At 54.1% G+C, this 57,671-nt stretch carries 52 protein-coding genes, 7 tRNA genes and 1 other RNA gene; 14 read left to right on the top strand and 46 right to left on the bottom strand.

What is annotated here, in order from left to right:
* Positions 1-113: 113 nt before the first annotated feature.
* The 5 genes from yigB to lptM are packed head-to-tail and all read right to left on the bottom strand — an operon-like array spanning position 114 to position 3,497.
* Positions 114-830, bottom strand: coding sequence for a 5-amino-6-(5-phospho-D-ribitylamino)uracil phosphatase YigB (gene yigB / locus MUU51_RS01215; protein ID WP_159776747.1), 717 nt, complete (start codon positions 828-830; stop codon positions 114-116).
* Positions 830-1,732, bottom strand: a complete 903-nt coding sequence (xerC, locus tag MUU51_RS01210; protein ID WP_258966925.1) for a tyrosine recombinase XerC — start codon at positions 1,730-1,732, stop codon at positions 830-832. Before xerC ends, yigB begins: the two co-directional genes overlap by 1 nt.
* Positions 1,729-2,436 carry a DUF484 domain-containing protein gene (locus tag MUU51_RS01205; protein WP_133462204.1) on the bottom strand — a complete coding sequence of 236 codons (708 nt, stop codon included), beginning with the start codon at positions 2,434-2,436 and terminating at the stop codon, positions 1,729-1,731. The genes xerC and MUU51_RS01205 overlap by 4 nt, the downstream gene beginning before the upstream one ends.
* Positions 2,433-3,257, bottom strand: a complete 825-nt coding sequence (gene dapF, locus MUU51_RS01200; protein WP_159776777.1) for a diaminopimelate epimerase — start codon at positions 3,255-3,257, stop codon at positions 2,433-2,435. Before dapF ends, MUU51_RS01205 begins: the two co-directional genes overlap by 4 nt.
* A 36-nt stretch (positions 3,258-3,293) precedes the next feature.
* Positions 3,294-3,497, bottom strand: a complete 204-nt coding sequence (gene lptM, locus MUU51_RS01195; RefSeq protein WP_159776745.1) for an LPS translocon maturation chaperone LptM — start codon at positions 3,495-3,497, stop codon at positions 3,294-3,296.
* A 138-nt stretch (positions 3,498-3,635) separates the two neighbouring features.
* On the opposite strand from lptM, the gene cyaY reads away from it, so the two are divergent.
* Positions 3,636-3,956, top strand: a complete 321-nt coding sequence (cyaY, locus tag MUU51_RS01190; protein ID WP_159776744.1) for an iron donor protein CyaY — start codon at positions 3,636-3,638, stop codon at positions 3,954-3,956.
* On the opposite strand, the gene cyaA is transcribed toward cyaY, so the two are convergent.
* Positions 3,953-6,499: a class I adenylate cyclase gene (gene cyaA / locus MUU51_RS01185; RefSeq protein ID WP_258966924.1), complete on the bottom strand. Its 2,547-nt coding sequence runs from the start codon at positions 6,497-6,499 to the stop codon at positions 3,953-3,955. The genes cyaY and cyaA overlap by 4 nt on opposite strands.
* A 340-nt stretch (positions 6,500-6,839) precedes the next feature.
* Here cyaA and hemC point away from each other — a divergent pair, with 340 nt between their 5' ends.
* The 5 genes from hemC (at position 6,840) to MUU51_RS01160 (ending at position 12,312) form a co-directional block, all read left to right on the top strand.
* Complete coding sequence (gene hemC, locus MUU51_RS01180) at positions 6,840-7,781, top strand: hydroxymethylbilane synthase (protein WP_159776743.1); 942 nt, start codon at positions 6,840-6,842, stop codon at positions 7,779-7,781.
* Complete coding sequence (gene hemD / locus MUU51_RS01175; protein ID WP_258966923.1) at positions 7,778-8,518, top strand: uroporphyrinogen-III synthase; 741 nt, start codon at positions 7,778-7,780, stop codon at positions 8,516-8,518. Before hemC ends, hemD begins: the two co-directional genes overlap by 4 nt.
* 21 nt (positions 8,519-8,539) lie before the next feature.
* The gene (gene hemX / locus MUU51_RS01170) at positions 8,540-9,730 is read left to right on the top strand and encodes a uroporphyrinogen-III C-methyltransferase (protein ID WP_258966922.1); all 1,191 of its coding nucleotides are present in this window, start codon (positions 8,540-8,542) and stop codon (positions 9,728-9,730) included.
* 2 nt (positions 9,731-9,732) lie between these two features.
* Entirely contained in the window at positions 9,733-10,929 is a 1,197-nt protein-coding gene (hemY, locus tag MUU51_RS01165) for a protoheme IX biogenesis protein HemY (protein ID WP_258966921.1), read from the top strand.
* Between the two features lie 177 nt (positions 10,930-11,106).
* Complete coding sequence (locus tag MUU51_RS01160) at positions 11,107-12,312, top strand: MFS transporter (protein WP_258966920.1); 1,206 nt, start codon at positions 11,107-11,109, stop codon at positions 12,310-12,312.
* A 525-nt stretch (positions 12,313-12,837) separates the two neighbouring features.
* Here MUU51_RS01160 and MUU51_RS01155 read toward each other — a convergent pair.
* The 21 genes from MUU51_RS01155 to trxA all read right to left on the bottom strand — a co-directional run bounded on the left by MUU51_RS01155 (position 12,838) and on the right by trxA (position 30,216).
* Positions 12,838-12,967, bottom strand: a non-coding RNA gene (locus tag MUU51_RS01155) — RtT sRNA.
* A gap of 35 nt (positions 12,968-13,002) precedes the next feature.
* Positions 13,003-13,079: transfer RNA gene (locus MUU51_RS01150), tRNA-Pro, on the bottom strand.
* Between the two features lie 68 nt (positions 13,080-13,147).
* A tRNA-Pro gene (locus tag MUU51_RS01145) sits at positions 13,148-13,224 on the bottom strand.
* A 48-nt stretch (positions 13,225-13,272) separates the two neighbouring features.
* A tRNA-Leu gene (locus tag MUU51_RS01140) sits at positions 13,273-13,359 on the bottom strand.
* Between the two features lie 23 nt (positions 13,360-13,382).
* Positions 13,383-13,458 (bottom strand) — tRNA-His (locus MUU51_RS01135).
* 67 nt (positions 13,459-13,525) lie between these two features.
* Positions 13,526-13,602 (bottom strand) — tRNA-Arg (locus tag MUU51_RS01130).
* A gap of 102 nt (positions 13,603-13,704) precedes the next feature.
* Positions 13,705-15,090, bottom strand: a complete 1,386-nt coding sequence (gene thrP, locus MUU51_RS01125) for a bifunctional threonine/serine APC transporter ThrP (RefSeq protein ID WP_159776738.1) — start codon at positions 15,088-15,090, stop codon at positions 13,705-13,707.
* A gap of 203 nt (positions 15,091-15,293) precedes the next feature.
* Positions 15,294-16,034, bottom strand: coding sequence for a lipopolysaccharide N-acetylmannosaminouronosyltransferase (wecG, locus tag MUU51_RS01120; RefSeq protein ID WP_159776737.1), 741 nt, complete (start codon positions 16,032-16,034; stop codon positions 15,294-15,296).
* A gap of 11 nt (positions 16,035-16,045) precedes the next feature.
* On the bottom strand, positions 16,046-17,392 hold the full coding sequence (wzyE, locus tag MUU51_RS01115; RefSeq protein WP_159776736.1) for an ECA oligosaccharide polymerase: 1,347 nt from the start codon (positions 17,390-17,392) through the stop codon (positions 16,046-16,048).
* Entirely contained in the window at positions 17,389-18,468 is a 1,080-nt protein-coding gene (locus MUU51_RS01110; protein WP_258966919.1) for a TDP-N-acetylfucosamine:lipid II N-acetylfucosaminyltransferase, read from the bottom strand. The genes wzyE and MUU51_RS01110 overlap by 4 nt, the downstream gene beginning before the upstream one ends.
* Positions 18,465-19,715 carry a lipid III flippase WzxE gene (gene wzxE / locus MUU51_RS01105; protein ID WP_159776734.1) on the bottom strand — a complete coding sequence of 417 codons (1,251 nt, stop codon included), beginning with the start codon at positions 19,713-19,715 and terminating at the stop codon, positions 18,465-18,467. The genes MUU51_RS01110 and wzxE overlap by 4 nt, the downstream gene beginning before the upstream one ends.
* Complete coding sequence (gene rffA / locus MUU51_RS01100; RefSeq protein ID WP_258966918.1) at positions 19,715-20,845, bottom strand: dTDP-4-amino-4,6-dideoxygalactose transaminase; 1,131 nt, start codon at positions 20,843-20,845, stop codon at positions 19,715-19,717. Before rffA ends, wzxE begins: the two co-directional genes overlap by 1 nt.
* A 4-nt stretch (positions 20,846-20,849) precedes the next feature.
* A complete protein-coding gene (gene rffC / locus MUU51_RS01095) occupies positions 20,850-21,524 on the bottom strand; it encodes a dTDP-4-amino-4,6-dideoxy-D-galactose acyltransferase (RefSeq protein WP_258966917.1) in 675 nt (224 codons plus the stop codon).
* A complete protein-coding gene (rfbA, locus tag MUU51_RS01090) occupies positions 21,502-22,383 on the bottom strand; it encodes a glucose-1-phosphate thymidylyltransferase RfbA (RefSeq protein WP_159776731.1) in 882 nt (293 codons plus the stop codon). The genes rffC and rfbA overlap by 23 nt, the downstream gene beginning before the upstream one ends.
* 17 nt (positions 22,384-22,400) lie before the next feature.
* Positions 22,401-23,468 carry a dTDP-glucose 4,6-dehydratase gene (gene rffG / locus MUU51_RS01085; protein ID WP_258966916.1) on the bottom strand — a complete coding sequence of 356 codons (1,068 nt, stop codon included), beginning with the start codon at positions 23,466-23,468 and terminating at the stop codon, positions 22,401-22,403.
* On the bottom strand, positions 23,465-24,727 hold the full coding sequence (wecC, locus tag MUU51_RS01080; protein ID WP_159776729.1) for a UDP-N-acetyl-D-mannosamine dehydrogenase: 1,263 nt from the start codon (positions 24,725-24,727) through the stop codon (positions 23,465-23,467). The genes rffG and wecC overlap by 4 nt, the downstream gene beginning before the upstream one ends.
* Entirely contained in the window at positions 24,724-25,854 is a 1,131-nt protein-coding gene (wecB, locus tag MUU51_RS01075; protein ID WP_159776728.1) for a non-hydrolyzing UDP-N-acetylglucosamine 2-epimerase, read from the bottom strand. The genes wecC and wecB overlap by 4 nt, the downstream gene beginning before the upstream one ends.
* 56 nt (positions 25,855-25,910) lie before the next feature.
* Positions 25,911-26,957 carry an ECA polysaccharide chain length modulation protein gene (gene wzzE / locus MUU51_RS01070; protein ID WP_159776727.1) on the bottom strand — a complete coding sequence of 349 codons (1,047 nt, stop codon included), beginning with the start codon at positions 26,955-26,957 and terminating at the stop codon, positions 25,911-25,913.
* Positions 26,958-26,977: 20 nt separating this feature from the next.
* Positions 26,978-28,072 (bottom strand): UDP-N-acetylglucosamine--undecaprenyl-phosphate N-acetylglucosaminephosphotransferase, encoded by a 1,095-nt coding sequence (gene wecA / locus MUU51_RS01065; RefSeq protein ID WP_159776726.1) that lies wholly within the window; start codon positions 28,070-28,072, stop codon positions 26,978-26,980.
* 222 nt (positions 28,073-28,294) lie between these two features.
* A complete protein-coding gene (rho, locus tag MUU51_RS01060) occupies positions 28,295-29,554 on the bottom strand; it encodes a transcription termination factor Rho (RefSeq protein WP_049839510.1) in 1,260 nt (419 codons plus the stop codon).
* Between the two features lie 332 nt (positions 29,555-29,886).
* A complete protein-coding gene (gene trxA, locus MUU51_RS01055) occupies positions 29,887-30,216 on the bottom strand; it encodes a thioredoxin TrxA (RefSeq protein ID WP_097164566.1) in 330 nt (109 codons plus the stop codon).
* Positions 30,217-30,368: 152 nt separating this feature from the next.
* Between trxA and rhlB the strand changes: the two genes are divergently transcribed.
* Positions 30,369-31,640: an ATP-dependent RNA helicase RhlB gene (gene rhlB / locus MUU51_RS01050; RefSeq protein ID WP_159776725.1), complete on the top strand. Its 1,272-nt coding sequence runs from the start codon at positions 30,369-30,371 to the stop codon at positions 31,638-31,640.
* A gap of 91 nt (positions 31,641-31,731) precedes the next feature.
* The gene (gppA, locus tag MUU51_RS01045) at positions 31,732-33,213 is read left to right on the top strand and encodes a guanosine-5'-triphosphate,3'-diphosphate diphosphatase (protein ID WP_258966915.1); all 1,482 of its coding nucleotides are present in this window, start codon (positions 31,732-31,734) and stop codon (positions 33,211-33,213) included.
* Here gppA and rep read toward each other — a convergent pair whose 3' ends face one another.
* Entirely contained in the window at positions 33,214-35,235 is a 2,022-nt protein-coding gene (gene rep, locus MUU51_RS01040; protein ID WP_258966914.1) for a DNA helicase Rep, read from the bottom strand.
* 208 nt (positions 35,236-35,443) lie between these two features.
* Here rep and ppiC point away from each other — a divergent pair, with 208 nt between their 5' ends.
* The gene (ppiC, locus tag MUU51_RS01035) at positions 35,444-35,725 is read left to right on the top strand and encodes a peptidylprolyl isomerase PpiC (RefSeq protein ID WP_159761646.1); all 282 of its coding nucleotides are present in this window, start codon (positions 35,444-35,446) and stop codon (positions 35,723-35,725) included.
* An 82-nt stretch (positions 35,726-35,807) separates the two neighbouring features.
* On the opposite strand, the gene ilvC is transcribed toward ppiC, so the two are convergent.
* Complete coding sequence (ilvC, locus tag MUU51_RS01030; RefSeq protein ID WP_159776722.1) at positions 35,808-37,283, bottom strand: ketol-acid reductoisomerase; 1,476 nt, start codon at positions 37,281-37,283, stop codon at positions 35,808-35,810.
* Positions 37,284-37,433: 150 nt separating this feature from the next.
* Here ilvC and ilvY point away from each other — a divergent pair, with 150 nt between their 5' ends.
* From ilvY to dhaL, 3 genes are all read left to right on the top strand, one after another.
* Positions 37,434-38,342, top strand: a complete 909-nt coding sequence (gene ilvY, locus MUU51_RS01025) for an HTH-type transcriptional activator IlvY (RefSeq protein WP_159776721.1) — start codon at positions 37,434-37,436, stop codon at positions 38,340-38,342.
* A 175-nt stretch (positions 38,343-38,517) separates the two neighbouring features.
* Positions 38,518-39,522, top strand: a complete 1,005-nt coding sequence (locus MUU51_RS01020) for a dihydroxyacetone kinase subunit DhaK (protein ID WP_258966913.1) — start codon at positions 38,518-38,520, stop codon at positions 39,520-39,522.
* Position 39,523: 1 nt separating this feature from the next.
* Entirely contained in the window at positions 39,524-40,153 is a 630-nt protein-coding gene (gene dhaL / locus MUU51_RS01015; protein WP_159776719.1) for a dihydroxyacetone kinase subunit DhaL, read from the top strand.
* 98 nt (positions 40,154-40,251) lie between these two features.
* Here the strand turns inward: dhaL and MUU51_RS01010 are convergent, their stop codons facing one another.
* The 14 genes from MUU51_RS01010 to ilvL all read right to left on the bottom strand — a co-directional run bounded on the left by MUU51_RS01010 (position 40,252) and on the right by ilvL (position 54,177).
* Positions 40,252-40,518: an HPr family phosphocarrier protein gene (locus tag MUU51_RS01010; protein ID WP_159776718.1), complete on the bottom strand. Its 267-nt coding sequence runs from the start codon at positions 40,516-40,518 to the stop codon at positions 40,252-40,254.
* 15 nt (positions 40,519-40,533) lie between these two features.
* Positions 40,534-41,175, bottom strand: a complete 642-nt coding sequence (locus MUU51_RS01005) for a dihydroxyacetone kinase family protein (RefSeq protein WP_258966912.1) — start codon at positions 41,173-41,175, stop codon at positions 40,534-40,536.
* A gap of 9 nt (positions 41,176-41,184) precedes the next feature.
* Entirely contained in the window at positions 41,185-42,195 is a 1,011-nt protein-coding gene (locus MUU51_RS01000; protein ID WP_258966911.1) for a dihydroxyacetone kinase subunit DhaK, read from the bottom strand.
* 50 nt (positions 42,196-42,245) lie between these two features.
* The gene (locus tag MUU51_RS00995) at positions 42,246-42,908 is read right to left on the bottom strand and encodes a class II aldolase/adducin family protein (protein WP_159776715.1); all 663 of its coding nucleotides are present in this window, start codon (positions 42,906-42,908) and stop codon (positions 42,246-42,248) included.
* Between the two features lie 103 nt (positions 42,909-43,011).
* Positions 43,012-45,075, bottom strand: a complete 2,064-nt coding sequence (locus MUU51_RS00990) for a BglG family transcription antiterminator (protein WP_258966910.1) — start codon at positions 45,073-45,075, stop codon at positions 43,012-43,014.
* Positions 45,076-45,144: 69 nt separating this feature from the next.
* The gene (locus MUU51_RS00985) at positions 45,145-46,545 is read right to left on the bottom strand and encodes a PTS galactitol transporter subunit IIC (RefSeq protein ID WP_159776714.1); all 1,401 of its coding nucleotides are present in this window, start codon (positions 46,543-46,545) and stop codon (positions 45,145-45,147) included.
* Between the two features lie 38 nt (positions 46,546-46,583).
* Positions 46,584-46,868 (bottom strand): PTS sugar transporter subunit IIB, encoded by a 285-nt coding sequence (locus MUU51_RS00980; RefSeq protein WP_159776713.1) that lies wholly within the window; start codon positions 46,866-46,868, stop codon positions 46,584-46,586.
* Between the two features lie 4 nt (positions 46,869-46,872).
* Entirely contained in the window at positions 46,873-47,385 is a 513-nt protein-coding gene (locus MUU51_RS00975; protein WP_258966909.1) for a PTS sugar transporter subunit IIA, read from the bottom strand.
* A 243-nt stretch (positions 47,386-47,628) separates the two neighbouring features.
* Entirely contained in the window at positions 47,629-49,173 is a 1,545-nt protein-coding gene (gene ilvA / locus MUU51_RS00970) for a threonine ammonia-lyase, biosynthetic (protein ID WP_258964547.1), read from the bottom strand.
* A 2-nt stretch (positions 49,174-49,175) separates the two neighbouring features.
* A complete protein-coding gene (gene ilvD / locus MUU51_RS00965) occupies positions 49,176-51,026 on the bottom strand; it encodes a dihydroxy-acid dehydratase (RefSeq protein WP_258966908.1) in 1,851 nt (616 codons plus the stop codon).
* 56 nt (positions 51,027-51,082) lie between these two features.
* Complete coding sequence (locus MUU51_RS00960) at positions 51,083-52,015, bottom strand: branched-chain amino acid transaminase (RefSeq protein WP_159776709.1); 933 nt, start codon at positions 52,013-52,015, stop codon at positions 51,083-51,085.
* Between the two features lie 17 nt (positions 52,016-52,032).
* A complete protein-coding gene (gene ilvM / locus MUU51_RS00955; protein WP_097164576.1) occupies positions 52,033-52,296 on the bottom strand; it encodes an acetolactate synthase 2 small subunit in 264 nt (87 codons plus the stop codon).
* Positions 52,293-53,939 (bottom strand): acetolactate synthase 2 catalytic subunit, encoded by a 1,647-nt coding sequence (gene ilvG / locus MUU51_RS00950; RefSeq protein ID WP_159776708.1) that lies wholly within the window; start codon positions 53,937-53,939, stop codon positions 52,293-52,295. The genes ilvM and ilvG overlap by 4 nt, the downstream gene beginning before the upstream one ends.
* A gap of 139 nt (positions 53,940-54,078) precedes the next feature.
* The gene (ilvL, locus tag MUU51_RS00945; protein ID WP_001311244.1) at positions 54,079-54,177 is read right to left on the bottom strand and encodes an ilv operon leader peptide; all 99 of its coding nucleotides are present in this window, start codon (positions 54,175-54,177) and stop codon (positions 54,079-54,081) included.
* Positions 54,178-54,505: 328 nt separating this feature from the next.
* Here ilvL and MUU51_RS00940 point away from each other — a divergent pair, with 328 nt between their 5' ends.
* A complete protein-coding gene (locus MUU51_RS00940; protein WP_258966907.1) occupies positions 54,506-56,026 on the top strand; it encodes a YifB family Mg chelatase-like AAA ATPase in 1,521 nt (506 codons plus the stop codon).
* Between the two features lie 25 nt (positions 56,027-56,051).
* Here the strand turns inward: MUU51_RS00940 and MUU51_RS00935 are convergent, their stop codons facing one another.
* Entirely contained in the window at positions 56,052-56,390 is a 339-nt protein-coding gene (locus tag MUU51_RS00935) for a MaoP family protein (protein WP_258966906.1), read from the bottom strand.
* A 118-nt stretch (positions 56,391-56,508) separates the two neighbouring features.
* On the opposite strand from MUU51_RS00935, the gene hdfR reads away from it, so the two are divergent.
* Positions 56,509-57,330 (top strand): HTH-type transcriptional regulator HdfR, encoded by an 822-nt coding sequence (hdfR, locus tag MUU51_RS00930; protein ID WP_258966905.1) that lies wholly within the window; start codon positions 56,509-56,511, stop codon positions 57,328-57,330.
* Positions 57,331-57,422: 92 nt separating this feature from the next.
* Here the strand turns inward: hdfR and MUU51_RS00925 are convergent.
* Positions 57,423-57,498 (bottom strand) — tRNA-Trp (locus tag MUU51_RS00925).
* A 53-nt stretch (positions 57,499-57,551) separates the two neighbouring features.
* Positions 57,552-57,628 (bottom strand) — tRNA-Asp (locus tag MUU51_RS00920).
* Between the last annotated feature and the right edge of the window lie 43 nt (positions 57,629-57,671).

Genomic DNA, 57,671 nt, shown 5'->3' with positions numbered 1-57,671 from the left:
AAAACGTCGAAACGCCCGGTGGCGCTTCGCTTGCCGGGCCTACATGATCGTAGGGCGGATAAGCATCGCGCACCCGCCAAAAACCCTGGAATTTTATACAGAACTTCTGATGATTATATCAGCGTGGTGAGGGATGCCAACCGCGAAATTTCGATGTGAGGTAACAGGCGGCTGTCGGCGATTTGCATCAGGTCACCGTCGAGCAGGTTTATCCAGCAGGCCTGCACACCACAGCGGATCGCGCCCGCAACGTCGGTCGTCAGGTCATCGCCCACGTGCAGGATTTGTTCAAGCGGAACATCCAGACGCTCTGCCGCCAGATGGTACATATCACTGAATGGCTTGGAACGCCCGTCGGGGCCTGCGCGCAGCACAAACGTAAAATAGTCATTCAGGCCGAACAATTCCGGCTGTGCGTTACCGTTGGTTATCGCCACCAGAGGCCATTTTTCAGCCAGCTTCGCGAGGGTGTCGTGGGTTTCCTGCGGCACGTCGATCGCACTGCGCCAGTGGGCGAAATTCGCCATCGCGGCGTTGGCGCCAATCGTGGCGTCTCTCACCGACAGACCGGCATTCAGCATCGCCAGCTCAACCGCACGACGACGCCATTCGGTCACGTCGTGATAAATCTCGGGCTCAGCCTGGCGCAGCGCCTGTCGAAGCTGATGGAAATCACTGCTTTCCAGCGCCTGTAACGCCGGATGGTAACCGCGGACAAACGCCAGCGACTCTTTTTCCGTGCGGCGGATAACCAGACGGTTGTCGTAAAGGGTGTCATCGAGGTCAAAGGTCAGGGCCGAAATCTGGCCCAGTGGACGGTAAAAACGCATTATTTCCCCCGTTTGGCGCGTGGGTGTGCCTTGTCGTACACCGAGGCAAGGTGTTGAAAATCAAGATGGGTATAGATTTGCGTGGTGGAAAGATTCGCGTGGCCAAGCAGTTCCTGCACGCCGCGCAAATCCCCGCTCGATTCCAGCATGTGGGTCGCGAACGAGTGGCGCAGCTTGTGCGGATTGACATGGCTGTTCAGCCCTTGCTTAATGCCCCACTCCGCAAAGCGCTTTTGCACATTGCGCGCGGAGATTCGTTTGCCGAGCTTCGACAAAAATAACGCGTCTTCCTCACTACCGAACAGCCCGCGTAAATCGAGCCAGTGCTCAATCCAGTGCGCGGCGTTGCGGCCAATCGGCAGGCGGCGCTCTTTGCTGCCTTTCCCCATCACCCACACTTCACCTGATTCCAGGTCAAGATGCTTGATGTTGAGACCCACCAACTCTGATAAACGCAGGCCCGCGCCGTACATCACTTCGAGCATTGCCCGGTCACGCACGGCCAGCGGATCGTTGAGATCGATATCCAGCAGACGATTGACGTCATCCACATCAATATTTTTTGGCAGATGGCGCGGGGCTTTCGGCGCGGAGACGGCTTTCGCCGGATTGGCCTGCAGCTCACCCTGGCTCACCAGCCAGTCGAAAAAGCTACGCAGGGCCGACAACCGTAGCGCCAGACTCGCCGGACCAAGCCCTTTGCGACGGCTGCGAACCGCAAAACTACGCACTATTGCCGCGTCACACTGTTGCCAGTTTTTCACACCGCTGTCTTCGGCGATAGCGATGATGGCATCAAGCTGACGCCGATAGTTGAGCAGAGTTATCGGACTGAGCTGGCGTTCAACGCCGAGATAACGCAGGAAGCGTTCGGTCGGTTCAAAGAGCGGGGAAGGCGTCATACGCGCTCGACCCAACGCTCCAACAGGCCAGGCAGCAGCAGGGAAATTTCCTGCAAGAGGTGCGTTCCTTGACCGGCCTGATAATGGTGCGCGTCGCGGCTGCTGAACAGCACCACGCCGAGATCACCGTCGCTGCCGAGCATCGACATCGCTACCGAGCCAATCGCTTTGGCATCCGGCATCATCACCAGCAGTTCCGGGCCATTCAATGAGCCAAGATAGTGGCGCTCATGGCCGAGACGCTGAATGCGGATGGATTCAAAAGACTGACGCGAGAGCGCTAACTGAGTGAACTTAGACGGCGCGCCAATACGCCAGCGGTCGGCAAACAGACGTACCGTAGCACCCGCCAGGCCCAAATCGCGCGCCCAACGGTGAAAGCGATTGAGCATATCGTCGAGGCTTTCAGCCGCGGCTAAACGCGTTTGCAGATGCAGCAGACGATAAAACAGGCTTTCGTTCGCCGATGCCTGCTCCACCAGCAGCGTCATGTTCTCTTCCAGCGCGTTGATGTGATTTCTGGCGCGCGCCATGTGCCATTCGACCAGCGACACCGTGCCGCGAACCGGATGCGGCACGCGCATCCCTTCCACCGCCGGAGCGTTGCGAATGAAAAACTCAGGATGTTGCAGCAGATAGTCGACTACCGCCCGATCGTCGAGCGTGTTGAGTTCAGCCTGCTGTTCTTCCCCGATTGGTTTCATAAATGAATAAATCCGTCGTAGACGTGTGCCGCCGGGCCAGTCATAAACAACGGTTGACCCGGTCCTTTCCAGGCGATATCGAGCCGCCCGCCTGGCAATTCCACGCGTACCTCTTCGGCCAGCAAACCTTGCTGAATGCCGACGGCCACCGCCGCACAGGCTCCGCTCCCGCAGGCCTGCGTTTCACCTGCGCCGCGCTCAAAGACACGCAAGCGAATGTGATCGTTCTTCACCACCTGCATAAAACCGATATTGGCACGCTCAGGAAAACGCTCATGGCTTTCCATCATTGGGCCTAATGTTTCCACCGCAGCGGTGTCGACATCATCGACCTGAATGACGCAGTGCGGATTGCCCATTGAGACTACGCCGCACAATACTGTCTGTTCAGACGCACGCATAATATAGGTCTTTTCCGCTTTGTTGGCGCGGAACGGGACCTGAGAAGGCTCGAAGTTAGGCTCGCCCATGTTCACCCGCACCAGGTCGTCATCCGTTACGGTTAATACCATACGGCCGTTGGCGGTACTGACGCGGATGTCACGTTTGTTGGTCAGGCCTTTAAGGCGTACAAAGCGCGCAAAGCAGCGCGCGCCATTGCCGCACTGAGACACTTCACTGCCGTCGGCGTTAAAGATGCGGTAGTGGAAGTCGAGATCGGGATCGTACGGTGGCTCAACGACCAGCAGCTGATCGAAGCCAACGCCAAGATGCCGATCGGCCAGGCGGCGGATCAGCTCCGGAGAAAAGAACACATTCTGCGTTACCGCATCGACGACCATGAAATCGTTGCCCAGGCCGTGCATTTTAGAGAACTGCATCATTGACTCCATCCACGCAGAAATAACGATGTCTTGTTAGTAGTTAACCTGGGTTGGGCCACCATTATCACCGCGATCGTTACGGCTCGGCTCAGTGGTCTGAGTGTCCGTATTAACCGGTTTCGTTGGCGGAGCCGCCGATTTATCTGCTGGCGGAAAATAGAGCGGCCCCTTCAGGCCACAGCCTGCCAGGGTCATTAACGCAGCCAAAAGGACCAGTGGTCGAAAGAGGTTCTTCATTCTTAAAGTGCCTGTGGTTGATGCTTTCTGCTTTCTATCATCGCAGGAGAAGACGTAAAAGCAAGCGTTTAGCACCTGACTGCAACCGGAATTGTTTCGCGTTATACTGCCGCCATCCCCTGATAATGGAAAAGAACAATGAACGACAGTGAATTTCATCGCCTTGCAGACCAACTGTGGATGACCATCGAAGAGAACCTCGACGACTGGGATGGCGACAGCGATATTGATTGTGAGATTAACGGCGGCGTGCTGACGCTGAGCTTCGAAAACGGCAGCAAAATCATCATTAACCGCCAGGAGCCGCTGCACCAGGTGTGGCTGGCCACCAAACAGGGCGGCTATCACTTTAGTTTGAAAGACAACGAGTGGGTCTGCGATCGCAGCGGCGAAACCTTCTGGGATTTGCTGGAACAGGCCGCCACGCAGCAGGCGGGCGAGGCGGTTAGCTTCCGCTAGGAAAAATACTGTTGCAGCAGCGGAGTCGTTGCATCCTGATTGGCGGGTGCGACGGCCGCTATAGCCTGAGTGCGGAACGGAATCACCTGGGCGCGATTGTCGACTTTCACAATCTGGTAGAACTGCGGCAGGTTGAAGTTAATAAAGCTTGAGCCGTAGGTAAAGCGGTCGTGCGAGGACGAGTAGAAGCGGCTGACGTCACGCACCAGTTCTTCTTTGCTGCCTTCACAGTGGTGATAAACCTCTGCCCGGTTGCTCTCATCCAGAATGTAGATATTAAAACCGTTGTCTTCGCTGCTGTCTTCGAAGAAGAACTGAATGATCCCTTCACTTGCGAACCCGTCCACGACCGGCGGCAGTTTCACATGGTTAGTTTCTACCTGGACCGACAGGCCATGCAGCTTGTTGTGAGAAATCGCGCCATAAAACTCGATGGCGTTTTCCAGTTTCTGCACAGACACATTCAGACGTTCAAAGAACAGACCCCAGGTTTGCCCCGCCACGCGCAGCGCTTTAAAGCGCCCGGTTTCCTGACGGGTACTGGAAAGCCGTAGCTCAATACACTCCGACACCAGTTGCTGAACACGGGTACGAATAAGCCCACGTAAATGCTGGCTGTAGCAGAAGACGTCGACGCTGTCCGGTGGCGCCGCATCCTGGTGCATTTTGCCAAGAATGGTTTTCAGCGCTTCGATCATCGCCTGCTCGCCGTTGAAATGCAGGGTTCGCACCTCGTTCCACGAGTTGCGGTACAGCAGATCCACGCTGCCAATCAGGCAATTCTGCTCTTCGCCAAAGCTGAACACGTCCAGCTTACGGAAATCGAAATGCACGACCTGATTACGGAACGCCGCGGTCGGGTCATATTCGAGGTTGACGATAATCGCCAGATGGCGAATTTCGCATGGACTGTAGAGTGCTTTCGGCGTCGGCGCAGGCAGGCGCAGCGGGAAGTGGTGCGATACGTCGGCCACCATTTCTTGCAGTTTCGCCAGGTCGGCAATGCCGTTGCCCTTAATAAACAGGCGGGTGCGTGAGGTCAGCAGGCCGTTAAACCAGGCCCACGCCACCAGCTTATTAAGATAACGGTTATATTCAAGTGGCTGATGACTGACGATCGATTCCATATTTGGCGCACGGTTGTAGAGATACCAGCCTGTACGGTTGGCGCGTCCCGGCGGCACATGGATAAAGGTCAGGTTCGGCTCAGAGAGATCCGGTGAAATTTGCGGGTTAACCAGCGTCACTTTCCCCGGCAGCGCTTCAAACGCCGCGTACAGCTTACGGGTCAACACGCCGATATCCTGCGGGCTAGCTGAAACGCTGAGGTTGTTGCGGCGCGCGAAACGGATCAGGTTTCGGTAGCTCTGCATCATCGCGTCGAGCAGTTCGTTGTGCGCATCGCGCACTTCGTCAATCTTCCAGTTTGCACGATTGTCGAGCATCGCCAGACGCTCTTCGCTCCAGCCCCAGTCTTTCACCAGTTGGCCGACGACTTCACGACGCCAGCCCACACAGGCGCGTTCGCGGCTGAGTTTTTCGCACACTTTCAGGTAGAAGCACCGACGCACCAGATCCAGACGGGTGGCGTCATCAATGGCTTGAAGATAGGTCGTGACGCGTTCGAGCATCATGCAGTAGGGATCGAGCCCAAAGGACACAATCTCGCCGTCGTGCAGGCGCTGCTTAATGTCTTTCGCCAACAGGCGGCTATTGGGATATTCCCAGGAATACGCTTCGAGCAGCAGGGTTTTCAGCACCGCTTTATACGGCGAGTCGATACTCTTATACAGCTGCCACAGGCTGGCCCCGAAGTACTCTTCCGCGGAGAGCGAACTCAATCCGCCGAGATCCAGCCATTCATTTGGCGTCAGTACGCCCTGCGAGTAGAGCTTCATGACGTAATCGTCGTAATGCTCTTCTTCTTCGCACGGCACCATATTCCACAAAATACGTTTCCCGGCGAGGCGCACGGCGGTCCGGTAAAATTCGTCGAGCAGCAAGATGTGCTGCGTTGAGCCACAGTCTTCACCCCCAAGACTACCGCTTTCATTATGACGGAAGCGGTTTTCGTCTATCAGGAAAAAGCTGACTTCCACGCCAAGCGACGCGGCCCAACTTTCGAGCAGACTACATTTACGCTGCAACAGCTGGCGTTCTTCGTTATCAAGCCAGGCCTGATGGCAGACCCAGATATCGAGATCGGAAGAGCAGCTTTGGCCGACAGAAGACGTGCTACCCATAGAGTAAACGCCGGTAATCGGCAATTCACCTTTGACGGAAACCTGCGGCGGCATACCACGGTGCAGTTCCAGCTCATCAAGGTAGTGACGTTGAGTTTCATCAGGCGTGTAGAGGCAAATGCCTTTGGGTACGTTACCGTCGAGGTAACCCGGCATTAGCGGATGATGGTAGTGAAGCAATGTCGGCAGAAGACTGTAGACCTGCTGAAAAGCGGGCCCCATGGCAGCAAGCGCGCGATCCACGCGCAATTGATTAATGGCATCCAGTCTCTGTTTCAGTGTCTCAATATAGAGGTACAAGACATATCGCCTGATGTTAAAACCTGGCGTATCGCTAAGGCGGTGGACTGCAAGGGATACGAAGGTTTTTAGAATTTCAACAAGAACCGCTACCGTCTGTCGCCGAGATGGTGTGTTGGTGCGGGCTAACAAACGGTTTAAAACGTGATCAATTTAACACCTTGCCGTTTGACCGTAAAGAAAGATGCGCTACTCATAAGTTTAGCACCGATTAACGGCTGTAAATTCTTCAACATGCGGGTCATCGCTCCGTTTGCTCATTTTCAGAAAAACTCGAAAACTAACATCCTTATAGCAACAATGTTAGGATGGCTGGCGGACGATAACGACGGTAACAAGCATGTTAGACAAAGTTTTAAGAATTGCCACACGCCAAAGTCCTCTCGCGCTGTGGCAGGCACATTATGTGAAAGACAGGCTGATGGCGTGCCATCCCGGGCTTCAGGTCGAACTGGTGCCGATGGTGACGCGCGGCGATGTGATCCTCGATACGCCTCTGGCGAAAGTGGGCGGAAAAGGCCTGTTCGTCAAAGAGCTAGAACTTGCGCTACTTGAAGACCGCGCCGATATCGCCGTGCATTCCATGAAGGATGTTCCGGTGGAATTCCCGCCAGGACTCGGTCTGACGACCATCTGCGAACGCGACGATCCACGCGACGCATTTGTTTCTAACCATTTCGACTCTATCGACGCGTTGCCTGCAGGCAGTGTGGTTGGCACGTCAAGTTTACGCCGCCAGTGTCAACTGGCTGCCGATCGCCCGGACCTGGTGATTCGCTCGCTGCGTGGCAACGTTGGCACGCGCCTCGGCAAGCTCGATAACGGCGATTACGATGCCATTATTTTGGCCGTCGCCGGGCTGAAGCGTCTCGGTCTGGAAGATAGAATTCGCGCAGCGTTATCACCTGAGCAATCTCTACCCGCCGTGGGTCAGGGTGCCGTGGGTATTGAGTGCCGTCTCGGCGACGCACACACCCGCACGCTGCTGGCACCGCTAAATCACGCGGATACCGCCGTGCGCGTCTGCGCAGAGCGCGCGATGAATACTCGCCTCGAAGGCGGCTGCCAGGTGCCGATTGGCAGCTATGCTGAATTAAGCCACGGTGAAATCTGGCTTCGGGCACTCGTTGGCGCCCCGGATGGCAGCCGGATGGTACGCGGTGAACGCCGTGGGCCAGCCGAAGATGCCAAAGAGCTGGGGATTTCGCTGGCCGAAGAGCTGTTGAACAACGGTGCACGTGAAATTCTCGCGGAAGTGTATAACGGAGAAGCCCCTGAATGAGCATTCTGGTCACTCGCCCCTCTCCCCAGGGAGAAGAACTTGTCAGCCGCCTGCGCGCGCTGGGGCGAGAGGCCTGGAGCTTTCCGTTAATTGAATTCACCCCCGGGCGCGAATTAGCACAGCTTGCAGGACACCTGGCCGCACTGAATGACGGCGATCTGCTGTTCGCCCTTTCACAACACGCCGTCGAATTTGCCCAGGCGCAACTTCAGCAGCACGGGCAGCGTTGGCCGCACGCGCCACGCTATTTTGCCATCGGGCGAACCACTGGCCTGGCGCTGCACAAAGTCAGTAGCATTGACGTTCGCTACCCTCTCGATCGGGAAGTCAGCGAAGTGTTGCTACAATTACCTGAATTACAAAACGTTGCCGGCAAGAAAGCACTGATTTTACGCGGAAACGGCGGGCGCGAATTGCTCGGCGAAACGCTACGGAGCCGCGGTGCAGAAGTGACTTTTTGTGAATGTTATCAACGTAGTAACCGGCACTATGACGGTGCAGAAGAGGCTATGCGCTGGCAAACGCGCGGCGTGACCCGACTGGTCATCACCAGCGGCGAAATGTTAAAACAGCTCTGGTCGCTTATTCCGCAATGGTATCGAGAGCGTTGGTTGTTAAACTGCGAGGTGCTTGTGGTGAGTGAGCGCCTTGCTGAACAGGCCCGGGAGCTGGGCTGGCGGAATATCAGGGTGGCCGATAGCGCCGACAACGACGCGCTGCTGCGTGCTTTACAATAACTCTCAAAATTGGAAGCCATAATGACGGAACAAAAAGAGAACTCCGCCGTGGTTGAGGAGACCAGGGAGGCCGTGGAACAAACGCCACAGCCGGAGAATGCTGAAAAGAAAAACGCTGAGAAGAAAAACAGCAGCAACAAAGTGCCGTTGGCGCTGAGCGTAGTGGCGATTGCCATCGCTCTGGCCGCAGGCATTGGCCTGTATGGCCTGGTGAAAAAACAAAATACCAATCAGACGACCGCCAGCGATGCGCTGATCAATCAAGTGACTGCCCTGCAAAACGCACAAGAGTCGCAGAAGAGCGAGCTGGACGGCATCATCAAGCAACAGGCCGATCGCCTGACTGCGGCGAAACAGCAGCAGGATGCGTTGACCAAACAGCTTGATGAACTGCAGCAAAAAGTCGCCACAATTTCCGGCAGCGATGCCAAAACCTGGCAGCTCGCGCAGGCGGATTTCCTCGTCAAACTGGCAGGACGTAAACTGTGGAGCGATCAGGACATCACCACCGCAGCGGCACTGCTCAAAAGCGCCGATGCAAGCCTGGCAGACATGAATGACCCAAGCCTGATTAACGCTCGTCGTGCAATCACCGATGATATCGCCAGCCTCTCCGGCGTGGCGCAGGTCGATTACGACGGGATCATTTTGAAGGTCAATCAGCTGTCTAATCAGATTGATAACCTGCGTCTGGCCGATAACACCGATGATGATTCCCCGATGGACGACGATAGCGGTGAGCTTTCCAGCTCGTTGGGTGAATGGCGCGTCAATCTGCAAAAAAGCTGGCAGAACTTTATGGACAGCTTCATCACCATTCGCCGCCGTGATGAAACCGCCGTTCCGCTGTTAGCGCCAAATCAGGACGTCTACCTGCGCGAAAACATTCGCTCGCGTCTGCTGGTTGCGGCCCAGGCCGTGCCTCGCCATCAGGAACAAACGTACAAACAGGCACTGGACAACGTTTCCACTTGGGTACGCGCGTACTACGACACTGACGATGCAACCACTAAAGCTTTCCTTGATGAGGTGGATTCGCTGAGCCAGCAAAATATCAATATGGACGTGCCGGAAACGCTGCAAAGCCAGGCGATTCTGGAAAAGCTGATGCAAACCCGCGTGCGTAATCTGCTGGCACAGCCGCCGGTTGCGCCGAGCGCGGCGCCTCAGGCTGATGCCGCGCCCGCCGCCGCTGCACCGCAGGGAGAATAAGCATGCTAAAAGTTTTACTGCTCTTTGCGTTGCTGATCGCCGGGATCGTTGTGGGCCCGATCGTTGCAGGCCATCAGGGATACGTCCTGATCCAGACAGACAACTACAACATCGAAACCAGCGTCACCGGCCTGGTGATCATTCTGATCCTGACCATGGTGGTGCTGTTCGCTATCGAATGGCTGCTGCGCCGCATTTTCCGCACCGGGGCGCATACCCGTGGCTGGTTTGTTGGCCGTAAACGCCGTCGGGCGCGTAAGCAGACCGAACAAGCGCTGCTCAAGCTGGCAGAAGGTGATTATCAGCAGGTTGAGAAGCTGATGTCGAAGAATGCCGATCACGCTGAACAGCCGGTGGTGAACTACCTGTTAGCCGCAGAAGCTGCACAACAGCGTGGGGACGAAATGCGCGCCAATCAGCATCTGGAACGTGCAGCCGAAAGTGCCGGCAACGATCTGATCCCGGTTGAAATCACCCGCGTTCGCCTGCAGCTGGCACGCAATGAAGACCATGCCGCACGTCACGGCGTCGATAAGCTTTTGGAAATCGCACCGCGTCACCCGGAAGTGCTGCGCCTCGCTGAGCAAGCCTATATTCGCACCGGGGCCTGGACCCCACTGCTGGATATCATTCCGTCGATGGCGAAAGCGAACGTCGGAGATGAAGCGCACCGTGACGCTCTGGAACAGCAGGCCTGGATTGGTTTGATGGATCAGGCGCGAGCCGATCAGGGTAGCGATGGTCTGCGCGAATGGTGGAAAAATCAGAGCCGAAAAACCCGTCAGCGCGTGCCACTGCAGGTGGCCATGGCGGATCATCTCATCGAATGTGACGATCATGACATGGCCCAGCAGATTATTATCGATGGCCTGAAACGTCAGTATGACGATCGCCTACTGCTGCCTGTTCCACGTCTGAAAACCACGAATCCTGAACAACTGGAAAAAGTGTTGCGCCAGCAGATCAAGAGCGTGGGTGACCGCCCTCTGCTGTGGAGTACGCTGGGCCAGTCGCTGATGAAACACGGTGAATGGCAGGAAGCGACCATCGCCTTCCGCGCAGCATTGAAACAGCGCCCAGACGCGTTTGATTACGCCTGGCTGGCCGATGCTCTAGACAGAATGCATCAGCCGGAAGAAGCGGCCACCATGCGCCGTGATGGACTGTTACTGACGCTGCAGAACAATCCACCTTCCTGAGTGAAATGTGTGATCAAAGGGGCCAAAAGGCCCCTTTCTTTTTTCTTAAGCAACATGCTAAATTCTTTGCTCTTAACCTCTTTCAAGAGCCTGCCAATGTAACGACTTTTCAGCATTCACCGTTTTTTACTCACGCATCTTTTTGCGTGGATAACGTTTTGCTGGAGATCGTTCCACATGAATTCTCTGCTGTTTGCGCTGCTACGCGCATTGCGGGGCCACGTCTGGCTTCGCCTGTTAGCCTTCGCCTTTATTTTATCGTCGCTGGGTAATGGTCTGACGCAGGTCGTCGTTTTTGGTCAGCTGTTGCGTTGGCAGGCCTCGCCGACAACGTTAACGCTCGCCTGGTTGTTGGCGACCATGCCCGGCTTTCTGGGCAGCCTTATTGGCGAAAGATTGTGTCGCACCCACCCTCCCTTGCATTTACTCATTTGCTGCGAGTTGCTCGGTCTGTTGGCGCTGATATTGCCCCTTGAGGGTTTACGTCATCACAACGTTCCGCTGCTATTGGCGGTGCAGTCCGTAGAAGCGCTGCTGGCAGGAATGTCGTGGCCCGCATTGGCGCTGACCTTTAAGCGCGGGCTGAGCGCGCAAGAACTTCCGGCGGCCACCGCAATGGAAAACCTGATATTCGCATCGCAGGTGTTATTGGGCATGGGAGTGGGCGTGTTGCTGTTTGAGCGAGTCAGCCCACTGTCGTTATTAGTCGTCGATGCCATAAGTTTTCTCGCCGCATCGTGGTTGCTGTGGTTAACGCGGCAGCGCACCGCGATCGCCGCGGACGACAGGAGGCCCAAAACACAGAAACCGCTGGGCTGGGCGTCCCTCACGCTTGCGCAGAAAAGAAGCCTGCTGCTGCTACCTTCTCTGGCTGCGGTTGGCGCTCCGGCGATGGCACTGCTGCCCGCGTTGGCGCAACAGATGCATCCGGATGACACTGCCGGGCTGGCGTTGCCGCTACTATTCAGTCGCAGCCTGGGACAATTGTGCGGGCCGTTACTGCTGAATAGCCGCAAGATGCCGGAATATGTTGAGCGTAACCGCCTGTTGCTGGGTTGTCTGGGGATATTTCTGCTCGCCTACGCCATAATGCCGATGCTGTCGGGATTTACCGCTGCGGCGCTGGGAGCCATTTTTATCGCTCACCTGGCATCAAATGTGGTCTTCGCGTTGGGGACGTTCAGCGTGCTGCACCAGTTCACCGAAGATGTCGTTTCCGCCGCCAGCGCGAAAGCCTGGCGCTGGCAAACCCTCAGCGCCACCCTCGCGACGTCTATTACGGTAATGCTAACGAGTCAGCTTGGCGCTATTTACACGCTGTGGTGCGTTTCATTCTGCGCATTATTGTTGGTGGGCGGCGTCTTATTCCGCTACCGAACGTAACCCATAAAAAAACGCCTGCGCTGAAATCAGGGCAGGCGTTAAAACAGGTCTGTTTGACAACAATTGGTGCTTCACTCAACGTTATGTCCATGGTGTTTGATGAGGCCGAAGCGACATCTGTCGGTGGACGATAAGCACCGTAAACGGCTCTGCGTCATTCCTGAGTTTATGAGGCGTAAACGCGAACATAAGAGATGGAATGAGCATCTACACAGATATTATTACACACGTTATGCCACTCTTGCACCCCTCAATATCAGGGAGTTAGTCGCTTTAGGAATACATGAGATGTCTCCAAACGGAGACGCTGGAATACATAAAAGGCGATGTAGCATGAAATCAGGGAATTAAATGTCGCCGTCTGGCGACATATTTACCCACGAGAAAAAACCAAGAGGAAAAATATTTTTTAAAGGGCAGAAACACCGAGTACAGAATATAAAAAGCGGCCTTCCCCGGAGCTTCTTCATCCTCTCCAGAGTACAGACGTAAAAAAACCGCTCAAAAGAGCGGTTTTTTCGAATGTGGTCGGCGAGAGAGGATGACTCGCCACTGCGTGGCTCGCCCTGCGGGCCGTTGCTAAAGCAACGTTGTCTCGCTACGCTCGACTCAAACCTCCTTCGGAAGTTCTCATCCTCTATAAACTACGGATGCAAAAAGACCAACCCGAGGGTTGGTCTTTTCTAAATGTGGTCGGCGAGAGAGGATTCGAACCTCCGACCCACTGGTCCCAAACCAGTTGCGCTACCAAGCTGCGCTACTCGCCGATGTACTGCTTTTTGAATTTTTGTTCAATTCTTGATAGAAAAAACCCTGCCGTAGCAGGGTTCAAAATTGGTCGGCGAGAGAGGATTCGAACCTCCGACCCACTGGTCCCAAACCAGTTGCGCTACCAAGCTGCGCTACTCGCCGAAATACTGCTTTTTGAATTTTCGTTCAATTCTGTTTAATTCTAAGTTGTGGTGCGAGGGGGGGGACTTGAACCCCCACGTCCTTACGAACACTAACACCTGAAGCTAGCGCGTCTACCAATTCCGCCACCTTCGCATTGCCACTGAACTCAAAATTAATGGGGTGGCTAATGGGATTCGAACCCACGACAACTGGAATCACAATCCAGGGCTCTACCAACTGAGCTATAGCCACCACTGATATTCTTTCACGCGGCCCTGTCTTTACATCACAGGCCACCGCAGCTCCAGCACCGGGTAAATGGTGCGCCCGACAGGATTCGAACCTGAGACCTCTGCCTCCGGAGGGCAGCGCTCTATCCAGCTGAGCTACGGGCGCTTAGCGCCGTTGCGGGGTCGGATATTACGGACTTCATGCTGTGCTGTCTAGTGTCTTTTTAAAGAAATTTTCCGTTTGGTTATGCTTTGCGCATTTTGTCGCTTATTCCTTCAACTCCTGGGTGCCATCAGCCCGATTGAGGCCTAACACTTTGTAAAGCACCGTCACAATGGCCAGGAAGAGAACACCGACAAACAGCGAGGTGCGCGTGTCGTCATTAAAGCCCATGCCGACCAACACACAAATCAGGAATGCCATCGTCAAATAATTGGTCCACGGGAACAGTACCGATCGGAATGGATGACTCGCCATCGCCTGCTTGTGCGCTTCACGAAAACGCAGTTGGCTAATCAGGATAACAAACCACGGCACCATGCCCGGCAGCACGCTGGCGCTATAGACGTACACAAATACCCGCTGCGGATTGGGAATGATGTAGTTCAGACAAGAACCAAGCAGCAGCACGACAATCGACACCGCCACGCCCACCACCGGCACGCCGTTACCCGAGACTTTCGCCATCGCCGACGGCAGCTGGCGGTTCTTCGCCAACGCGTACAGCATGCGGCCACAGCTGTACATCCCACTGTTGCAGCCAGAAAGCGCCGCCGTCAGTACCACAAAGTTGATGATACCCGCCGCCGCAGTGATCCCAACTTTGGCAAAGGTCAGCACGAACGGACTGCCGTTACTGCCAATTTCATTCCACGGAAAAATGGTGACGATTACGAAAATAGCGCCGACGTAGAAAATCAAAATTCGCCACAACACTTTACCCACCGCGCTGCGCAAGGTGACCTGCGGGTTTTTCGCTTCACCGGCGGTGATGCCAATCAGCTCCACGCCCTGATACGACGCCACCACGATACACAGCGCCGTCAGGAAGCCCTTCCAGCCACCAGCAAAGAAGCCGCCGTGCTCGGTTAAATTACCGAAGCCCAACGCGTGACCGCCGTTGCCGAAGCCAAAGAAAATCACCCCAAGCCCCACGACGATCATCACGATAATGGTGGTGACTTTGATCATCGCAAACCAGAATTCCAGCTCGCCGTACAAACGCACCGCCGCCAGATTCGCTAACCCCACCAACGCCACGGCGATAAGCGCCGGTATCCACTGCGCCATGTCCGGGAACCAGAACTGGGTGTAAACCCCGATGGCGGTTATCTCTGAAATCCCGACCGCTATCCACATAAACCAGTAAGACCACGCGGTGAGATAACCAAAAAATGGGCTCATGTAACGATGTGCATAAACGGCAAACGAACCAGTGACCGGTTCGAGGAACAGCATTTCGCCCATCGAACGCATGATGAAGAACACAAAGAGGCCGGCGATAATGTACGCCAGTAAAACCGAAGGACCCGCCCATTTCAGGGTGCTTGCCGAGCCCATAAACAGCCCAACGCCGATGGTGCCGCCCAGGGCGATTAATTCAATGTGTCGCGCTTCCAGCCCTCGCTGTAGCACTGGTTCTTTCTCAGCCATAGATCCTCGCGTGTTTGCCGCTTTCCGGTCGTTGCCGGTTATTGTTATGAGCAGATGTCATACCGTGGAATGTCTGACACCAACAGGCGTGCAGACTTTTAAGGGTGCGAATGGTTGAATAAAAAGGGTGAAATGGCAAATAAAGTATTAGTTATGCAAATGTATTGCACAATTGTTGTGCAATACATTTTTAGGAAGGGAGCTCAAAGATTGCCGGTATAGTGCCAGCGAAGATAGCGCAACAGGCGCAGCTGTCGGCCAATACGGCTTGGCTGCGACAGCAAACGGTAGAGCCATTCCAGCCCCAGTTTTTGCCATATTTTAGGCGCACGTTTTACATGACCAGTGAAGACGTCATAGGTGCCGCCCACGCCCATATACAGCGCGTCAGGATGAACCAGACGGCAGTCGCGCATTAAGATTTCCTGCTTTGGTGAGCCCATCGCCACGGTGACAATCTTCGCCCCGCTGGCCTGAATGCGTTCAAACAGCGCCTGGCGCTCTTCCGGTTTGAAATAACCGTCCTGGCTGCCAACGATATTCACGTTCCACTGTTGGCGCAGTTTGGCTTCGGTTTGCGCCAGCACTTCCGGCTTGCCGCCAATCAGAAATACCGGCGTGCCTTCCGCGCCCGCGCGAGCCATCAGCGCTTCCCAGAGATCGGCTCCGGCCACGCGTGACACATTGGCCTGCGGGTATTTCTTGCGAATCGAACGCACGACACTTATCCCGTCGGCATATTTAAACTCTGCGGCGTCGATAAGCGTGCGCACCTCGGCGTTGTCTTCCGCTGTCAGTACTTTCTCCGCGTTGATCGCCACCAGCGTCCCCTGCCTCATTTGCCCATCGGCATAGAGATAGTCCAGCGCATGCGCCATATCACGCCAGCCAATCAGTTGCAGGCCGCGCACGGCATAGAGCGGCGCAGCGGTTGAATCCGTCATGTGTTCCCTTATCAAACCAGAGGTTGTGGCAGCGGCCTTGAGCGTTTATTGATAAGCCCGGCGCTGTCCAGCAGCCAGTAAAGCAATTTGGCGACCAGCAGGCAGAGCCCGAAAACCACCAGGAAAAAGACCACGCGGGAAACGAACGAGTCGAGTCCTTCGCGGGCCAGCACAATCATGTTGAAGATAGCGCCAAAACAGAAACTGTGCAGAATCGCCGCTTTATAGCGGTTCGCTTCACGGTTGCCCAACTGATACAGCCAGTCAAACCATTTGATAATCAGCCCCACGACCACCGCACCCAGCGGGATAAACCATGCGCCGCCCATCACCAATAGCGAGCCAATCAGCGTCGGGGAAATCGCCAGCCCGGAATGGTTATCCAGCACTTCCCAGGTAAAGTAGTTGGCGGTATTGAGTACGATGCTCGGCCGGTCATGCCACAGCCAGCTCGGAATGAAGACATAGAAATCGCGGACAATCGGCGCCAGTCCCTGGAAGTCAATTTTGTCGTAGTTCTGCAACAGTAGCGCCAGGTTTTCCCACGGCGAGAAGGTGTCGCGCGTCAGATACAGGAAGGTATAAAACGCTTCGTCGCCGCTGACATTCATCCCATAGCGTTTTAGCGCCAGCCAGAACATGCCGACAATCCCTAACACGCCCGCCGCCGCCAGCATCCACAGTGAAATCCAGCCGCGAATGATGCCGATGAACAGGAAGATAGCAAAGGCGATGATGATATTGGCGCGCGTTCCGCCGACGATCACGTAGGTCAGCAGACCAAACGCCACGGTGCTGACGAGGAAGAAGATCCACGCTTTGCTGTCCTGACGCAGGAAATAGACGACCAGCATCGCCGGGATGAAGAAGTAGAAGAAGCGCTTGAGCGCCACGCCGGAGACTTCGCTGGAGAAAATCTGGCTGTAGGAGTGCAGCTTGAACAGCAAGAAACCGTTGTGCGCGAAGAATACACCGACGCTCAACAATGCAATCAGCGCCAGGGTCATCCACGCCAGATGGGTTTCCACCCGGTTCATGGTGAACAAAGGACGACGTTCCTTCTGAGCGCGGGCCGCACGCAGGCGCGTTTTGTACGCCACGTAGTAAATCGCGTAAAAACAGACCGCCGACAGCAGCGCCTGCAGCAGAATTCCAGGCGGCGCGACACTGACGTCAAAACGAAACACCAGCGTCATCGACAGCGGGAAGCCGAAGAAAAACGTCAGTAAAAACAGCATTGAGAAGAAGACGTTAAAGTTAAAGCGCACTCGACGAAACTCAAAGTACGTCAGCGTGGCGATAAACAGCGATGAAAACAGCCAGACCACAAACAGGCCGGTAAACTGCATCAGGCTCATTGCGCCTCTCCTGCTGCAATCTGCAGCGCGCGATGCCACGGTTCCAGATAGTTTGGACGGAAAAACGCTATCTGTGTTTTATCGACACTCGCCAGTTGTCGTTGCGCTTCACGCACCACGGCGACGTCCAGCGTATCGGTGGTGAACAGCACCGGAATGTGCTGTTCGGCCATATCTTCCCAGAACGGATTCTCCCGGTTCAGCACACACGGAATCCCTGCCTGAATCAGCAAACATAGCGTGCCAATCCCCTGCTGGCGTGGGAACAGGAAGTAGCCCAGGTCGCAGCGGCGAAGCAAGCCCAGATAATCGTCAAATGCCAGCTTTTCGCCGAGGATCTGCAGATGTTCCGCGCTGAATAGCGCTTCGCCTGCCGCGCGCACTTCGCGAATGTATTCGTCGTTATTGGCCGGGTAGCCCATCGGCACCACCACATTAACGGTGTCACCAAACTGCTGATGAATAGCCTTCAGCGCCGCGACGTGATCGTTGCTGCGATCGCCGGAGTTGCCGACAAGTATCGTCAGCGTTTGCGCTTCGTGACGCTCAGTTTCCATGTCGTTCAACGACGAGTCCATGCGCGTCGGGAAATACAACAACTCACCTTGTACCCGCGGATGTGCTTTCGCGAAGGTATTCAAATCGCCACGCGTGGCGAAGACACAGCCCACACGCCCCTGCGCCATGCGGCGAAGCGGATAAAAGAGACGGAATTTCAGGCCCCGGGAGACCTCATACAGGTCAGCGCCCCAGATATGCCAGTTAAACTGCGCGGGCTTGATACCGCCGGACAACAGCGCCAGCCAAAGGCCGGTGTTGAACTGTCCGTGGAAGAAAAACCGCTGCGTGCGGTCGGCCTTCGCTTTCTCGACAACCGCGGTAGCCAACGCTTTCTTGTCAGCATAAAAACGCAGCGAGAGATTCGGGCCTGCGGCTTGTAGCGCGCTTTCATTGCCCACCACCATAAATTCACGGGCGTGCTCGCAGCCGTCCGCCAGTTCTTCACTGAAAAACCGCAGAACGGTTTGATTATGGTGCGGGATATCCGATCCCAGTACGTGTATCAGTACAGTCATGCCCGTTTACGCCAAATTAAAAATACGCTGGTGCACAGCGCAAAATAAACGATATAGGTCGCCATATAGGCTTGCGCCGCGCCAAGCGCGCCGTGCGCGGGGATCAGCCAATGCGAGAATGCGGTCAGCAACGTGAACTGGCTAATTTCCGTCAGTACGTAGAACCGCAGCGACGCTTTGGCAATCACCAGGTAGCCGTACACATAAGCGCCCACTTTCAGCACATCGCCGACTAGCTGCCACGCGAAGAGATCGCGCATTGCAGTAAACTTCGCAGAAAACAGCAGCCAAATAGCAAAATCACGCAGCAGCCAGACGGTGAAACTTGCCGCGGCTACCGCCGGTAGTACGAACTTCAGCGATTTCGCGATTTCGCGCGTGATGTCTGATTTCTCGCTCAGCCGCGATAGCGTTGGTAGCAAATAGACGCTGAATGAGGCGGTAATAAACTGCAGGTAGGCGTCGGAAATGCTGCTGACGCCCTGCCAGATCCCCACTTCATCCCAGCTGTAATGCGCAGCCAGCAGGTTTCGCATCATCACATATGCCACCGGCAGCGTCACCGATGTGATCAACGCCATTACCGTAAATTTGCCCAACTGTCCGGCATAAAACGCATCCCACCGTGGTTTCAGCCAGGCAAACGGAATCGATCTGCGCTTCGCCATCATCACTGCGGCTGGCAGTACGACCAGCGCAGGGACTAAGGCGATACCCAACAACGCGCCTTCATAGCCGCCGAAATGCCAGCTAAGAAAATACGCTGCTACACCAATTAAGCTACCGGCAATGAGAGCCAGTGCGTTTCCGGATGCATCGCGAAAACCTTTGAGCAGCGCCAGCAGCAGGTTGGCCCACGCAATTCCCATCTGGACCAGCGCCACCAGCCGCACTAACCCTTGATAATGGGTATGCCCGAACAGCCCCTGGCTGATGGGCGCAGCGGCAACAACAAAGATGATGGCCAACAACGTGGAGAAACCCAGCACCATCGCTGACGAGGTGCCGACCACTTTGCGCAGGTGGTCGGGGTCATCGTGATACTGTGCGACATACTTAGTGACGCCGTTGAAAATCCCCGCTCCAGCGAGCACGCCGAGCACCGTCACCAATTGACGGAAGTTACCCGCCAGACCGACACCAGACGGGCCATAGGTCACTGCCAACAGTTTGACCACCAGCAGACCCGCACCAATTTTGACCAGCGTGCTGGCCGCAGTCCAGACAGATGCTTTTGCCAGCGACATCAGGCGAAGAAGCTAAGCAGAGAGTTAATCACCGTGCGCTGATTCACCGCCGCCAGATTGTAGAACAGCGGCAGACGTAGCAAACGCTCACTTTCCTGCGTGGTGTAGCGATCTTCGCCGTGGAACTCGCCAAAGGCTTCACCCGCAGGCGACGAGTGCAGCGGAATATAGTGGAACACCGCCAGGATCTCGGCCTCTTTCAGCCAGGCAATCAGCTTGCCGCGATCGGCTTCGTCACGCAGCTTGATGTAAAACATGTGTGCGTTATGCACGCAGTCGGCTGGGATCGTCGGCAGCTCAATACGGCCGGCGTCCGCCAGCGGTTTCAGCGCATCGTGATAGGTTTGCCACAGGCTAAGACGCTGCTGGTTAATACGATCTGCCGCTTCCAGTTGCGCCCACAGATACGCCGCCTGCAAATCGGCCATCAGGTAACTTGAACCGATATCGCGCCAGGTGTATTTGTCGACCTGCCCGCGGAAGAACTGACTGCGATTGGTGCCTTTCTCGCGAATGACTTCGGCACGCTCAATCAGTTTAGGATCGTTAATCAGCGTCGCGCCGCCTTCACCACCGGCGGTGTAGTTTTTGGTTTCATGGAAGCTAAAGCAACCGATATGCCCGATGGTGCCCAGCGCACGGCCTTTGTAAGTCGACATCACACCCTGGGCGGCATCTTCCACCACGAACAGGTTATGCTTTTTGGCGAGCGCCATGATGGTGTCCATTTCACAGGCTACGCCCGCATAATGCACCGGCACGATGACGCGGGTTTTCTCGGTGATCGCCGCTTCAATCAGCGTTTCGTCAATGTTCATGGTGTCGCGGCGCACGTCGACAAAGATGATTTTTGCGCCACGCAGCACAAAGGCGTTAGCCGTGGACACAAAAGTGTAACTCGGCATGATGACTTCATCGCCGGGCTGGATATCCAGCAGCAGGGCCGCCATTTCCAGCGACGCGGTGCAGGATGGGGTTAACAGCACTTTGGCACTGCCGAAACGCTGCTCCATCCACTGCTGACAGCGACGGGTGAAACCGCCGTCGCCGCACAGTTTGCCGCTGCCCATGGCCGACTGCATGTAATCAAGTTCAGTACCTACAACCGGCGGTGCGTTAAAAGGAATCATCGTGTCACCTGTATAGCCAATAGGCGGTACTTTCGGGGACAGCACCGCTTTGAGTGTAACGTTTAAGTGCCGCGGTATTGCCCATTTGGGTCGCTACCCGCAGCGTATTCAGTTGGCGCGCATGCGCCCAATGCACAGCAGCCTGCATGAGAATGTCACCCGCACCACGCCCTGCCAGCAGCCCAATCCGGGCCTCGCTGTCATTCAGTTGACGCAAAGTAACAAAGGCGCGGATAGCCGCGTTCTCATCGCGGAAAACCAGGCATTGATGATCGAACGTGCCGCGCACTGCATTTTCAATCCACTGCGCGTAAAAACGGCCACTGGCATCGGCGGCGTACCAGGGCGCGCGAAAGCGGCTCTGCGCAAACGCCTGTGCGGCTAGCTCTCGTAGCCGGGGAATGTCTTCTTCGGTAGCAATCTCAGCCTGCGGGTCAACGCTATCCGTCACCGTTAGCCGGAAATCAATTTCCCCTTCCACCAGCTGAAAACCGAGCGCTTGCAACGCGTCGAGCCAGTCGGTGCGCTGCGCCGGGATTTTCGCCTGCACGCGTGACCAGTTCGCCAGTTCTTCGGCGTGAAGTTCCGGCGTATCATCAGCCATGCGAACAATCGCACTGCTGATACCAAAAAACTGCGTTTCCCAGTGAAGGGGATCAATACTGGCGCGGACGGGCACGAAGCAACTCCAACAGATACTGGCCGTAGCCGGTTTTGGCTAACTGATTGGCCGCACGTTTTACGCCGTCATCATCAAGCCAGCCGTTGCGCCAGGCAATCTCTTCCAGGCAGGCAATTTTGAATCCCTGACGTTTTTCGACCGTCTGCACGAACATGCTGGCCTCAATCAGGCTGTCATGTGTGCCTGTATCCAGCCACGCAAATCCGCGTCCGAGAAGCTCCACGGTTAGCTTACCGTCATCGAGATACATCTGGTTAATGGAGGTGATTTCCAGCTCACCGCGCTCTGAAGGTTTCACGCGTTTGGCGTACTCCACCACGTTGTGGTCATAGAAATAGAGGCCGGTGACCGCCCAGTTAGACTTTGGCTCTTTGGGCTTTTCCTCCAGCGAGATTGCGCGGAAATTGTCGTCGAATGCAACCACGCCGAAACGTTCAGGATCCATCACCTGATAGCCAAAGACGGTTGCGCCTTCGGTACGCGCGGCAACGCTACGCAATTTCGGGCTGAAGCCCTGGCCGAAGAAGATGTTATCGCCCAGCACCAGGCACGAAGGTTCCCCGTTCAGGAACGTTTCACCGATGATAAACGCCTGCGCCAGACCATCAGGACTTGGCTGCTCGGCATAACGCAGCTCGATACCAAATTCAGACCCATCACCCAACAGACGCTGGAAGTAGCTTATATCTTCAGGTGTGGTGATGATCAGAATCTCACGGATCCCCGCCAGCATGAGCACTGACAGGGGGTAGTAGATCATCGGTTTGTCGTAAATGGGCAGCAGCTGTTTGGAAACACCGCGGGTGATAGGATGCAATCGGGTGCCAGAACCGCCGGCCAGAATAATGCCTTTCATATGTCCTCCCGGGAGAGTTAGCCTTTCAGGCCGAGACGTTCGCCCTGATAACTGCCATCCAGAACCTGTTGCCACCAGGCCTGATTCGCAAGGTACCATTGGACCGTTTTGCGCATTCCGGTTTCAAATGTTTCTTCCGGCGTCCAGCCCAGTTCACGTTCAATTTTTGCCGCATCGATGGCGTAACGCACGTCATGCCCGGGTCTGTCGGTTACGTAGGTGATCAAATCCTGATACCTGGCGACGCCTTCAGGCTTTTGCGGTACCAGCTCTTCAAGCAGTGCACAGACGGTGCGAACCACATCAATATTCTGACGTTCGTTATGGCCACCGATATTGTAAGTCTCGCCCACGACACCGGTAGTCACCACGCGGTAAAGCGCGCGAGCGTGATCTTCCACATAAAGCCAATCGCGCACCTGCTGTCCATTGCCATAAACCGGCAGCGCCTTGCCCGCCAGAGCATTCAAAATCGTCAGCGGGATAAGCTTTTCCGGGAAGTGATACGGCCCGTAGTTATTCGAGCAGTTGGTGACCAGCGTTGGCAGACCATACGTTCGCAGCCATGCCCGCACCAGATGATCGCTGCCTGCTTTTGACGCTGAATAAGGGCTGCTTGGCGCATACGACGTGGTTTCGGTGAAGAAATCATCGCTGCCATGCAGGTCGCCATACACTTCATCGGTGGAGATATGATGGAAACGGAACGCCGATTTTTTATCGTCTGCCAGGGTATTCCACCAGCCGCGCGCCGCTTCTAATAGGGTATAGGTGCCAAGAATGTTGGTTTCGATGAACGCCGCAGGACCGTCAATGGAACGATCGACATGACTTTCTGCCGCCAGGTGCATGACCATGTCGGGCTGATGACGGGCAAAAACAGCGTCCAGCCCCTGACGGTCACAGATATCGACCTGCTCAAAGGCGAAACGATCGCTTTGTGAAACAGGGGCAAGCGAGGCAAGATTTCCGGCGTAGGTCAGCTTATCAACCACGACAACGCTGTCGGTGGTTTCACTGATGATGTAACGCGCCACGGCGGAGCCAATAAAACCCGCGCCGCCGGTCACCAGAATCTTTTTCAACGCCATACTCCTTTGGTGTCCACCACAAACGCCTGCTTGAGGCTGTCGCCGTCTACGGCTTTGAACTGCTTGTGATCAACCAGCATCACCAGCACGTCGGCATCATTCAGAGCGTCATCCAGAGAAACTAGCGTCGCTTTATCGGTAAGTTTTTTCGGCAGTTGATGAACGTTGGGCTCGACCACCAGCATTTCACCGCTGTGCCAGTCAGCAATCAGCGTCGCGATTTCCATCGCCGGGCTTTCACGCAGATCGTCGATATTCGGTTTGAATGCCAGCCCGAAACAGGCAATTTTGACGTCACTGGCACGCTTATCGCTGGCGGCCAGGCAATCGGCGACCATGGCTTTCACCTGATTCATTACCCAATGCGGTTTATGGTCGTTCACTTCACGCGCGGTGCGAATCAATCTCGCATGCTGCGGGTTCTGCGCCACGATGAACCATGGGTCAACGGCGATGCAGTGTCCGCCCACGCCCGGTCCAGGCTGGAGAATGTTAACGCGCGGATGACGATTCGCGAGGCGAATCAGTTCCCAGACGTTGATCCCCTGATCGGCACAAATCAGCGACAGTTCGTTGGCAAACGCGATATTCACGTCGCGGAAGCTGTTTTCCGTCAGTTTGCACATTTCTGCGGTACGGGCGTTGGTTACGACACATTCCCCTTCAAGGAAAATATTGTAGAGTTCGCTGGCGCGCGCGGAGCATACCGGCGTCATGCCGCCGATCACGCGATCGTTTTTAATCAGTTCAACCATCACCTGGCCTGGTAGCACGCGCTCCGGGCAGTAGGCGACATTCACATCAGCCTGTTCGCCTGTCTGCTGCGGGAAGCTCAAGTCCTGACGCATTTCTGCCAGCCACTCGGCCACCTGTTCCGTCGCGCCCACTGGAGAGGTGGACTCGAGGATCACCAACGCGCCCTTCTTGAGCACTGGCGCAATGGCGCGGGCGGCCGCTTCGACAAACGCCATATCAGGCTCATGATCGCCTTTAAACGGCGTAGGCACGGCAATCAGGTAGGCATCGGCTTCAACCGGCATCGTGCTGGCGCGTAGATAGCCGCCTTCGACCGCCGCTTTGACGACCTGACCGAGATCGGGTTCAACGATATGGATTTCGCCGCGGTTGATAGTGTCTACCGCGTGCTGATTGATATCCACACCCACCACCTGTTTCTTGCGTGAGGCAAATGCAGCTGCCGTTGGCAGGCCGATGTAGCCAAGGCCGATGACAGAGATGGTCGAAAAACTCATAGCGCTTCCTGATTGTGTTTGAGTGCTGACAAAATTCGACTACAGGCCTGGCCGTCACCATAAGGATTATGGGCCCGGCTCATCGCCTGATACTCCTTCTCGTCACGCAGCAATCGCGTAACTTCATTCACTATGTTCTGACGATCAGTGCCGACCAGACGAACGGTTCCGGCATCTACGGCCTCTGGGCGCTCAGTGGTATCTCGCATCACCAGCACCGGTTTCCCCAGCGATGGGGCTTCTTCCTGAATGCCTCCAGAATCAGTAAGGATCAACCATGCACGATTCATCAGCCAGACGAACGGCAGGTAGTCCTGTGGATCAATCAGAAAGACGTTATCCACATGACCAAGAATGCGGTTAACTGGCTCGCTCACGTTCGGGTTGAGATGAACCGGATAAACGACCTGAACATCCGGGTTTTCAGCAGCCACTTCTGCCAACGCCTGGCAAATCTGCTCAAATCCCTGACCGAAGCTTTCGCGACGATGGCCCGTGACCAGGATAAGCTTTTTGTCGCTGTCTAAGAATGGATAACGGCCAGCCAGCTCGCTGCGTAAGGACTCATCGGCCAACACGCGGTCGCGCACCCAGAACAGCGCATCAATAACAGTATTGCCCGTGACGACGATGCCCTTGTCGGAAATGTTCTCGCGCAGTAGATTCTGGCGCGAATTTTCTGTCGGGGCGAAATGATAGATCGCCAGATGGCCCGTCATAGTACGGTTGGCTTCTTCCGGCCACGGAGAATAGAGATCACCCGTGCGCAGACCAGCCTCAACGTGCCCGACCGGGATTCGCTGATAAAATGCGGCCAGGCTCGCGGCCATGGTCGTGGTGGTATCACCGTGCACCAGTACAACATCAGGCTTGAAAGATTCCAGTACCGGTTTTAAGCCCTGCAGAATCCGGCAGGTGATTTCCGTCAGTCCCTGTCCCGGGCTCATCACGTTGAGATCGAAATCTGGAACGATGGAAAACAGCTTGAGCACCTGATCCAACATTTCCCGATGCTGAGCCGTGACGCAGACTTTGGCCTCAAAATGTGGGTCATTTGCCAAAGCATGGACAAGCGGCGCCATTTTAATCGCCTCTGGACGTGTGCCAAATACGGTTAATACTTTCACATCAGTTCTCTTTGAATAGGTGGCGACGACGCAATCCGCCTCACCACGAATTGCTGTTAGCGGGTGCGACGACGCACTAACGCAACGCCTGCGCCAATCAGCGCACCGACAATGCCCCACATCACCATCAGAAAGACGCGACGCGGACTATCGCGTTTTACCGGCTCTTCCGGTGTGCGTAAATAACGGTAGGTCTGAAAACGAGGATCGAGAGTTGGCCCAACATTGAGCGTGGTCAGCATCGCACGATTCTGGTCGTAGTCGAGATCAAAATCAGGACCAACAGATTGTAGATTTTCGAGTCTTGCCTGCAGCATTGGGCGACCGAGCAGGAACAGTTCGGAGTCAGGCAGCTGCTCTGCCGGAACATCTGTTTCGCTGCGGGAAATATTGTTCTGCTGCGCCACTTTCAATGCTTGCTGAACGCTGTGAATATTACGGTCGAAAATTGACTGAGCAACTTCTTCCTGGCGCTTAACCTGCGCCTTCATCTGAATAGTGCGTGCCGCCCACGCGCCTTTCAGTTCATCATTCAAATGACCTGCCGCTCTCTGGCTGGCAAAAGCCACATACTGACGCAGCAGATTGTTAGCATCCGGGGCCGTTTCTGCCACCAGCTTGATACTGTCGTTCACGCTTTTCAACGGGTCACCTGGCATGAACTGAATATCGTTAATTAAGTCGTCCAGCAGTGCGGCATCGGCACGCGCATTTCCTGACTGACGCTGCTTGTAGTAGTCCGTTTGCGACCAGAACTCGCGCCGGGTATCCCATGACGCCAGCTGCATGATGAACTCTTTGTACGATTCATCCATGGCAGAAGGCTGATCGGGGCTCGCCAGATTCGCTTTGATATCCAGGTTGCGTAAAAACTGCTGCTGGGAATAGTAGCCCCCCAGCATGTTGACCGTCGGCCGGTCAGTGATAGCGGTCGCGCTCCACTCCTGCCGGGCAAAGAAGGTGTAGACAAGCACAATCAGAGCAAACAAAAAGGCAATGCCGACAATCCAGCGCTTTCCTGCCCATAACGTACAAAACAGACCGCGAATATCCAGCTCATTTTCAGCGCTCACTGAGTTTGCTCCCGGTAATTGTTGTGTCATCTCTCTTCCAGGTCTTTAGGTTAAATTGGACGTGTAGCGCTTTTGCGACGCATTTTTCTTTTCACACGTTTGATAAAACGAGCCACCTTCCACGCACGTTTAATACAGTAGCCATACAGGAAGAAAGCAACCAGGAACAAGATCAGCATTCCCCACTCAGGAACGATATGCGTGTATTCCCCTAAAACACCAATGCCTGCCAGCAGCGCCGCTGCGAGGGTAATCAGGACGAACGCCTGTCGAGAAGTAAAACCCGCTCGCATGATGAGATGGTGAATATGCTGACGGTCAGGTGAGAACGGGCTCATCCCTTTGCGAAGACGACGGTACATAATCGCTACCATGTCCATCAGTGGAATAGCAATAATCCACAATGCTGTCACAGGGCTGATAGGATGGGTTTTACCTTGCGTGGTTTCCAGCAGGATCCAGATAACGGTAAAGCCTATTAGTGTGCTTCCTGCATCACCCATAAAGACTTTATAGCGTCTGCCCAGAATACCTAAATTGAGCAGGATGTACGGTACAATCGCGGCAATCATCGCGAAGCACCATATCGCCAGGCTTGTTTGCCCGTCAAACCACAGAATCATCCCCATTGCGGCGAACGAGACGCTTGAAAGGCCGCCCAACAGACCATCAATCCCATCAACCATGTTAAAGGCATTGATGGCTGCCCAGACGGCGAACAACGTCAGGAAATAGCCAAAAGGACCCAGGACCAATTCCCAGGAACCAAAAATATTGCCCAGGCTTCTGAGATAAAGCCCACCGACATACATCATTACAATGCCAATGAGGGCCTGTACCGTTGCGCGAAATTTGACGCTGATATCAAATCTATCGTCCAGGGCACCCACCAACACCAGCACACCCGCGCAGGCCAGGTAAAGTGCCGCATGAGGTATGTAGACATTGACGATTGCAAATGTGAAGCAGATTCCCGCATAGACTGAAATGCCACCCACCAATGGAATCAATCCTTGATGACGTTTACGGAAGTTGGGTTTATCCACCAGACCCACTTTTTTCGCGACTTTACGAGCGAAAAAGAGGAACAGGGTTGTGAATAAAAAAATACTGATCAGGTCAGTACTGGCGGTCAGTAAATTCACAATTGGTGCTCTCTGGAAAAATTATTACCGAAAGTATACTCATGATAGCCGTTCGCCTGAAGAGGAATACGACTGAGTTTTAAGGGATTTGTTGGTATTTTGAGCAGAATATTGCGACATCAATTAAAAACTCGCAAATTTGACCATTCCGCTCACTCAAATAAGTATGCACTAAAACAAAAACGCCACGCGGTTGCGTGGCGTTTTGAAGTCTCGCGAAACTTACGAACGCTTCATCATATCGAAGAAATCGTCGTTGGTTTTGGTCATCGCCAGCTTATTAATGAGGAATTCCATCGCGTCGATTTCACCCATTGGATGGATGATTTTGCGCAGGATCCACATTTTCTGCAGCTCTTCCTGAGTGGTGAGCAGCTCTTCTTTACGCGTACCAGAACGGTTGTAGTCGATAGCAGGGAACACGCGCTTCTCAGCGATTTTACGCGCCAGATGCAGTTCCATGTTGCCGGTACCTTTAAATTCTTCGTAGATAACTTCATCCATTTTAGAACCGGTATCAACCAGCGCGGTAGCGATGATAGTCAGACTACCACCCTCTTCCACGTTACGCGCAGCACCGAAGAAGCGTTTCGGACGGTGCAGTGCGTTCGCATCCACACCACCGGTCAGGACTTTACCGGAAGCCGGTACGACGGTGTTGTAGGCACGAGCCAGACGAGTAATTGAATCGAGCAGAATGATAACGTCTTTCTTGTGCTCGACCAGGCGTTTAGCCTTCTCAATAACCATCTCCGCAACCTGAACGTGGCGAGAGGCTGGCTCATCAAAGGTAGAAGCAACAACTTCACCTTTAACCAGACGCTGCATCTCGGTCACTTCTTCCGGACGTTCATCGATAAGCAGAACCATCAACACGCAGTCTGGGTGATTGTACGCGATGCTTTGCGCGATGTTCTGCAGCAGCATAGTTTTACCGGCTTTCGGCGGTGCGACAATCAGACCACGCTGGCCACGACCAATCGGTGATGCCAGATCCAGTACGCGAGCGGTTAAGTCTTCAGTTGAGCCATTCCCACGTTCCATACGCAGACGAGAATTCGCGTGCAACGGCGTTAAGTTCTCGAACAGAATTTTGTTACGCGCATTTTCCGGCTTGTCGTAGTTAACTTCGTTAACTTTCAACAATGCAAAGTAACGCTCACCCTCTTTAGGAGGACGAATCTTACCGGAAATGGTGTCACCTGTACGGAGGTTGAAACGGCGGATTTGGCTGGGGGAAACGTAGATGTCATCGGGACCGGCAAGGTAGGAGCTGTCTGCGGAACGGAGGAAACCAAATCCATCCTGCAGAATCTCCAGCACACCGTCGCCAAAGATATCTTCGCCACTCTTCGCGTGCTGCTTCAGGATGGCAAATATGATGTCCTGTTTGCGCATACGGGCTTGGTTTTCCAGCCCCATATTTTCGCCGAGAGTAATCAGCTCAGAAACCGGCGTATTCTTTAATTCGGTAAGATTCATAGTGGTGTGAGGGGTAAATCTCGAACGTATGTTGTGAATGGTATGGCAGGGTCATCCATGCCTGTTTACGGCCATCAACTCATGCCTGTACGCTGCCTGGTCAAAGGAAAGGACGCAGAACTGAAACGACGAGACGGAAAGAGTGATATGCCTGGAATCTATCAACTTCACGCGTATAAAGATGTGGTACGGGAAGTATTGGCTAAATCAGATTCAAACTACATAAGGTATGTTTAAAACGAAGTCAACGTTAACTTAGCACGACTCAGGGCGGGCGTCCAGCGGTCCCGACATTTTCGGAACAGCGGACGCCACATCAACCCAGTACTGGATCAGGCGAGGTTTGCTTCGAGGAATTCTTTCAGCTGGCCTTTAGACAACGCACCCACTTTGGTCGCGGCGACTTCACCGTTTTTGAACAGCAGCAGAGTTGGGATACCGCGAATGCCGTATTTCGGCGCAGTGCCCGGGTTCTGGTCGATGTTCAGTTTTGCAACGGTCAGCTTACCTTCGAACTCTTCAGCGATTTCATCCAGAATCGGAGCAATCATTTTGCACGGACCACACCACTCTGCCCAGAAATCAACGAGGGTAACCCCGTCAGCTTTGAGTACGTCCGTGTCAAAACTATCGTCAGTCAGGTGAATAATTTTATCGCTCATATATAACTCCACAGGAATAAGCCTGGTGTGTTGGTGTAGCATTAATCAACTATCAACGTCATGTTGATGTTGCTTTAGCCAACTAAAAGGTTGGCGTTATTTCACCGGATACGCTTTCTTAATGCAATAGTAAGCTGATATTCTACCACACTATGAGCAAAACACATTTAACTGAACAGAAGTTTTCCGACTTCGCCCTGCACCCTCAGGTGATTGAAGCCCTTGAAAAGAAAGGGTTTCATCATTGCACTCCTATTCAGGCACTCGCACTCCCGCTGACACTGGCAGGACGTGATGTTGCAGGACAGGCGCAAACCGGAACCGGCAAAACGATGGCGTTTCTGACGTCAACGTTCCATTACCTTCTCTCTCACCCTGCTGCTGAGAACCGCCAGGTTAACCAACCGCGTGCGCTGATTATGGCTCCAACGCGTGAACTGGCTGTTCAAATCCATGCTGATGCAGAACCGTTGGCAGCGGCCACCGGCCTGAAGCTGGGTCTCGCTTACGGCGGCGACGGTTACGACAAACAACTTAAAGTACTGGAAAGCGGCGTCGACATTCTGATCGGTACCACCGGTCGCCTCATTGACTACGCAAAACAGAATTACATCAACCTGGCGGCAATTCAGGTTGTCGTGCTGGATGAAGCGGATCGTATGTACGATCTGGGCTTTATTAAAGATATCCGCTGGCTGTTCCGTCGCATGCCACAGGCTAACCAACGTCTGAACATGCTGTTCTCTGCGACCCTTTCTTACCGCGTACGTGAACTCGCGTTCGAGCAAATGAACAACGCCGAGTATGTGGAAGTGGAACCGGAGCAGAAAACCGGGCACCGCATCAAAGAAGAACTCTTCTATCCGTCTAACGACGAGAAGATGCGCCTGCTGCAAACGCTAATCGAAGAAGAATGGCCAGATCGCGCCATCATTTTTGCCAACACCAAGCACCGCTGCGAAGACGTATGGGGCCATTTGGCTGCCGATGGTCACCGCGTTGGTCTGCTGACCGGCGACGTGGCGCAGAAAAAACGCCTGCGTATTCTGGATGAATTTACCCGTGGTGATCTCGATATTCTGGTCGCGACTGACGTTGCTGCCCGCGGCCTGCACATTCCTGCCGTGACGCACGTCTTTAACTACGATCTGCCAGATGATTGCGAAGATTACGTTCACCGTATTGGTCGTACCGGTCGTGCTGGCCTCAGCGGCCACTCCATCAGCCTCGCTTGTGAAGAGTACGCGCTGAACCTGCCGGCTATCGAAACCTATATCGGTCACTCGATTCCGCAGAGCAAGTACAACCCGGATGCGCTGATGAGCGATTTGCCGAAGGCATTGCGCCTGACGCGCACACGTCCAGGTAACGGTCCACGCCGTTCTGGTGGCGGCGCACCGCGCAACCGTCGTCGTTCAGGTTAAGCAGGCCTATGGCATACACAAAATCCTCCAACCTGTATCACGGCACCAAGAGTATGAATCCAACGCAGAGACAGGTTGAAGGATGAAGTGTATGAACGCCTCTTCGCTATACGCAGCAATAGATCTCGGTTCCAATAGTTTTCATATGCTGGTTGTGCGCGAAGTGGCGGGGAGCATTCAGACCCTGACACGCATTAAGCGCAAGGTCAGGCTGGCCGCCGGATTGAACAGCGATAACACGTTGTCGCCAGAAGCCATGGAACGAGGCTGGCAATGCCTGCGTTTGTTTGCCGAACGTTTGCAAGATATCCCGCACGCACAAATCCGTGTCGTGGCAACCGCCACGTTGCGTCTGGCCGTTAACGCCGATGCCTTTCTTGCCAGAGCACAGAAAATCCTCGGTTGCCCGGTGCAGGTGATCAGTGGCGAAGAAGAAGCGCGCCTGATTTATCAGGGCGTGGCGCACACCACCGGGGGCGACGATCGCCGTCTGGTGGTGGATATCGGCGGAGCCAGTACTGAACTGGTGACCGGCACAAGTGCCCAAACCACCTCTCTTTTCAGCCTGTCGATGGGCTGCGTAACCTGGCTCGAACGCTTCTTTACTGACCGAAATCTCGAACACGCCCATTTTGATGCCGCCGAGCAGGCCGCACGCGAAGTGCTGCGTCCAGTCGCCGACGAACTTCGTCAGCACGGCTGGAAAATCTGCGTAGGCGCATCCGGTACCGTTCAGGCGTTGCAGGAAATCATGATGGCGCAGGGCATGGATGAACGCATTACGCTCGCCAAGCTGCAACAGCTCAAACAACGCGCGATTCAGTGTGGTCGTCTGGAAGAGCTCGAGATTGAAGGCCTGACGCTCGAACGGGCGTTGGTGTTCCCAAGCGGACTGGCCATTTTACTGGCCATTTTCAGCGAACTGGATATCCAGTGCATGACCCTCGCGGGTGGCGCCCTGCGCGAAGGTCTGGTTTACGGCATGCTGCATCTGTCTGTCGATCAGGACATTCGCAGCCGTACGCTGCGTAATATTAAGCGGCGTTTTATGGTCGATACCGAACAGGCTCAGCGCGTGGCGCAGTTAGCCTCTCATCTCGTCGATCAGTGTGAGAAAAGCTGGGAAATTGAACCGTTAAGCCGTGATTTACTGCTTAGCGCCTGCCATCTGCACGAAATTGGCCTGAGCGTCGATTTCAAACAGGCCCCGCAGCATGCTGCCTATCTGGTGCGCAATCTTGATCTCCCCGGCTTTACGCCTGCGCAGAAAAAGCTGCTGGCAACGCTGGTGCTCAATCAAACTAACCCCGTCGACCTGCCCTCGCTGCATCAGCAAAATGCCGTTCCGCCGCGCGTAGCCGATAGGCTTTGCCGTTTGCTGCGCCTGGCTATCCTGTTTGCAGGCCGCCGCCGGGACGACCTGCTGCCAGACATTGCGCTTAGCGTGGAAGGGGAAACGTTGACCCTGACGCTGCCGTCAGGCTGGCTGGCGAACCATCCGCTCGGTGCGGAACTGGTATTGCAGGAAAGCCAGTGGCAGAGTTATGTCCACTGGCCATTGATCGTCGACTAACTATTTCGCCTTCGCTTTGGCCAGCATGGCTTTAATGTTGGCGACATTCGCCTGCCCTTTGTGCATCCGCTCTTCCGGCGACACCACCTTACGCTCCTGCTCCCAGATGATATCGTCCTGCGGTAACTCCAGCAGAAAACGGCTCGGCTCCGGACGCACCAGCTCGCCGTACTGACGACGCTCTTTGCACAGCGTAAAAGTCAGCTCTTTCTGCGCACGAGTGATCCCTACGTAGGCCAGGCGGCGCTCTTCATCGACGTTATCTTCGTCGATACTGCTCTGATGCGGGAGCAGACCCTCTTCCATCCCCACCAGATACACATACGGGAACTCCAGACCCTTTGACGCGTGCAGCGTCATCAGCTGGACCTGATCGAGATCTTCGTCGCTTTCGCCACGTTCCATCATGTCGCGCAGGGTGAAACGGGTAACGACCTGCGTCAGCGTCATCGGCTCTTCCAGGTCAGAGCCTTCGAGCATTTCCGTCATCCAGCCAAACAGGGTGTTGACGTTTTTCATGCGCATTTCAGCCGCTTTCGGACTTGGCGAGGTTTCAAACAGCCAGGACTCGTAGTCGATGCCGTGAATCAGATCGCGTACCGCCGCGATAGGTTCGCGCTCCGCCAGACGCTGAACTTCACCCAGCCAGTGAGTAAATCGGGTCAGAGATTCATAGCCGCGCCCGGTCAGCGTTTGCGTCAGTCCCATATCAAAACTGGCGGCAAACATACTTTTACTGCGGGTGGTTGCCCATTCACCCAACTTCTGTAACGTTGCGGGACCAATTTCCCGCTTCGGCGTATTCACGATCCGCAGAAATGCGCTGTCATCATCCGGGTTGGTCAGCACACGCAGATAGGCGAGCAGGTCCTTGATTTCAGGACGCGAGAAAAATGACGTTCCGCCAGAAATACGGTACGGAATACGGTTTTGCATCAGAAGCTTTTCAAACACCCGCGACTGGTGGTTACCGCGATAGAGGATCGCATAATCCTTATAGGCCGTTTTATTGATGAAGTGATGAGCGATCAGTTCGCCAGCGACGCGTTCAGCTTCGTGTTCTTCGTGATTCGCGCTCAGTACTTTGAGTTCTGCGCCATAGCCCAATTCAGAAAAGAGTTTCTTTTCAAAAACGTGCGGGTTATTGGCAATCAGGATGTTGGCCGCTTTCAGAATACGTTCAGAAGAACGGTAATTCTGCTCGAGCTTAATTACCTGCAGTTTCGGGAAGTCCTGGCTCAACAGCACCAGGTTTTGCGGGCGCGCACCACGCCAGGAGTAAATCGACTGGTCGTCATCGCCCACCACCGTAAACCGTGCCCGGCTGCCCACCAGCAGTTTCACCAACTCGTACTGGCTGGTGTTGGTATCCTGATATTCATCCACCAGCAGATAACGAATCTTGTTCTGCCAGCGCTCGCGCACTTCTTCATTGCGTTGCAGCAGCAGCGTCGGCAGCAGGATCAGATCGTCGAAATCCAACACATTGCAGGCTTTCATGTGCGCATCGTACAGCCCGTAGCAGTGAGCAAAAATACGATCGCGCTCGCCATTAGCCTGCGCCGCGGCTTGTTGCGGCGTCATCAGATCGTTTTTCCAGTTGGAGATCGTCGAGATCAGCTGCTGAAGCACCACTTTATCGTCGTCAATCAGCCCTTCCGTGAGCTCTTTCAGTAGCCCAACCTGATCGGTATCGTCGAACAGGGAAAAGTTGGATTTCATCCCCAGTGCAGCAAACTCGCGTTTAATGATTTCCAGCCCCAGGGTATGGAACGTGGAGATCATCAGGCCGCGTGCCTCTTTACGCTCTATCGTCTGTGCGACACGTTCTTTCATTTCGCGCGCGGCTTTGTTGGTAAAGGTCACAGCGGCGATATGCTTCGCCTGATAGCCACACTGATGGATCAGGTGCGCAATTTTATTGGTGATCACGCGCGTCTTGCCCGATCCCGCTCCCGCCAGCACCAGGCAGGGTCCGGTGACGAATTCGACGGCTTGTTGTTGTCCGGGATTTAAACGCATAGGGTCACTCAATGTAAAACGGGAGGGCCGAAACATACCCAAACTCATTCAGGTTGCAGGAAGGCGGCAAACGAGAGAATCCCGATGAGCTTACTCAAGTAAGTGATTCGGGTGAACGAGAGCAGCCAACATACCTGCAACGTGAAGGACGACGGGTATAGAGCGTGGTAGTATAGCGAGCCTGAACCATACCACTCAAGGCACGATCATGGCAAAAACAGCAGCAGCAATGCATATCCTTGTAAAGGAAGAGAAACTGGCTCTGGATCTTTTAGAGCAGATCAAAAACGGCGGCGATTTTGAGAAGCTGGCGAAGAAGCACTCCACCTGTCCGTCAGGCAGAAAAGGCGGTCATTTAGGCGAATTCAAACAGGGCCAGATGGTTCCGGCGTTTGATAAAGTGGTCTTCTCTTGCCCGGTGCTGGAGCCTACTGGCCCGCTGCACACCCAATTCGGTTACCACATCATCAAGGTGCTGTACCGTAACTAATAAAAAGCCCGGCGGCGCTAAGCGCTGGCCGGGCCTACGAATGAGTAGGTCGGGTAAGCGAAGCGCCACCCGACACAATTTTTTAGCTTGCTACCGCAATACGCTTCATATCTTTCATATAACCGCGCAGTTTCTTGCCAACGGTTTCAATCTCGTGGCTGCGAATCGCTTCGTTCACATCACGCAGTTGAGCGTTATCTACCGCGCCTTCAGCAATCGCTTTACCCAGGTCGCCAGTTTGCAGCGTGGTCATGAACTCTTTCAGCAGCGGAACGCATGCGTAAGAGAACAGGTAGTTGCCGTACTCAGCGGTATCAGAGATAACCACGTTCATTTCATACAGACGCTTACGGGCGATGGTGTTCGCAATCAGCGGCAGCTCGTGCAGTGATTCATAGTAAGCAGACTCTTCGATGATGCCGGAATCCACCATAGTTTCGAATGCCAGCTCAACGCCCGCTTTCACCATTGCAATCATCAGCACGCCTTTATCGAAGTACTCCTGCTCGCTGATTTTACCGTCAAACTGCGGCGCAGTTTCGAACGCGGTTTTACCGGTCTCTTCACGCCAGGTCAGCAGTTTTTTATCGTCGTTTGCCCAGTCAGCCATCATGCCGGAGGAGAATTCGCCGGAGATGATGTCGTCCATGTGCTTCTGGAACAGCGGGGCCATGATTTCTTTCAGCTGCTCGGACAGCGCGAATGCACGGACTTTCGCCGGGTTAGACAGACGGTCCATCATCAGGGTGATACCGCCCTGCTTCAGCGCTTCGGTGGTGGTTTCCCAGCCGAACTGAATCAGTTTTTCTGCATAAGCCGGGTCAGTCCCCTCGGCCACCAGCTTGTCGAAGCACAGCAGAGAACCAGCCTGCAGCATACCGCACAGGATAGTCTGCTCACCCATCAGGTCAGATTTCACTTCTGCAACGAAGGAAGACTCGAGCACACCAGCACGATGACCACCGGTGGCAGCCGCCCAGGCTTTAGCAATCGCCATGCCTTCGCCTTTCGGATCGTTTTCCGGGTGAACGGCGATCAGCGTCGGTACACCGAAACCACGTTTGTACTCTTCACGCACTTCGGTACCAGGACACTTCGGCGCCACCATGACCACGGTGATGTCTTTACGGATCTGCTCGCCCACTTCCACGATGTTGAAGCCGTGGGAGTAACCCAGCGCGGCGCCATCTTTCATCAGCGGCTGTACGGAACGCACAACGTCTGAGTGCTGCTTATCTGGCGTCAGGTTAACAACCAGGTCTGCCTGTGGAACCAGCTCTTCGTAAGTGCCTACTTTGAAACCGTTTTCGGTCGCTTTACGCCATGACGCGCGCTTTTCAGCAATCGCTTCTTTACGCAGGGCGTAAGCGATATCCAGACCGGAGTCACGCATGTTCAGGCCCTGGTTCAGACCCTGCGCGCCACAGCCGACGATGACCACTTTTTTACCCTGAAGGTAGCTCGCGCCATCGGCGAATTCATCACGCGCCATGAAGCGGCATTTGCCCAGTTGTGCCAGCTGCTGGCGCAGATTCAGTGTATTAAAGTAGTTAGCCATGGTGATACCTCGTGATGTTGTACTGTCTTATTGTTCGGTTCGCGTTTTGCGAGATTGAACCCACATTACAACAGGAAATTCATTGCGGAAATTGATATATTCACAACATCACGTTGCAATTTATGCAATATAAAATCGAGGGGTGTTTCTGTGGATTTACGCGATCTGAAAACTTTCCTGCATCTGGCGGAAAGTCGCCACTTTGGCCGCAGCGCGCGAGCGATGCACGTCAGTCCTTCCACGCTTTCGCGACAAATTCAGCGACTGGAAGAAGATCTTGGGCAAGCGCTGTTTGTGCGCGATAACCGTACCGTGACCCTCACCGAAGCCGGTGAAGAACTGCGCACCTTCGCGCAACAAACGCTGTTACAGTATCAGCAGCTGCGTCACACCATCGATCAGAAAGGGCCGTCGCTCTCCGGCGAACTGCATCTGTTTTGTTCGGTGACCGCCGCCTACAGCCATTTACCACCAATTCTGGACCGCTTCCGCGCGGAGCATCCTTCCGTGGAAATCAAACTCACCACCGGCGATGCTGCCGATGCGATGGAAAAAGTGGTAACCGGCGAGGCGGATTTAGCCATTGCCGGGAAACCGGAAACGCTCCCCGGCGCCGTGTCGTTTTCGATGCTGGAGAATTTGGCGGTAGTGCTGATTGCCCCGGCGCTCGCCTGCCCGGTACGCACGCAGGTGGCGCAGGAGAAACCCGACTGGTCAACGGTGCCGTTTATCATGGCCGATCAAGGCCCGGTACGCCGCCGCATTGAGCTGTGGTTCCGTCGCCATAAAATCAGCAATCCGTCGATTTACGCCACCGTCGGCGGTCATGAAGCGATGGTGTCGATGGTGGCGCTCGGCTGCGGCGTGGCACTTATCCCTGAAATCGTGCTGGAAAACAGCCCTGAACCGGTGCGCAATCGCGTGATGATCCTCGAGCGCAGCGACGAAAAAACCCCGTTTGAGCTCGGCGTGTGCGTACAAAAAAAGCGGCTACATGAGCCGCTAGTGAATGCGTTCTGGAATATTGTTCTGAAGAGAAAAGTCGAAGAAGGTATGTAAGCCTTCTCAGCCAGCCGAATCGATCGACGTCATCATTTCAGTGGCCCCGTGACATGCGACCTTAAATCATGCCCCTTTCCCTGGAGATTAATTGGTATCAAAGGCGCCAGGTCCGAAGGGGCGCTGCGGGTAAAATCATCGTTAAAGAAACTGTACCTTACAAAAGGAAGCGACGATGCATAAACCCAAAAAGATTTTCAATAGCACCGATAATATCCGCAGCGAAATCATCGAGGGGCTGGTGTATGCCGGGCAGGGTAAAATTAATGCCATAGCGGAATACTGCGCGGTCTACCGCACAATGGGATCCAGTGCGCAAACTGTTATTGTCAGCGGCGGTGGCAGCGGCCACGAACCAACCTTCGCCGGTTTTGTCGGTGAAGGCGGCATTGATGCCTGTGCGATAGGCGAAGTTTTCACCTCCCCTTCTCCCGATCAGATAATCGAAGTCAGCCGGGCGGTTCATCAGGGCAATGGCGTGCTGTTCCTCTATGGCAACTATTCAGGCGATGGCATGAATTTCGACATTGCCGCAGAAATCCTTGCCGAAGAAGGTATTGAGTGCCGAACCGTACGCGCCACCGACGATATCGCCTCTGCGCCCCCTGAAAGACTCTCTGACCGCCGCGGCGTCGGCGGCCTGGCGTTTTTGTATAAGCTGACTGGGGCTGCGGCTCAGTTTGAGCACTATACGCTGCCAGAACTTGAAACGCTGGCGCAAAAGGCGAATCACAATACCCGCACGATTGGCGTGGCGCTGAGTGGCTGTGCGTTGCCGCAGTCCGATGCCTTTAACTTCACGCTGGAGGATAACGAAATTGAACTGGGTATTGGTATTCACGGCGAACCGGGGCTGTGCCGCATCCCGTTGCCGCGTACCGCCGGGCTGGTTGAGATGATGGTAGAGCGTCTGTGTGCCGATCTGCCATTTGTCCAGGGCGACAGAGTCTGTGTCTGCGTTAACAACCTGGGCGCGCTGAGCAACACCGAGTTGATGGTGGTCACGCGTCAGGTCGGCCTCTCGCTGGAAGCTCGCGATATCGCCACCTGGGATGTGCAGGTTGGCCACTTCTGTACCTCACTGGAAATGTCCGGTTTTTCGCTGAGCCTGCTGCGCCTGGATGATGAAATGCAGCGTCTGTACGACTATCCCATCAACACCCTGGGCTGGAGAAAATAAGATGGATACCCGACAATTCACCGACTGCTTGCTGTACGTTTCTGAAGCGATGATCGCCAGTGAACCACGCCTGACCGCGCTCGATCAGGTGATCGGCGATGGCGATCACGGAATCGGCATTAAACGTGGCTTTACCGCGTTGAAAACCCTGTTGAGCACACCGGGGTTTGCTGCTGTTGATATTGGCGACTGCCTGTTGCAAAGCGGCACCCGCCTGATGACCAGTATGGGAGGCGCATCCGGCGCTATCTTTGGGACGCTATTCCGTGCGGGCGGCAAAGCGCTGGCCGGCCACACGGAATTTGACGCGGCAACGCTCGCCGATTGGCTGGCTGCAGGCATGCAGGCCATCCACCAGCGTGGCGGCGCATTGCCGGGAGATAAAACCATGGTCGATGCACTGGCCGCCGCCGCCGAACGCGCCAGAATAGAGAGTGAGCGACCTTTAGCAGAAGCACTTACACACTGCGCGCAGGCAGCAATGGCGGGCGCAGAGGGAACCAGCACGATGGTCGCCCGCTTTGGCCGCGCTAAAAACCTTGGCGAACGAGCGATTGGCCACTGCGATCCGGGGGCCGTATCGATGGCGCTGATCCTGCAATTTATGGATGAGTTCGCTAACCGTCTGTAGCCCGAATGCCCATAAACCCGGCACGTTGCCGGGTTTATGGGTCTGAAAAACGAGTCCCCGGACTCAACGCTGACGCGACTCGTCCGGGGCTCCCCTGTCTAATCAAAACCAAAACCTTCCGCAAACAATACCTTCAGCCTCGCCATCGCTTCTTGCTCATCGCTGCCGTTACAGATGATCTCCAGCGATCCCTGACCTTTAATCCCCGCACCAAGGATGCTCATAATGCTTTTTCCTTTGATGGTTTTCCCGTTGTAGATCATCTCGATCCGCGATTGGTACTGCGCGCAGACTTTGGCCAGTACGCCAGCCGGACGGGCATGAATACCGTGTTGATTGCTGATCCTCACCCTTTCTTTCAACATAATCACCGTCCTTTCTTACTGCCCTTCCCGCGGGCAAATAACCTGAACAAAGTTAAAGTAGCCCTGTATGAGCAGTTGAGCGACCATCGCGCCGGGATCGACAAAACTCCGTGAGCGCTCGCCATGAATGGCCGCACGACCATGTTTCGCCACCATGGTTGTCGTCTGGAGTACGCCCTGTTGTGCTTGTCGTAAAGCCTCCCGCGCCTGCGTCAGTGGATCTGCAGGGCTGTTCAGCGCCGCCAGGGCCGGTACCATGCCATCAAGAAACGTTTTTTCGCCAGGCTGCGCTTTGCCGCGCTGCTGTACGCCGTCATACCAGGCCTGGAAAAATGTGCCCACCTCTTCCGGGGCCATCGTTTCCCGCGCTTTAAATACCCTGCCGGCCTGCATCAGTCCTGAAGCCATGAGCGTGCCCATGGTAGAGGGTACCGCCGCAGCCATCGCCTTGCCCGTCAGATAGAAAAAACGTCCCAGATCGCGTTCGTTACTATGCTGAGCGCAGGCATATGCTGCGGCAAAACCATCGCTCATGGTCAGCCCCAGGTCGCCATCGCCCACAACACTGTCCAGTTCGGTCAGCATCGGTTTATTACTCATCATCACCTGTGCCCACTGTGCAAAAAGCTGCCGCAACGCTTGTGTATCCCACGTCATAACACCTCCTTAAGCGGGAAATTGTCGGAACATTGGCGTATCGACGCCAGCATTAAGCAGCACTTTGAGTTCCTCATCCACTGGCATCAGGCTGATGGACATCCCCGTCATCTCCATTGCGGTGGCGAATTCACCCACCCACACCCGGAACACACGGAGGTTGCTGTCAGCCAGAATCTGATTCACATGGAGATACATCAGATACAGTTCTTCCAGCGGCGTCGCCCCGAGACCGTTAATCAGCACCGCCACTTCATCACCCTGCTGACAAGGAGAATCTGCCAGTAGCCAGGACATCAACTCTTCGGCAATCTGTTCTGCATTCAGCTGCGGGCCACGACGGATCCCACTCTCACCGTGGATACCCATGCCAATTTCCATCTCATTGTCGCCAAGATGAAAACCCGGCTTGCCGATGCGCGGTACGATGCATGGAGACAGCGCCACGCCCAGCGTGCGCACACTATCAGCGGCTTTTTGCGCAATGCGCCGCACAGCGGCCAGGTCATCCATTCTCGCCGCCGCCGCACCGGCGCATTTGTAGACGAAAAAGATGCCCGCAACACCCCGCCGCGTAGTGACCCCCTCGCCAGCGACAGCGCCCGCCGAGTCGTCAGCCACGACCACGGTAGCGGTGCGAACATCACTCTCCATCGCAGCCATTTCCGCTGCCATATCAAAATTAAAAATATCACCGTTGTAGTTGCCATACAGGTACAGTACGCCCGCCCCGCCATCCACCGCCTGTGTGACGGCCAGGATTTGCTCAGGCGATGGCGACTGAAAGACATCGCCGATCGCACAACCATCCAGCATCCCCTCACCGACATAACCGAGAAACAAGGGCAGATGTCCGGAACCTCCGCCAGTCACAATGCCAACCTTCCCCGACACCGGGTGCGCGGAGGCTAAACAGTGCAGGTCATCATTGACGCAGCGGAAGCGATCGGGGTGGGCCAGGTAGATCCCTTCCAGCATCTGCGGGATAAAATCCTCTGCCTGATTAATAAACTTCTTCATGCCTTCTCTCCATGATGACTCGCCCGGCCGGGCGAGAGACGAAAAGTTGTCTAGCGGGCAAACTTAATCTGGGACGGATACTCCCAGCGCTGCAGCTCTTCCGGTGCGAAAGACTCTGGCTCTTTGCCGCCGTTGATCATCAGCGCGTGGTAGTAAATCTGTGCCATCTCTTCGAGATAGGCGGATTTCAACACCGCTTCGTACGGATCGTTATCCACCCCAATCGCGCCATGTTTTTCCATCAGGATGGCATCCGCACGTTTAATAGGCTCGATGACGCTATTCGACAGCGCCGTCGTTCCCGGGCGGCCATACGGCGCGACCGGGATCACCCCATCTTTCAGATTGAGAATGGCGCATTCGTATACCACTGCAGGAATCGATTTGTTCAACACGGCAAATGACGTGGCGTAAAGAGAGTGAGTATGGGAGATGGCAAAAACGTCCGGACGCGTTTTATAAATCTCAATATGCATCAGGCATTCACTGGTGGGGCGTAAACCGGCTTCGCTTTCAATGACATTAGCCTCAACATCCATAACCACAATATCCCTTGGCGTTAAATGCATTTTATCAATGGTGGTTGGGGTCACCAGAATAAGCCCAGTGTCTTTATCCCGCACGCTGGAATTACCGGCTTTGTGTTTACACAGCCCCCATTGTTGCGCGGTTCTGGCCATTTCAACGACATTTTTCTTTTGAATTTCCAACATAATGTTTATCCTATTTACAGTGTTAAGGGTGAGTGTTATCCCGGCAGTCATCGCCGTGAAATAGCGTTGCAATATATGAGCTACAACGGAGTTCAATAATTAATTAATGTTGGCGTGCAATTTCCATTATCAGGGCATGCTCATCTCGCGCCTGACGAATAACATTCACGCCATCATAAAATTCGAGAAATTCATTTAATTGAGCTAAAGCCTTTACGTGTTTTTGCGGATTATGGGTGGCCAGAACAATAATAATATCGGCATGCATATAATCGGCGAAGGCGATTTTACGCGGTAAGCGTAGCAGCGCCATACCGGTTTCCAGGGCACCGTCATCAATGCCAGCATGCGCAATAATGACGCCGTCAGCCAGCATAATATAGGGCTGCTCTTCAGCAATTTTATTGAGCATAATTTGCACGTAGCGCGGCTCAATGACGCCCGTTCGCAGCAACGACGCTGACGCCTGGGTAATCGCCTGCTGCCAGCTATCAGGCAGTTCGGCGGCAAAATGGACGTGCGCCCGGCTGAGCAGATCGGTTAAGGATGGCGTCGGCGGCTCAAAACTGCCCACGGCACTGATGGCGTTGTTTTCCGCGTAAATATAGCTGGCAAGCGCCCTCTGTAGCCCCTGGTGATCGATGATGTTGCCAAAACGCTCGAAAATCAGCAGCAACTGCTCAATCTGAATAATATTCGGATCCACGCCCTGCAAGGCGCTGAGTACATGATTGCGGAAAGCGCTTTTGTGGATACTGCTGATCGAGGAATTCACCACAAACACCATCTTGTTGGTATTCAGGTGGGTGGTGGAGAATACGACATCGTAATGACCGGTGTAACGCTCAAACTCTCGACGGGACAGCATCTGGGTGAAATGCAGCTCGGGAAACAACACTTGCAGGGTCAGGAACAGGTAGGTCGAAATCGTGGCGCTGTTCTCGCAGACCACCACTGCCGTTTTCTGCAGATTAATTTGGTGAATAACGCCCTCTCGCGTCAACCAGCCACCAAATAATACAGTCAGAAACGCCATCTCTTCGTCCGGAATTTCACAATGCAAAAGTTTCTCAAACGGCACTGACGCCCGGCGCACCATTTCATGCAGGTGACTAAACTCTTTCACCACCAAATCGTGAACACTACTGGTGTTAAGCAGATGATAACGAATACGATAATACGCAGGCTTCCAGTGCTGATAGATTTTTTCAATCAGCTCATTTTTCTCTTTAATCGTGACACAACTTATTTTCTCAAAATTATCGACTACCGCCACTACGCTATCAAGTAACATGGTGTCCAGATGAAAATATTTGTCCGCAACACTCTGAACATTCGAACTCTGGATCAGTGCCGTCAGGAAAATCAGTTCATTTTCGCTATTAATATTGATTTTACTGATAACGCTTTGCATCAGAGTAAATGCTCTGCTTCGACTAATATCAGCATAACTACCCGGAATATGAACCAGATCTTTACCCGATTTAATACGGTGGAGGACAAAGCAGATAAAATAAATAAGTTCCTGAAGTTGACGATCGGTAAATTGAATTTTAAAGCGTTTTTCTATTTCACTAAAAACGTTACCGACCTTCTCCAGGTGCTCGCTCATCACGTTGTGATATTGGGCGATGATATTTTTCGCCACCGGAATTTCCAACACACGGCGTAAACAGTTCAACAGCAGATAGCGCTTTTCCAGTTCCTCACCGAGAACATGATAACCATTTCCCCGATCGTAACTGACCTCCAGTCCGTGTTCGATAACCTCGATACGCACTTTTTTCAGGTCATTGATGATCGTGTTCTGGCTCACTCCCAGCGATGAGGAGAGGTGCAGCAGCGATAACCTTTCACTGCGTGTCAGCAGCATGAAAATGATCATCTGCCCCCGCTCTTCTTCCGAAAACAGATAGCGGTGTTCAATCACTGAGGTCTGATTCTGACGAAAGTACTCAATCACATGACGCGGGATGTGTAATTTCCCTGTCTTCAGCCGATTAATGCGATCAAAGTGATTCGATTCCAGATAGTCATTCACTTTTTTCAACGTATAGCTCAGTTGCTTACGCGTCAGGCAAAACTGTTCTTCAAGTTTCGTCCCCGTAATGCTGGGGTCGTTCACAATGGCATCCAGAACTTCGACAACGCGTTTATCCATAGCCATGCCCATTCTCCTGCGAAGAAAAAATCTGGCGACGGAGCATGCCGCCAGAGATCAACGTGAATTCCAGTGTTACACCTGCACCTTCTCCTGCTGTTGCGCTTCCCGCTGAGCCAGAGCACTTTCACGGCGCAATTCACGGGAGTAGAAGAAGTAGCCACAGGCCCACCAGGCAGCAAACAGCAGCGGGAGAAAATGACCTTCCAGGAATTTAAACAGGAAGGAGAACGCCCAGGTAAAGACCGGCGCATCAATCGAGCTGTTTGAAATCAACTGGCCCGCAGGAATGGTTATCGCTTTAGTCGCCAGCCCCAGATCGGTAATCATCGGTGCAAACTGTGTCCCCACGAACAGGAAAAACGGCACGCCGATGATGCTCAGGATCACCATGCGCAGGGTGTTACCACGAGTGACCAGGTATGCCGGGACGATCAGCGCAATATTGATGATGCCCGCGAAGGGCAGAATCTTGTTACCTGGCAGGATCAACGCCCACAGCAGCGTAAACGGAATGGCCACGATGATGGCAAACCAGATTTCACTCGCCCCTCCCATAAACGGCCAGTCGATACCGACAAACAGCTTACGTCCGGAGAATTTCTTGTTCATGTAATCGCTTATCGCCTCTGAGATAGGCGACAGCGCCTGCATAAAGAGCTTGGAAATCATCGGGAACAGAACCAGGGCCGTCGACGCCTGTACACCCAGCATTAACGTTTTAGCCACGCTATAGCCTGCGATGGCCCCGAACAGGATCCCCAGAATAAAGCCGATGATGTGATTTTCAGCAAATACGCCGACCCTGGCGCGTAGTGCTGTAGCATCCATCGGTTTATTGCAGACCGGGATTTTGCGCAGCAGCAGATCGAAGGGGTAATAGATTGCGCCAAAGAACACCATCCGGTGGGTACAGGTGACGCCGGGGATCCCCGTCAGCTCCTCGATACGGTGCTGGTGAATATCGCCGGCATTCAGCTCCATAATGATCTGGAAGGCAGCGATCAGGAACGCCAGTACCAGGCTCCAGGCGGGACCGAACAATGGGGTGGTGACACTCACCACAATAAATGCAGTAAAGATCTTACCCCACACGTTCCAGAGGTCCGCATTAAAGGTATTGGTTTTATTCAGCATCAACATCACAATATTTACGCCAACCTGAAGCGGAAACATGGCGAACGCATAGGGCCACGCCCATGAGATATTCGCCATCGTCGTCCAGCCGCCGTCGACAATGCTGAGTTCAAGGCCGGTGCGTTTCATCATGGTCTGAGCAGCGATACCGATAGCATCAACCATAAAACCGATCAGCATACTCATACCAACAAATGCGACACCCAGCGTGATGGCTGCCGATGCCGCATCACGAAATTTCATTCGCACTGCCAGCCCGGCAAGTAGCATAATAAAGGGCACAAAAACCGGCGCGCCTAAATTCAAAATGTAATTTATGACTACACCCAGAAAGTCCATAGCACTTCTCCACTAAAATAATTATACGGATTAAAGAGCTACGCCTTATTACAGGCATCGATGACTTTTTGTAATTCCTGTTCCATCCCCATGCCAGTTAAGAATGCAATCCCGTTAATTACCGGGATAGGATATTGCTTATCAACTTTAGTAATGGCGATATAAGCAGCACTGTCTTTAATATGACTATCGAGGGATTTCAGGTCGATAACTTCAACTTTTATGTGTGTCTGATTTCGTTCATTTAATAAACGTGTGACTTTACTGGCAACCGTTTGTGAGGTAGCAACACCGCTTCCACAAGCAACAATGACTTTTTTCATTTTATCAATCCTTATCCAATTGCAGTCTTGATGTGAGGGTACTCAAAAAGGTATCTACATCTTCTATTTCACGTAGTGCCTGGATAACCTCTTCATCCGCAAGGCAATCCATCAGCTTTTGCAGCGCAGCCAGGTGGCTGCTATGGTCAATAAAACCCAGCAAAACAATAAAATGAACGTGCAATATGTTGTCATCATTGCCCATCTCATGCCAGGCAATAGGTTGTGACAACCGTGTCACGGAGATAAAGGGGCGGATTACGTGCTGAGGGTCAGTATGAGGGAGTGCTATCGCCACCGGTAATGTGGGTAAACCCGTTGGATAAACTTTTTCACGGGTGATTATCGCTTCAAGAAAAGAGTCCCGAACGTAGCCTTTCTCTTTAAGCAGTAAATATAATGAAGTAAAAAACACCGTGGAATTATTATAGTGCTTATCCAGAAAGGTGAATTGAGGTAGAAAATATTCACACTCCTGGACATTTTCATTCGGGGCATCACTTATATCCGTTCTCACCTGAATATCCTCTGCAGCCGTTATAAATTAACTACAGACAATACTAATGCAGGAAAAGTGGTCGGGCGACAAGTATTGCCCCCAAAAAATGAGCTAAGGCTGGCGCAACGTGGTGAGCGGTTTATTATGAATGGCATCACACTTTTGTCCCTGAAGGACGAATAATATCACGTGCTTTGTCATAAAAGAGAAAAGATATATGGCAGGGGATAACCTAAGCCAGGTATCCCCTTTTTATTAGGGTTAACCCGCAAGGAAGAACCTGAACGCCGGGTTATTGGTTTCATCGTGACATTCGTAGCCCAACTCGCTGAGTCGGGTTTCGAAATCCGGCTCGTGCTCGCCCAGCTCAAAACCGGCTAATACGCGGCCATAGTCAGTACCGTGGCTGCGATAATGGAACAATGAAATATTCCAGTGGGTGCCGAGAGTGTAGAGAAATTTCAGCAACGCGCCGGGCGATTCCGGGAATTCGAAGCTGTACAGACGTTCCTGCAACGGTTTTGAAGGACGCCCGCCGACCATATAGCGAACGTGCAGCTTCGCCATTTCATCGTCAGACAAATCCACCACACTGTAACCCCCGTCATTCAACAGGCCGAGGATCTCTTTGCGCTCTTCCAGGCCGCGGCTTAGACGCACGCCGACGAAAATACAGGCGTCTTTGGCATCGGCAAAACGGTAGTTAAATTCCGTTACCGAACGCCCGCCGAGCAGCTGGCAAAACTTGAGGAAGCTGCCTTTCTCTTCCGGGATAGTCACCGCCAGCAGCGCTTCACGCTGTTCGCCCAATTCGCAGCGTTCAGACACATAGCGCAATCCGTGGAAATTAACGTTCGCCCCGGACAGCACGTGCGCCAGGCGTTCACCGCGAATGTTGTGCTGCGCGATATACTTTTTCATCCCCGCCAGTGCCAGCGCACCAGACGGTTCCGCCACCGCACGCACATCTTCGAACAGGTCTTTCATTGCCGCACAGATAGCGTCGCTGTCGACGGTGACGATATCGTCGAGATACTCCTGGCACAGCCGGAAGGTTTCATCGCCAATACGCTTCACTGCGACGCCTTCGGCAAACAGCCCGACGCGGGGTAAATCGACCGGATGCCCGGCGTCCAGCGCCGCCTTCAGACAAGCAGAGTCTTCCGCTTCCACCGCGATCACTTTGATTTGCGGCATCAGCTGTTTGATAAGCACTGCGACCCCGGCCGCCAAACCGCCGCCGCCGACCGGCACGAATACGCGATCGAGATGCGCATCCTGCTGAATCAGCTCCAGCGCCAGCGTGCCCTGTCCGGCAATCACCATCGGGTGATCGAACGGTGGCACCCAGGTAAAGCCCTGCTGCTGCGCCAGTTCGATAGCTTTGGCCTTGGCCTCATCGAAATTCGCGCCATGCAGCAGCACTTCACCACCAAAACCACGCACCGCATCAACTTTGATATCCGCGGTCGCCACCGGCATCACAATCAGCGCTTTAATGCCCAGACGGGCCGATGAAAACGCTACGCCCTGGGCGTGATTTCCCGCAGAGGCAGTAATCACACCACACGCTTTTTGCTCTTCGGTCAAACTCGCCATCATCGCGTACGCACCGCGCAGCTTGAAGCTGTGAACCGGCTGACGGTCTTCGCGCTTCACCAGCACCACGTTGTCGAGACGCGCGGAGATTTTCTCCATTTTCTGCAACGGCGTGACCTGGACGGCTTCATAGACCGGCGCACGCAGCACCGCTCTGAGATATTCCGCCCCCTCAGGGGCGGTGGATAGCGGTTGGGATTCGGCCATGATTAGCCCCCAAGTTTGGATTTATCGCGCACTGCACCTTTGTCTGCGCTGGTCGCCAGGCTGGCGTAGGCACGCAGCGCGAAGGAAACCTGACGTTCGCGATTACGCGGAGTCCAGGCCTGATCGCCACGTGCGTCCTGCGCTTCGCGACGCGCCGCCAGTTCCTGATCGCTCAGCTGCAGCTGAATGCCACGGCTCGGAATGTCGATAGCAATCATGTCGCCGTCTTCAATCAGCGCGATGTTGCCGCCGCTTGCTGCTTCCGGTGAGACGTGGCCAATAGACAGGCCAGAAGTCCCGCCCGAGAAACGTCCGTCGGTGACCAGTGCACAAGCTTTACCGAGGCCCATCGATTTCAGGAAGGTGGTCGGATAGAGCATTTCCTGCATGCCCGGCCCACCTTTTGGCCCTTCGTAGCGGATAACGACTACGTCGCCAGCAACCACTTTGCCGCCGAGAATCGCTTCTACCGCGTCGTCCTGGCTTTCGTACACCTTAGCCGGGCCGGTGAATTTCAGATTGCTGTCGTCCACGCCTGCGGTTTTCACGATGCAGCCGTTTTCCGCGAAGTTACCGTACAGCACAGCCAAACCACCGTCCTGACTGTAGGCATTTTCCAGTGAACGGATACAGCCTTCGGCACGATCGTCGTCCAGCGTGTCCCAGCGGCAGTTCTGCGAGAAGGCCTGAGTGGTACGAATACCTGCCGGGCCTGCACGGAACATGGTTTTAACCGCATCATCTTTGGTCAGCATCACATCATACTGATCCAGCGTCTGCGGCAGTGACAGCCCGAGCACGTTTTTCACATCGCGGTTCAACAGCCCAGCACGGTCCAGCTCGCCGAGAATACCGAGGACGCCACCGGCACGGTGAACGTCTTCCATGTGATATTTCTGCGTACTTGGCGCGACTTTACACAGTTGCGGCACGTTGCGGGACAGCTTGTCGATATCACTCATGGAGAAGTCGATTTCCGCTTCCTGCGCGGCGGCCAGCAGGTGCAGAACGGTATTGGTGGAACCGCCCATGGCGATATCCAGCGTCATGGCGTTCTCAAACGCGGCTTTGCTGGCGATGTTCCGCGGCAGCGCAGACGCGTCGTCCTGCTCATAATAACGCTTGGTCAGCTCAACGATGCGCGTGCCGGCGTTGAGGAACAGGTCCTTACGGTCGGCGTGCGTTGCCAGCAGCGAGCCGTTGCCCGGCTGCGACAGGCCCAGCGCTTCAGTCAGGCAGTTCATCGAGTTGGCGGTGAACATGCCAGAACAGGAACCACAGGTCGGGCACGCGGAGCGCTCAATCTGTTCGCTCTGCTCGTCGGACACTTTAGGGTCCGCGCCCTGAATCATCGCATCAACCAGGTCCAACTTGATTATCTGATCGGAAAGCTTGGTTTTACCGGCCTCCATCGGGCCACCGGAAACAAAGATAACTGGAATGTTAAGGCGCAGAGATGCCATCAGCATCCCTGGGGTGATTTTGTCGCAATTGGAGATACACACCATTGCATCGGCGCAGTGGGCGTTCACCATGTATTCCACGGAATCGGCGATCAGCTCGCGTGAAGGCAGTGAATACAGCATGCCCCCGTGACCCATGGCGATACCATCATCGACGGCGATAGTGTTGAATTCTTTTGCCACACCGCCGGAGGCTTCGATTTGCTCAGCAACCAGTTTACCGAGGTCGCGCAAATGGACGTGGCCTGGCACGAACTGGGTAAACGAGTTCACAACGGCAATAATGGGTTTGCCGAAATCGGCATCTGTCATCCCGGTGGCGCGCCACAGCGCGCGGGCACCCGCCATATTACGGCCATGGGTGGTAGTGGCGGAACGATACTTAGGCATGCTCTGTTTACTCCCGTCTATCTGTTAAATGGGACGGTGCGTGCCGTCCCATTGTTTTATTTCGGATTAACTTGATCCAACCAGCCCCATTTATCTTCGGTTTCACCGGTAAAGAGGCCAAAGAATGCTTGCTGAATGCGTTTGGTGACCGGGCCACAACGGCCTTCACCCACCTGAATGCCGTCGACGCTGCGAACCGGCGTGATTTCCGCCGCGGTGCCGGACATGAACACTTCGTCAGCCAGATACAGCGACTCGCGGGACAGCACCTGCTCGCGAACTTCGATATTGAGGTCTTTCGCCAGCTTGATGATGGCATCACGGGTAATGCCCGGCAGCGCGGAAGAGGTAAACGGCGGCGTGAACAGAATGCCATCTTTCACTTCGAACAGGTTCTCGCCTGCGCCTTCAGAGATATAGCCGTTCACATCCAGCGCGATCCCTTCCTGGTAGCCGTGACGACGCGCTTCGCTACCGACCAGTAATGAGGAAAGGTAGTTCCCGCCTGCTTTTGCTGCGGTTGGGATGGTGTTCGGCGCCACACGATTCCAGGAAGACACCATTGCGTCGATCCCTTGGTCCAGCGCTTCTGCGCCGAGGTATGCACCCCAAGGGAAAGCAGCAATGATAACGTCAGTGTTATAACCGTCTGGCGGGTTCACGCCCATACCGACATCGCCAACGAATACCAGAGGACGAATGTAGGCGCTGGTCAGGTTGTTTTTACGAATAACATTACGGCAGGCTTCCATCAGTTCATCGACGCTCTGAGAAACCGGGAAACGATAAATTTTGGCTGAATCATGCAGACGCTGCATGTGTTCACGATGACGGAACACCACCGGGCCTTTGTGAGAATCGTAGCAACGGATGCCTTCGAAGACGGATGTCCCGTAGTGCAGGGCATGGGACATCACGTGCACCTTCGCTTCACCCCATGGAACCATCTCACCGTTAAACCAGATGTAATCAGCTTTTTTCGTCGTCATTGTTCTTCCTTTTGCGCTCAAGCGCGGATTTGTTGTGATGATGTTGTTCGTTGCTGGATTTCGACGCGGGCGACGTCTACCAGTTTGCTTAACTGGCTAAACAGTAATTCGACTGGACGAAGGCTGGCAACGGTCAATTCAATATTTATGTTCTGGGCGTCAGTGGCGGTTTCCATATTCATGGCACAAATTTGAAAGCCACGATGGCGTACCACACGCAAAACGCGCTCTAACGTTTCCGGATTGAAGCGGGCTTGAACGGCAACCTGATGATGCATCATGATAATTTCTCCAGCATTTCTGCATTACTGGCACCCGGCGGTACCAGCGGCCAGACGTTTTCGAGTTCGTCGATTGAGACATGAAGCAGGTATGGCCCGGCGCTGTTCAGCATGGTGTCGAGAGCCGCTTCAACCTGGTCTTTACGGGTAATGTGCTGGCCAGGAATGCCAAAGGCGCTGGCCAGTACGAGGAAATCAGGGTTATCGGTGAGGGTAGTTTCGCTGTAGCGCTCCTGGAAAAAGAGCTGCTGCCATTGACGAACCATTCCCAGGCGCTGGTTATCGAGGATGACAATCTTCACCGGCAGCTGCTTACGCTTCACGGTGCCGAGTTCCTGCACGTTCATCATGAACGAACCATCACCGGAAATGCAGATAACGGTATCGTCCGGACGCGCAACCTGCGCGCCCACAGCCGCAGGCAGGCCAAAGCCCATCGTGCCTAATCCGCTGGAGGTGATGAAATTTTCCGGACGGGTGTAAGTCATGTGCTGTGCCGACCACATCTGATGCTGGCCGACATCGGTGGTCACCACGCTATTAGCCGGTTTGCGATCGGACAGCTGCTTGAGCAGTAACGGCGCGTAAATGGCCTCACCCGGATGGTCGTAGCGCCAGGCGTTGTCAGCACATAATTCCGCAGTGTGTTTACGCCAGGCATCGATATTCAACGGCTGTTGCAGCGCAGGTAACAGCGCATTCAAATCTGCCTGAAGACCCACGTGAACCTGACGCAGCTTGTTCAGTTCCGCCGGGTCGATATCCATATGAATGACTTTCGCATTCGGGGCAAAAGTATTCAGCTTGCCGGTCACGCGGTCATCGAAGCGCGCGCCGACGGCAATCAGTAGATCACACTGCTGCACTGCCAGGTTGGCCGCTTTCGTGCCGTGCATGCCCAGCATCGCCAGGTAATACGGATAGTCAGCATCTACAGCTCCCAGCCCTTTCAGCGTGCAGGTGACGGGCATTTGCGTAACCGCGATAAACTCGCGCAGGGCAGGAACCGCCTGCGCCATCCCGACGCCACCGCCGACGTACAGTATCGGCTGGCTGGCCTGGGCTATCATCTGGCGAGCCATTTCAACGTCTTCGAACGGAAAAGCAGTTTCATCTTCAACAGTGGAAAAATGCGGTTCAAGTGCAGCGCTGGAGACCTGAATGTCTTTCGGGATATCAACCAGAACCGGTCCAGGACGGCCTGAGTTTGCCACAAGGAAGGCTTCGGCCATAACGCGTGGCAGCTCTTCCAGCGACTGCACCAGGAAACTGTGTTTGGTGCAGGCCAGTGATAAACCGAGAACGTCCACTTCCTGAAAAGCATCAGTGCCGATAAACGAGGAAGCAACCTGCCCGGTGATGGCTACGACCGGGACGGAATCCAGCAGCGCATCAGCAAGGCCGGTGATGAGGTTGGTGGCTCCAGGGCCGGAAGTGGCCATACACACACCGGTTTTACCCGTTGCGCGGGCATAGCCAATCGCCGCCATTGCCGCGCCCTGCTCGTGGCGACACAGCAGATGTTCCACACCGCCGTCGTACAACGCATCGTAGATAGGCATTATGGCGCCGCCCGGATAGCCGAATACGGTCTCGACTCCCTGCGCTCGCAACGCATGTACCACCCACTGAGCCCCATTCATAGTCACTTCCCCGTTGCTTTTCGCGAGAAACAGAATTTTATGCTAATAGCCATACTCTGTTCCTCATTGGTTTTTTGCAGTCATAAAAAAACCCCCGGACCTTTCGGTGCGGGGGTCTTAGTTCGTTAAGGCTTGTTTTCTAAGCCTTTCCTCTTCCAAGTGCAGCCCCGCACGGTGGGATAATAATCACCACCACGCTAATCACGACCAGGCTAATCACTCGTAGAAGGGCTGTCATTTTCTGTACTTTCTGGCTTCTTGTTCGAAGGAATACCTAAAGAGTTAACACAGACACGAAGAACAATACAAGATTTTTTTATGATGCTTTTTCTGATCGCGCTAACGATATTGGTAAAAAGTATTGTTTTTTATAAGAAATAACTGAGATGAAAATTCTTCATTACATGAAGGCCGTCCGGCGATAGCTATTTTTCTCGAACATGCTTCCAATTGAATGCAATGGTAATGAAATACCCCGAAAATCACCTGATACATGCCCGTAAAAAATGACTTTGCTCGTTGCCGTGCTTACGTAACGCGACATACTGACTTTTCACGGAGGCACTATGTCATTGGCGATTATTTATACACGGGCCGCATTGGGGGTAAACGCCCCTCTCATCACCGTGGAAGTGCATATCAGTAACGGATTACCTGGCTTAACTATGGTGGGTTTACCGGAAACAGCAGTGAAAGAGGCACGCGATCGGGTCAGGAGCGCGATAATCAATAGCGGGTATGAATTTCCTGCAAAGAAGATAACCATCAACCTGGCGCCGGCCGATTTGCCCAAGGAGGGCGGACGATACGATTTGCCTATCGCAATTGCGCTTCTGGCAGCGTCTGAGCAGCTCAATACAACCAGACTTAACCAATATGAGCTTATCGGCGAACTCGCGCTTACGGGCGCGCTACGTGGAGTTACCGGTGCCATTTCCGGTGCGATGGAAGCCATCAGTGCAGGCCGACAAATTATTGTGGCCGCAGAGAATGCCCCTGAGGTTGGTCTGATTGGTGGAACAGACTGTTTCATTGCCAGCCATTTGCAGGAGGTTTGTGCTTTTCTTGAGGGACGTATCTCATTGCCCTATCCCGAAATGCTGGAAGACATACCCATGGCCACAGAGGCCGACATCAGCGATGTTATAGGCCAACAGCAGGGAAAGCGCGCGCTCGAAATCGCCGCCGCAGGCGGACATAACTTGCTGCTTGTGGGACCACCGGGTACCGGCAAAACGATGCTGGCCAGCCGGTTACCGGGCATTCTGCCCTCTCTGAGCAGCCAGGAAGCCCTGGAGAGTGCGGCAATCCTCAGCTTGACCAGTGCGGGGCATCTTCACCAACAATGGCGTAAGCGCCCATTCCGCTCGCCTCATCACAGTGCATCAATTACGGCGATGGTCGGTGGTGGTACGATCCCCGCACCAGGGGAAATTTCGTTAGCGCACAATGGCATTCTGTTTCTCGATGAACTCCCTGAATTCGAACGCAGGGTGCTGGATGCCCTGCGTGAACCCATTGAGTCAGGAAAAATTCATATTTCCCGGACTCGGGCAAAAATTACCTATCCGGCGCGTTTCCAACTCATTGCCGCCATGAATCCCAGCCCGACGGGACACTATCAGGGCAATCATAACCGCAGCTCTCCGGAGCAAATCCTGCGTTACCTGGCGCGCCTGTCGGGGCCTTTTCTCGATCGCTTTGATCTCTCACTGGAGATCCCGCTTCCTCCTCCAGGTCTTCTGAGCCAACGGCCTGAAAAAGGTGAAAGCAACTCGATAGTGAAGACCCGCGTCATTGCCGCACAGCAGATACAGTTATCTCGCCAAGGGAAGCTCAACGCCCTTCTCGAGAACAATGAGATTAAAATCTGGTGTGAATTACAGGAGGAGGACGCTGTATGGCTGGAACAGGCTTTAGCCCAATTAGGGTTATCGATCCGGGCCTGGCAGCGGTTAATTAAAGTTTCGCGGACTCTGGCCGATCTTGCCGGAGCGGAAAAGATAACGCGGGTACATTTACAGGAAGCATTGGGATATCGGGCAATTGAAAGGTTACTGATTCATCTACAGAAGATGATGGCGTAAAAAAGGGGCTTTAGCCCCTTTCTTATTAATCGTCGCTTTCGGTGTAGTCTTCCGCACCTTCTGTCTGTGGCTTACCACCAGACAGCGTGTGAAAACGTTTTGGCCGTTTGATTCGCGCCATGTATTTGATCCATACGCGTTCAATCTCGGTTGCCGGTTCACGTTCGCCACGGCATACCGCGACAAACTGCTTTTCGTCATCCGTCACGGGCTCACGGTGACCCAGTTCCAGCTCATTAAACGCATAACCGTGGCGCTCCAGCAGTTGGGCTTCTTTAATGGTGAAATCACCATGACGAGAGAACCCACGCGGATAATTTTTATTGTCAAAAAAACGATTAGTCGTCGTAAAGCTTTCCGCCATCCTACACGCTCCTAATTCTTTGGCTGAGCTATTTATGGCGCGGAGTATTAGTTACGCTTGACAGAGCGTCAAACAAAACATTTAAATCAACACGACAAATAATTTTGCGGAGAAGTTTGTGGATACGGAATTGCTAAAGACTTTCCTTGAAGTGAGCCGAACACGCCACTTCGGGCGTGCGGCAGAAGCGCTATACCTGACGCAATCAGCCGTCAGCTTTCGTATTCGTCAGCTTGAGAACCAACTAGGTGTGAATCTTTTCACCCGACATCGTAACAATATCCGTCTGACAGCGGCCGGTGAGAAGCTTCTTCCCTATGCCGAAACGCTGATGAGTACCTGGCAATTGGCGCGTAAGGAAGTGGCCAATACATCACGCCATAATGAGTTTTCTATTGGTGCCAGCGCCTCGCTGTGGGAATGCATGCTCAATAGCTGGCTGGGGCGACTCTATCCGACACACAACACGTTGCAGTTCGAGGCCCGTATCGCTCAGAGGCAATCGTTGGTTAAACAGCTTCATGAGCGTCAGTTAGATCTCCTGATTACCACTGAAGCCCCTAAAATGGACGAGTTCAGCAGCCAGTTGCTGGGACATTTCACGCTGGCACTCTATTGTTCGAGCCCTTCTCAGGTCAAAGCGAATCTGAACTATCTGCGACTGGAGTGGGGCCCGGACTTCCAACAGCATGAGGCAGGGATTATTGCACCAGATGACATTCCGCTGCTGACAACCAGTTCGGCGGAGCTGGCGCGGCAACAACTCATGCCGCTTGAAGGCTGCTCCTGGTTACCAATGATTTGGGCAAAAGAGAAAGATGGGTTACATACCGTTGCTGACAGTGCGACGCTTTCGCGACCGTTATATGCTATTTGGCTTCAGAACAGTGATAAGCAGGCACAAATTCGAGAGATTTTGAAGGTTACCGTGCTCGAATAAGGAGTTTGAGTATTTACTATGAGAGGTGGCGGATGAAAATCCGCTAAATTTTAGACAAAAAAAATCCTTTGCCGAAGCAAAGGATCATTATATGGCAGGGGCGGAGAGACTCGAACTCGCGACACCCGGTTTTGGAGACCGGTGCTCTACCAACTGAGCTACGCCCCTAAATGACGCTTATTATTAAGCCCGCAATAAAGCAGGCTTAATTTTCTAATAAGTGGCGGAACGGACGGGACTCGAACCCGCGACCCCCTGCGTGACAGGCAGGTATTCTAACCGACTGAACTACCGCTCCACCGAATTTCTTTACAACAACCGGTTTTATGCCCCGGTCTGAC

It is taken from the genome of Scandinavium manionii (assembly GCF_024764775.1).
Lineage (GTDB): Bacteria > Pseudomonadota > Gammaproteobacteria > Enterobacterales > Enterobacteriaceae > Scandinavium > Scandinavium manionii.
Note: the sequence above shows the minus strand (reverse complement) of the source record. Positions and strands in the feature narration are given on the sequence as shown.

What these genes read in the sequence shown, in the direction of transcription:
- yigB (WP_159776747.1), bottom strand. Translation starts at nt 830, where the DNA reads ATGCGTTTTTACCGTCCACTGGGCCAGATTTCGGCCCTGACCTTTGAC.
- xerC (WP_258966925.1), bottom strand. Translation starts at nt 1,732, where the DNA reads ATGACGCCTTCCCCGCTCTTTGAACCGACCGAACGCTTCCTGCGTTAT.
- MUU51_RS01205 (WP_133462204.1), bottom strand. Translation starts at nt 2,436, where the DNA reads ATGAAACCAATCGGGGAAGAACAGCAGGCTGAACTCAACACGCTCGAC.
- dapF (WP_159776777.1), bottom strand. Translation starts at nt 3,257, where the DNA reads ATGCAGTTCTCTAAAATGCACGGCCTGGGCAACGATTTCATGGTCGTC.
- lptM (WP_159776745.1), bottom strand. Translation starts at nt 3,497, where the DNA reads ATGAAGAACCTCTTTCGACCACTGGTCCTTTTGGCTGCGTTAATGACC.
- cyaY (WP_159776744.1), top strand. Translation starts at nt 3,636, where the DNA reads ATGAACGACAGTGAATTTCATCGCCTTGCAGACCAACTGTGGATGACC.
- hemC (WP_159776743.1), top strand. Translation starts at nt 6,840, where the DNA reads ATGTTAGACAAAGTTTTAAGAATTGCCACACGCCAAAGTCCTCTCGCG.
- hemD (WP_258966923.1), top strand. Translation starts at nt 7,778, where the DNA reads ATGAGCATTCTGGTCACTCGCCCCTCTCCCCAGGGAGAAGAACTTGTC.
- hemX (WP_258966922.1), top strand. Translation starts at nt 8,540, where the DNA reads ATGACGGAACAAAAAGAGAACTCCGCCGTGGTTGAGGAGACCAGGGAG.
- hemY (WP_258966921.1), top strand. Translation starts at nt 9,733, where the DNA reads ATGCTAAAAGTTTTACTGCTCTTTGCGTTGCTGATCGCCGGGATCGTT.
- MUU51_RS01160 (WP_258966920.1), top strand. Translation starts at nt 11,107, where the DNA reads ATGAATTCTCTGCTGTTTGCGCTGCTACGCGCATTGCGGGGCCACGTC.
- thrP (WP_159776738.1), bottom strand. Translation starts at nt 15,090, where the DNA reads ATGGCTGAGAAAGAACCAGTGCTACAGCGAGGGCTGGAAGCGCGACAC.
- wecG (WP_159776737.1), bottom strand. Translation starts at nt 16,034, where the DNA reads ATGACGGATTCAACCGCTGCGCCGCTCTATGCCGTGCGCGGCCTGCAA.
- wzyE (WP_159776736.1), bottom strand. Translation starts at nt 17,392, where the DNA reads ATGAGCCTGATGCAGTTTACCGGCCTGTTTGTGGTCTGGCTGTTTTCA.
- MUU51_RS01110 (WP_258966919.1), bottom strand. Translation starts at nt 18,468, where the DNA reads ATGACTGTACTGATACACGTACTGGGATCGGATATCCCGCACCATAAT.
- wzxE (WP_159776734.1), bottom strand. Translation starts at nt 19,715, where the DNA reads ATGTCGCTGGCAAAAGCATCTGTCTGGACTGCGGCCAGCACGCTGGTC.
- rffA (WP_258966918.1), bottom strand. Translation starts at nt 20,845, where the DNA reads ATGATTCCTTTTAACGCACCGCCGGTTGTAGGTACTGAACTTGATTAC.
- rfbA (WP_159776731.1), bottom strand. Translation starts at nt 22,383, where the DNA reads ATGAAAGGCATTATTCTGGCCGGCGGTTCTGGCACCCGATTGCATCCT.
- wecC (WP_159776729.1), bottom strand. Translation starts at nt 24,727, where the DNA reads ATGAGTTTTTCGACCATCTCTGTCATCGGCCTTGGCTACATCGGCCTG.
- wzzE (WP_159776727.1), bottom strand. Translation starts at nt 26,957, where the DNA reads ATGACACAACAATTACCGGGAGCAAACTCAGTGAGCGCTGAAAATGAG.
- rho (WP_049839510.1), bottom strand. Translation starts at nt 29,554, where the DNA reads ATGAATCTTACCGAATTAAAGAATACGCCGGTTTCTGAGCTGATTACT.
- trxA (WP_097164566.1), bottom strand. Translation starts at nt 30,216, where the DNA reads ATGAGCGATAAAATTATTCACCTGACTGACGATAGTTTTGACACGGAC.
- rhlB (WP_159776725.1), top strand. Translation starts at nt 30,369, where the DNA reads ATGAGCAAAACACATTTAACTGAACAGAAGTTTTCCGACTTCGCCCTG.
- gppA (WP_258966915.1), top strand. Translation starts at nt 31,732, where the DNA reads ATGAACGCCTCTTCGCTATACGCAGCAATAGATCTCGGTTCCAATAGT.
- rep (WP_258966914.1), bottom strand. Translation starts at nt 35,235, where the DNA reads ATGCGTTTAAATCCCGGACAACAACAAGCCGTCGAATTCGTCACCGGA.
- ppiC (WP_159761646.1), top strand. Translation starts at nt 35,444, where the DNA reads ATGGCAAAAACAGCAGCAGCAATGCATATCCTTGTAAAGGAAGAGAAA.
- ilvC (WP_159776722.1), bottom strand. Translation starts at nt 37,283, where the DNA reads ATGGCTAACTACTTTAATACACTGAATCTGCGCCAGCAGCTGGCACAA.
- MUU51_RS01020 (WP_258966913.1), top strand. Translation starts at nt 38,518, where the DNA reads ATGCATAAACCCAAAAAGATTTTCAATAGCACCGATAATATCCGCAGC.
- dhaL (WP_159776719.1), top strand. Translation starts at nt 39,524, where the DNA reads ATGGATACCCGACAATTCACCGACTGCTTGCTGTACGTTTCTGAAGCG.
- MUU51_RS01010 (WP_159776718.1), bottom strand. Translation starts at nt 40,518, where the DNA reads ATGTTGAAAGAAAGGGTGAGGATCAGCAATCAACACGGTATTCATGCC.
- MUU51_RS01005 (WP_258966912.1), bottom strand. Translation starts at nt 41,175, where the DNA reads ATGACGTGGGATACACAAGCGTTGCGGCAGCTTTTTGCACAGTGGGCA.
- MUU51_RS01000 (WP_258966911.1), bottom strand. Translation starts at nt 42,195, where the DNA reads ATGAAGAAGTTTATTAATCAGGCAGAGGATTTTATCCCGCAGATGCTG.
- MUU51_RS00995 (WP_159776715.1), bottom strand. Translation starts at nt 42,908, where the DNA reads ATGTTGGAAATTCAAAAGAAAAATGTCGTTGAAATGGCCAGAACCGCG.
- MUU51_RS00990 (WP_258966910.1), bottom strand. Translation starts at nt 45,075, where the DNA reads ATGGCTATGGATAAACGCGTTGTCGAAGTTCTGGATGCCATTGTGAAC.
- MUU51_RS00985 (WP_159776714.1), bottom strand. Translation starts at nt 46,545, where the DNA reads ATGGACTTTCTGGGTGTAGTCATAAATTACATTTTGAATTTAGGCGCG.
- MUU51_RS00980 (WP_159776713.1), bottom strand. Translation starts at nt 46,868, where the DNA reads ATGAAAAAAGTCATTGTTGCTTGTGGAAGCGGTGTTGCTACCTCACAA.
- ilvA (WP_258964547.1), bottom strand. Translation starts at nt 49,173, where the DNA reads ATGGCCGAATCCCAACCGCTATCCACCGCCCCTGAGGGGGCGGAATAT.
- ilvD (WP_258966908.1), bottom strand. Translation starts at nt 51,026, where the DNA reads ATGCCTAAGTATCGTTCCGCCACTACCACCCATGGCCGTAATATGGCG.
- MUU51_RS00960 (WP_159776709.1), bottom strand. Translation starts at nt 52,015, where the DNA reads ATGACGACGAAAAAAGCTGATTACATCTGGTTTAACGGTGAGATGGTT.
- ilvM (WP_097164576.1), bottom strand. Translation starts at nt 52,296, where the DNA reads ATGATGCATCATCAGGTTGCCGTTCAAGCCCGCTTCAATCCGGAAACG.
- ilvG (WP_159776708.1), bottom strand. Translation starts at nt 53,939, where the DNA reads ATGAATGGGGCTCAGTGGGTGGTACATGCGTTGCGAGCGCAGGGAGTC.
- ilvL (WP_001311244.1), bottom strand. Translation starts at nt 54,177, where the DNA reads ATGACAGCCCTTCTACGAGTGATTAGCCTGGTCGTGATTAGCGTGGTG.
- MUU51_RS00940 (WP_258966907.1), top strand. Translation starts at nt 54,506, where the DNA reads ATGTCATTGGCGATTATTTATACACGGGCCGCATTGGGGGTAAACGCC.
- MUU51_RS00935 (WP_258966906.1), bottom strand. Translation starts at nt 56,390, where the DNA reads ATGGCGGAAAGCTTTACGACGACTAATCGTTTTTTTGACAATAAAAAT.